The 55,847-nt window shown below is 61.2% G+C and carries 59 protein-coding genes, 1 tRNA gene and 1 pseudogene (1 of these 61 running past the window's edge); 28 read left to right on the plus strand and 33 right to left on the minus strand.

Features of this window, described 5'->3' with window-relative positions; translation table 11 throughout:
- Positions 1-417: 417 nt before the first annotated feature.
- Complete coding sequence (locus NSJP_RS03915) at positions 418-723, minus strand: ComEA family DNA-binding protein (protein WP_080885628.1); 306 nt, start codon at positions 721-723, stop codon at positions 418-420.
- A 253-nt stretch (positions 724-976) separates the two neighbouring features.
- Here NSJP_RS03915 and NSJP_RS19925 point away from each other — a divergent pair, with 253 nt between their 5' ends.
- Positions 977-1,237, plus strand: coding sequence for an HAD family hydrolase (locus NSJP_RS19925; protein WP_080885629.1), 261 nt, complete (start codon positions 977-979; stop codon positions 1,235-1,237).
- A pseudogene (locus tag NSJP_RS19930) lies at positions 1,210-1,326 on the plus strand (hypothetical protein); the annotation flags it as partial. The gene NSJP_RS19925 and the pseudogene NSJP_RS19930, both read left to right, overlap by 28 nt.
- 24 nt (positions 1,327-1,350) lie before the next feature.
- On the opposite strand, the gene NSJP_RS19710 reads toward NSJP_RS19930, so the two are convergent.
- From NSJP_RS19710 to pyrF, 3 genes are all read right to left on the minus strand, one after another.
- Positions 1,351-1,494 carry a hypothetical protein gene (locus NSJP_RS19710; protein WP_155969860.1) on the minus strand — a complete coding sequence of 48 codons (144 nt, stop codon included), beginning with the start codon at positions 1,492-1,494 and terminating at the stop codon, positions 1,351-1,353.
- 53 nt (positions 1,495-1,547) lie between these two features.
- A tRNA-His gene (locus NSJP_RS03930) sits at positions 1,548-1,624 on the minus strand.
- An 83-nt stretch (positions 1,625-1,707) separates the two neighbouring features.
- Positions 1,708-2,421 carry an orotidine-5'-phosphate decarboxylase gene (gene pyrF / locus NSJP_RS03935; protein ID WP_080885630.1) on the minus strand — a complete coding sequence of 238 codons (714 nt, stop codon included), beginning with the start codon at positions 2,419-2,421 and terminating at the stop codon, positions 1,708-1,710.
- An 88-nt stretch (positions 2,422-2,509) separates the two neighbouring features.
- On the opposite strand from pyrF, the gene rpsT reads away from it, so the two are divergent.
- A complete protein-coding gene (rpsT, locus tag NSJP_RS03940; protein ID WP_080885631.1) occupies positions 2,510-2,788 on the plus strand; it encodes a 30S ribosomal protein S20 in 279 nt (92 codons plus the stop codon).
- Here the strand turns inward: rpsT and holA are convergent.
- Genes holA through leuS form a run of 3 tightly spaced genes read right to left on the minus strand, consistent with a single transcriptional unit; the run spans position 2,760 to position 6,990 of the window.
- A complete protein-coding gene (gene holA, locus NSJP_RS03945) occupies positions 2,760-3,878 on the minus strand; it encodes a DNA polymerase III subunit delta (RefSeq protein WP_080885632.1) in 1,119 nt (372 codons plus the stop codon). The genes rpsT and holA overlap by 29 nt on opposite strands.
- Before the next feature lie 11 nt (positions 3,879-3,889).
- Entirely contained in the window at positions 3,890-4,555 is a 666-nt protein-coding gene (gene lptE, locus NSJP_RS03950; RefSeq protein WP_172834141.1) for an LPS assembly lipoprotein LptE, read from the minus strand.
- Entirely contained in the window at positions 4,555-6,990 is a 2,436-nt protein-coding gene (gene leuS, locus NSJP_RS03955) for a leucine--tRNA ligase (protein ID WP_080885634.1), read from the minus strand. Before leuS ends, lptE begins: the two co-directional genes overlap by 1 nt.
- A 206-nt stretch (positions 6,991-7,196) precedes the next feature.
- Here leuS and NSJP_RS03960 point away from each other — a divergent pair, with 206 nt between their 5' ends.
- Positions 7,197-7,817 carry a class I SAM-dependent methyltransferase gene (locus NSJP_RS03960; protein WP_172834142.1) on the plus strand — a complete coding sequence of 207 codons (621 nt, stop codon included), beginning with the start codon at positions 7,197-7,199 and terminating at the stop codon, positions 7,815-7,817.
- Positions 7,818-7,824: 7 nt separating this feature from the next.
- Here NSJP_RS03960 and NSJP_RS03965 read toward each other — a convergent pair whose 3' ends face one another.
- Positions 7,825-8,529 carry an HAD-IA family hydrolase gene (locus NSJP_RS03965; protein WP_080885636.1) on the minus strand — a complete coding sequence of 235 codons (705 nt, stop codon included), beginning with the start codon at positions 8,527-8,529 and terminating at the stop codon, positions 7,825-7,827.
- Positions 8,530-8,694: 165 nt separating this feature from the next.
- On the opposite strand from NSJP_RS03965, the gene der reads away from it, so the two are divergent.
- From der to aat, 8 genes are all read left to right on the plus strand, one after another.
- Positions 8,695-10,008 carry a ribosome biogenesis GTPase Der gene (gene der / locus NSJP_RS03970; RefSeq protein WP_080888500.1) on the plus strand — a complete coding sequence of 438 codons (1,314 nt, stop codon included), beginning with the start codon at positions 8,695-8,697 and terminating at the stop codon, positions 10,006-10,008.
- Positions 10,009-10,168: 160 nt separating this feature from the next.
- Positions 10,169-10,624, plus strand: a complete 456-nt coding sequence (locus NSJP_RS03975) for an SAM-dependent methyltransferase (protein WP_080885637.1) — start codon at positions 10,169-10,171, stop codon at positions 10,622-10,624.
- Positions 10,625-10,755: 131 nt separating this feature from the next.
- On the plus strand, positions 10,756-11,601 hold the full coding sequence (locus tag NSJP_RS03980) for a hypothetical protein (protein WP_080885638.1): 846 nt from the start codon (positions 10,756-10,758) through the stop codon (positions 11,599-11,601).
- A gap of 12 nt (positions 11,602-11,613) precedes the next feature.
- On the plus strand, positions 11,614-12,246 hold the full coding sequence (locus NSJP_RS03985) for an RNA polymerase sigma factor (protein WP_080885639.1): 633 nt from the start codon (positions 11,614-11,616) through the stop codon (positions 12,244-12,246).
- A complete protein-coding gene (locus tag NSJP_RS03990) occupies positions 12,243-12,551 on the plus strand; it encodes an anti-sigma factor family protein (RefSeq protein ID WP_080885640.1) in 309 nt (102 codons plus the stop codon). Before NSJP_RS03985 ends, NSJP_RS03990 begins: the two co-directional genes overlap by 4 nt.
- A gap of 3 nt (positions 12,552-12,554) precedes the next feature.
- Positions 12,555-12,932 (plus strand): c-type cytochrome, encoded by a 378-nt coding sequence (locus NSJP_RS03995; RefSeq protein ID WP_080885641.1) that lies wholly within the window; start codon positions 12,555-12,557, stop codon positions 12,930-12,932.
- Between the two features lie 86 nt (positions 12,933-13,018).
- The gene (locus NSJP_RS04000; protein ID WP_080885642.1) at positions 13,019-14,722 is read left to right on the plus strand and encodes a hypothetical protein; all 1,704 of its coding nucleotides are present in this window, start codon (positions 13,019-13,021) and stop codon (positions 14,720-14,722) included.
- A 36-nt stretch (positions 14,723-14,758) separates the two neighbouring features.
- Positions 14,759-15,454 carry a leucyl/phenylalanyl-tRNA--protein transferase gene (gene aat, locus NSJP_RS04005; protein WP_080885643.1) on the plus strand — a complete coding sequence of 232 codons (696 nt, stop codon included), beginning with the start codon at positions 14,759-14,761 and terminating at the stop codon, positions 15,452-15,454.
- Between the two features lie 109 nt (positions 15,455-15,563).
- Here the strand turns inward: aat and NSJP_RS04010 are convergent, their stop codons facing one another.
- The 3 genes from NSJP_RS04010 to NSJP_RS04020 form a co-directional block, all read right to left on the minus strand.
- Positions 15,564-16,283, minus strand: a complete 720-nt coding sequence (locus NSJP_RS04010) for a DUF5131 family protein (RefSeq protein WP_080885644.1) — start codon at positions 16,281-16,283, stop codon at positions 15,564-15,566.
- An 8-nt stretch (positions 16,284-16,291) separates the two neighbouring features.
- A complete protein-coding gene (locus NSJP_RS04015; RefSeq protein WP_080885645.1) occupies positions 16,292-17,119 on the minus strand; it encodes a three-Cys-motif partner protein TcmP in 828 nt (275 codons plus the stop codon).
- Positions 17,120-17,337: 218 nt separating this feature from the next.
- Complete coding sequence (locus NSJP_RS04020) at positions 17,338-18,705, minus strand: M20/M25/M40 family metallo-hydrolase (RefSeq protein WP_080885646.1); 1,368 nt, start codon at positions 18,703-18,705, stop codon at positions 17,338-17,340.
- A 104-nt stretch (positions 18,706-18,809) separates the two neighbouring features.
- Between NSJP_RS04020 and NSJP_RS04025 the strand changes: the two genes are divergently transcribed.
- Together NSJP_RS04025 and NSJP_RS04030 are read left to right on the plus strand one after the other, a co-directional pair.
- Positions 18,810-19,271: a hypothetical protein gene (locus NSJP_RS04025; protein WP_080885647.1), complete on the plus strand. Its 462-nt coding sequence runs from the start codon at positions 18,810-18,812 to the stop codon at positions 19,269-19,271.
- Positions 19,272-19,274: 3 nt separating this feature from the next.
- Positions 19,275-20,066 (plus strand): hypothetical protein, encoded by a 792-nt coding sequence (locus NSJP_RS04030; RefSeq protein ID WP_080885648.1) that lies wholly within the window; start codon positions 19,275-19,277, stop codon positions 20,064-20,066.
- On the opposite strand, the gene NSJP_RS04035 is transcribed toward NSJP_RS04030, so the two are convergent.
- Positions 19,999-21,240: an outer membrane beta-barrel protein gene (locus tag NSJP_RS04035; protein WP_172834144.1), complete on the minus strand. Its 1,242-nt coding sequence runs from the start codon at positions 21,238-21,240 to the stop codon at positions 19,999-20,001. The genes NSJP_RS04030 and NSJP_RS04035 overlap by 68 nt on opposite strands.
- Positions 21,241-21,431: 191 nt before the next feature.
- On the opposite strand from NSJP_RS04035, the gene NSJP_RS04040 reads away from it, so the two are divergent.
- Positions 21,432-22,601 carry an outer membrane beta-barrel protein gene (locus tag NSJP_RS04040; protein WP_080885650.1) on the plus strand — a complete coding sequence of 390 codons (1,170 nt, stop codon included), beginning with the start codon at positions 21,432-21,434 and terminating at the stop codon, positions 22,599-22,601.
- A 4-nt stretch (positions 22,602-22,605) separates the two neighbouring features.
- On the opposite strand, the gene NSJP_RS04045 is transcribed toward NSJP_RS04040, so the two are convergent.
- The 7 genes from NSJP_RS04045 to NSJP_RS04075 form a co-directional block, all read right to left on the minus strand.
- Complete coding sequence (locus tag NSJP_RS04045; protein ID WP_080885651.1) at positions 22,606-23,301, minus strand: response regulator; 696 nt, start codon at positions 23,299-23,301, stop codon at positions 22,606-22,608.
- Positions 23,302-23,340: 39 nt separating this feature from the next.
- Complete coding sequence (locus NSJP_RS04050; protein ID WP_080885652.1) at positions 23,341-26,043, minus strand: sensor histidine kinase; 2,703 nt, start codon at positions 26,041-26,043, stop codon at positions 23,341-23,343.
- A 134-nt stretch (positions 26,044-26,177) separates the two neighbouring features.
- Positions 26,178-26,750, minus strand: coding sequence for a potassium-transporting ATPase subunit KdpC (gene kdpC, locus NSJP_RS04055; RefSeq protein WP_080885653.1), 573 nt, complete (start codon positions 26,748-26,750; stop codon positions 26,178-26,180).
- 8 nt (positions 26,751-26,758) lie between these two features.
- Positions 26,759-28,882, minus strand: coding sequence for a potassium-transporting ATPase subunit KdpB (gene kdpB / locus NSJP_RS04060; protein ID WP_080885654.1), 2,124 nt, complete (start codon positions 28,880-28,882; stop codon positions 26,759-26,761).
- A 15-nt stretch (positions 28,883-28,897) separates the two neighbouring features.
- The gene (gene kdpA / locus NSJP_RS04065) at positions 28,898-30,703 is read right to left on the minus strand and encodes a potassium-transporting ATPase subunit KdpA (RefSeq protein WP_080885655.1); all 1,806 of its coding nucleotides are present in this window, start codon (positions 30,701-30,703) and stop codon (positions 28,898-28,900) included.
- On the minus strand, positions 30,703-30,792 hold the full coding sequence (kdpF, locus tag NSJP_RS04070) for a K(+)-transporting ATPase subunit F (RefSeq protein WP_080885656.1): 90 nt from the start codon (positions 30,790-30,792) through the stop codon (positions 30,703-30,705). The genes kdpA and kdpF overlap by 1 nt, the downstream gene beginning before the upstream one ends.
- A 251-nt stretch (positions 30,793-31,043) precedes the next feature.
- Complete coding sequence (locus tag NSJP_RS04075; RefSeq protein WP_080885657.1) at positions 31,044-31,529, minus strand: Lcl C-terminal domain-containing protein; 486 nt, start codon at positions 31,527-31,529, stop codon at positions 31,044-31,046.
- Positions 31,530-31,707: 178 nt separating this feature from the next.
- On the opposite strand from NSJP_RS04075, the gene NSJP_RS04080 reads away from it, so the two are divergent.
- Positions 31,708-32,310: an acetate uptake transporter gene (locus NSJP_RS04080; protein WP_172834145.1), complete on the plus strand. Its 603-nt coding sequence runs from the start codon at positions 31,708-31,710 to the stop codon at positions 32,308-32,310.
- 16 nt (positions 32,311-32,326) lie between these two features.
- Here the strand turns inward: NSJP_RS04080 and NSJP_RS04085 are convergent, their stop codons facing one another.
- The 9 genes from NSJP_RS04085 to pyk all read right to left on the minus strand — a co-directional run bounded on the left by NSJP_RS04085 (position 32,327) and on the right by pyk (position 41,117).
- On the minus strand, positions 32,327-33,109 hold the full coding sequence (locus NSJP_RS04085; RefSeq protein ID WP_080885659.1) for a hypothetical protein: 783 nt from the start codon (positions 33,107-33,109) through the stop codon (positions 32,327-32,329).
- A gap of 77 nt (positions 33,110-33,186) precedes the next feature.
- Entirely contained in the window at positions 33,187-34,164 is a 978-nt protein-coding gene (locus NSJP_RS04090) for a site-2 protease family protein (protein ID WP_080885660.1), read from the minus strand.
- Positions 34,165-34,175: 11 nt separating this feature from the next.
- Positions 34,176-35,048, minus strand: a complete 873-nt coding sequence (locus tag NSJP_RS04095; protein ID WP_172834146.1) for an MBL fold metallo-hydrolase — start codon at positions 35,046-35,048, stop codon at positions 34,176-34,178.
- A gap of 9 nt (positions 35,049-35,057) precedes the next feature.
- Positions 35,058-35,351 (minus strand): GYD domain-containing protein, encoded by a 294-nt coding sequence (locus tag NSJP_RS04100; RefSeq protein ID WP_080885662.1) that lies wholly within the window; start codon positions 35,349-35,351, stop codon positions 35,058-35,060.
- A 19-nt stretch (positions 35,352-35,370) separates the two neighbouring features.
- A complete protein-coding gene (locus NSJP_RS04105) occupies positions 35,371-36,843 on the minus strand; it encodes a M16 family metallopeptidase (RefSeq protein ID WP_080885663.1) in 1,473 nt (490 codons plus the stop codon).
- Positions 36,840-38,423, minus strand: a complete 1,584-nt coding sequence (locus NSJP_RS04110; protein ID WP_231989488.1) for a M16 family metallopeptidase — start codon at positions 38,421-38,423, stop codon at positions 36,840-36,842. The genes NSJP_RS04105 and NSJP_RS04110 overlap by 4 nt, the downstream gene beginning before the upstream one ends.
- Positions 38,424-38,461: 38 nt before the next feature.
- The gene (locus tag NSJP_RS04115; protein WP_080885664.1) at positions 38,462-39,109 is read right to left on the minus strand and encodes an HAD family hydrolase; all 648 of its coding nucleotides are present in this window, start codon (positions 39,107-39,109) and stop codon (positions 38,462-38,464) included.
- Positions 39,109-39,666 carry a hypothetical protein gene (locus NSJP_RS04120; RefSeq protein ID WP_080885665.1) on the minus strand — a complete coding sequence of 186 codons (558 nt, stop codon included), beginning with the start codon at positions 39,664-39,666 and terminating at the stop codon, positions 39,109-39,111. Before NSJP_RS04120 ends, NSJP_RS04115 begins: the two co-directional genes overlap by 1 nt.
- On the minus strand, positions 39,663-41,117 hold the full coding sequence (gene pyk / locus NSJP_RS04125; RefSeq protein WP_080885666.1) for a pyruvate kinase: 1,455 nt from the start codon (positions 41,115-41,117) through the stop codon (positions 39,663-39,665). The genes NSJP_RS04120 and pyk overlap by 4 nt, the downstream gene beginning before the upstream one ends.
- A 154-nt stretch (positions 41,118-41,271) precedes the next feature.
- On the opposite strand from pyk, the gene NSJP_RS04130 reads away from it, so the two are divergent.
- From NSJP_RS04130 to NSJP_RS04140, 3 genes are all read left to right on the plus strand, one after another.
- Positions 41,272-43,590: a 6-phosphofructokinase gene (locus tag NSJP_RS04130; RefSeq protein ID WP_172834147.1), complete on the plus strand. Its 2,319-nt coding sequence runs from the start codon at positions 41,272-41,274 to the stop codon at positions 43,588-43,590.
- A gap of 74 nt (positions 43,591-43,664) precedes the next feature.
- Entirely contained in the window at positions 43,665-44,123 is a 459-nt protein-coding gene (locus NSJP_RS04135) for a ribonuclease domain-containing protein (protein ID WP_080885668.1), read from the plus strand.
- A 6-nt stretch (positions 44,124-44,129) separates the two neighbouring features.
- Positions 44,130-44,669 carry a barstar family protein gene (locus NSJP_RS04140; RefSeq protein WP_080885669.1) on the plus strand — a complete coding sequence of 180 codons (540 nt, stop codon included), beginning with the start codon at positions 44,130-44,132 and terminating at the stop codon, positions 44,667-44,669.
- An 84-nt stretch (positions 44,670-44,753) separates the two neighbouring features.
- On the opposite strand, the gene NSJP_RS19140 is transcribed toward NSJP_RS04140, so the two are convergent.
- Positions 44,754-44,972, minus strand: a complete 219-nt coding sequence (locus tag NSJP_RS19140; protein ID WP_155969862.1) for a hypothetical protein — start codon at positions 44,970-44,972, stop codon at positions 44,754-44,756.
- 262 nt (positions 44,973-45,234) lie between these two features.
- On the opposite strand from NSJP_RS19140, the gene hemL reads away from it, so the two are divergent.
- Positions 45,235-46,518 (plus strand): glutamate-1-semialdehyde 2,1-aminomutase, encoded by a 1,284-nt coding sequence (gene hemL / locus NSJP_RS04145; protein WP_080885670.1) that lies wholly within the window; start codon positions 45,235-45,237, stop codon positions 46,516-46,518.
- 302 nt (positions 46,519-46,820) lie between these two features.
- Here hemL and NSJP_RS04150 read toward each other — a convergent pair whose 3' ends face one another.
- The 4 genes from NSJP_RS04150 to NSJP_RS04170 all read right to left on the minus strand — a co-directional run bounded on the left by NSJP_RS04150 (position 46,821) and on the right by NSJP_RS04170 (position 49,895).
- A complete protein-coding gene (locus NSJP_RS04150) occupies positions 46,821-47,051 on the minus strand; it encodes a hypothetical protein (RefSeq protein ID WP_080885671.1) in 231 nt (76 codons plus the stop codon).
- Between the two features lie 673 nt (positions 47,052-47,724).
- Positions 47,725-48,126, minus strand: a complete 402-nt coding sequence (locus NSJP_RS04160) for an acyl-CoA thioesterase (RefSeq protein ID WP_080885673.1) — start codon at positions 48,124-48,126, stop codon at positions 47,725-47,727.
- Positions 48,127-48,206: 80 nt separating this feature from the next.
- A complete protein-coding gene (locus NSJP_RS04165; protein WP_172834148.1) occupies positions 48,207-48,524 on the minus strand; it encodes a four helix bundle protein in 318 nt (105 codons plus the stop codon).
- 87 nt (positions 48,525-48,611) lie between these two features.
- The gene (locus NSJP_RS04170; protein ID WP_172834149.1) at positions 48,612-49,895 is read right to left on the minus strand and encodes a TIGR02710 family CRISPR-associated CARF protein; all 1,284 of its coding nucleotides are present in this window, start codon (positions 49,893-49,895) and stop codon (positions 48,612-48,614) included.
- A 126-nt stretch (positions 49,896-50,021) separates the two neighbouring features.
- Between NSJP_RS04170 and NSJP_RS04175 the strand changes: the two genes are divergently transcribed.
- The 8 genes from NSJP_RS04175 to mfd all read left to right on the plus strand — a co-directional run.
- Positions 50,022-50,456 (plus strand): NfeD family protein, encoded by a 435-nt coding sequence (locus NSJP_RS04175; RefSeq protein ID WP_080885676.1) that lies wholly within the window; start codon positions 50,022-50,024, stop codon positions 50,454-50,456.
- A 38-nt stretch (positions 50,457-50,494) separates the two neighbouring features.
- Entirely contained in the window at positions 50,495-51,436 is a 942-nt protein-coding gene (locus NSJP_RS04180; RefSeq protein WP_080885677.1) for an SPFH domain-containing protein, read from the plus strand.
- 297 nt (positions 51,437-51,733) lie between these two features.
- On the plus strand, positions 51,734-52,312 hold the full coding sequence (locus NSJP_RS04190) for a D-sedoheptulose-7-phosphate isomerase (RefSeq protein ID WP_080885679.1): 579 nt from the start codon (positions 51,734-51,736) through the stop codon (positions 52,310-52,312).
- The gene (locus tag NSJP_RS04195) at positions 52,296-53,288 is read left to right on the plus strand and encodes a hypothetical protein (protein WP_080885680.1); all 993 of its coding nucleotides are present in this window, start codon (positions 52,296-52,298) and stop codon (positions 53,286-53,288) included. The genes NSJP_RS04190 and NSJP_RS04195 overlap by 17 nt, the downstream gene beginning before the upstream one ends.
- 6 nt (positions 53,289-53,294) lie before the next feature.
- Positions 53,295-53,924: a SprT-like domain-containing protein gene (locus tag NSJP_RS04200; protein WP_080885681.1), complete on the plus strand. Its 630-nt coding sequence runs from the start codon at positions 53,295-53,297 to the stop codon at positions 53,922-53,924.
- 17 nt (positions 53,925-53,941) lie between these two features.
- Positions 53,942-55,099 (plus strand): DNA polymerase IV, encoded by a 1,158-nt coding sequence (gene dinB / locus NSJP_RS04205; RefSeq protein ID WP_172834150.1) that lies wholly within the window; start codon positions 53,942-53,944, stop codon positions 55,097-55,099.
- 44 nt (positions 55,100-55,143) lie between these two features.
- Complete coding sequence (gene rfaE2 / locus NSJP_RS04210; RefSeq protein WP_080888502.1) at positions 55,144-55,620, plus strand: D-glycero-beta-D-manno-heptose 1-phosphate adenylyltransferase; 477 nt, start codon at positions 55,144-55,146, stop codon at positions 55,618-55,620.
- Positions 55,621-55,792: 172 nt separating this feature from the next.
- Positions 55,793-55,847 carry the beginning of a transcription-repair coupling factor gene (mfd, locus tag NSJP_RS04215; RefSeq protein ID WP_080885683.1) on the plus strand. Its footprint extends 3,404 nt past the window's final position, so the window shows 55 of its 3,459 coding nt (coding positions 1-55); the start codon lies at positions 55,793-55,795; the stop codon falls past the right edge of the window.

Here is a 55,847-nt window from a genome sequence, read left to right on the forward strand (position 1 = left end):
TGAGGGGATTCCAAACAGTGTCTACTAAAGACCCAACATATCAGCTTCGCGTGGGTCTCTCAGCTAGGGACATTCCGAGTCTCTTTATCCAAGATGCACCGCTTTTTATTTTGATGTCTAGCGACCAACCTGCTTCGCCCACCACCTCAATGCCGGGATAGGCCGTCAGGATGTGGCGAAAGCTATCGGAGGAGGCGAAGAGAATCGACCGAGGCCCCGGCGAGACAGATCAGGTCCAGTAATGCAGATCGTCAAGGAGCTGTCGGCCAGCTTTCGTGATCTGCACCATGTCCCTTCTAGTATCCAAATCTATGAAAACTCGCTGAAGTGAAGTCGTCCATTGAGACGGCCTTGCCGCAATCGCTTCCAGGCATGGGATGGAAAAAGAAGGTCCTCGCAAAAATGCAGGGCCGCGGCTCATTTTTGCTTCGCGATGATTTTGTACTTGATCTGCTCGTACGTTGCCCGCGGAAGGATCTGCTTTTGAACTAATTCATCTTTACGGGTATAAGGCCGGCCTTTAATGATCTTCTCGGAGTAAGCATCACCGATACCAGGCAGTGCTTTAAGCTGCTCGGCCGTCGCCGTGTTGATATCGAGCAGATCAGCCTCGGCCGCCCCTTTTTCTGCAGCAGCAGTGGCATAAGGAGGGAGAGCAATTGGCACGAGAGGAAGGAGCAGGAGCACGAACACAACAAGCGTCGAAACGAGTCTGGCCTTCATATGTCACTCCCTAAAGCATGACACGTGGAGAAGCGATTCGACATGAAGCAACCATGCCGTTAGCGTCTATACGAAAGTCAGAAGGAAAAAGCGTAGGCTCCTGAGTGGACAATGTCAAATAGGCACAACCTATCCAGACCGATCCCGGTTACTTCCCCTTCCATAGCGCATTGATGGAATGCGCCCAGTGGGATATTGTCATGGGGATCCGACACGCTGCCAATGGATTTTCGCAGCTGAGGCATCAGCGCCCATGATCGAACTGATAATTTTTGATTGTGATGGCGTGCTCATCGATAGCGAAATTATCGCGAAGCGAATCGAATCAGAAGAACTCGCTCGATTCGGGTGCACAATCACCAGTGAAGAGATCATGGACCGCTTTATGGGCTCAATCGACAACTGGAAGCTGCCGCACCCGACCAACCACAGCCCGCTCCCTGGGTCTTCTGTGATGGACAGGGAACGCCGCTGCATCAGAACGCGGTGCGTCTTCAGTTCTTTCGGCTCTTGAAGGGGGCTGGCGTGCGACAGGTCCGCTTCCATGACTTGCGCCACACCTTTGCGTCTTTACTGCTGCAGAACGGAGAGAGCCCGGTCTATGTGAAGGATCAGATGGGGCACAGCTCAATCCAAGTCACGGTAGACCTGTACGGCCATCTCATCCCAGGCGGGAACCAGCAGGCCGTCGATCCACTGGATACCCCGATGGAATACGCCACCTGCAAGCCCGAGTCTGCAACCTCGGCGCAACCAGCGCAGACCAACCATGGGCCTGTCTCGTCAGATCGTATGCGTAATCCAGCAGTTAGGAGAGGGGCGTATGGGGTGGATGACGGGTTTCGAACCCGCGACCTCCGGATCCACAATCCGGCGCTCTAACCAACTGAGCTACACCCACCGTACGGGGTCGGCACAGACAAGAATTTCAACAGCGGAACCCGATCTTAACAAAGACGGACAAAATCACGCAACCGTCCCCGTTCAACTCCGTCGATCGAACGCAGCCTGCATCTCTGCCAGGATGGCGCTTGCGGCGGCGGCGGGATCCGATGCCGCCCTGATCGGTCGCCCGACCACCAGATAATCGGCACCGGCGGCAATGGTCTGAGACGGAGTCGTCGCGCGGGCATGGTCGTCGGTGTCTTTGCCCGCCGGGCGGACACCGGGGGTGACGATCAGAAACCGGGGCCCGACCTTCGGACGGAGCACGCCCGGTTCTTCTCCCGACGCCACGACGCCATCGCATCCCGTTTCGGAAGCAAGCAGCGCCCGGGCCGTCACGAGGTCCTGAACCGAATGTTGTATTCCCATCTCCCTCAAATCATGCGTGTCAAAATTGGTCAGCACCGTGACGGCCAGGAGCTTTAAACTTGAATTGCCCCGTCCCTTCACCGCGGCGGCCAGTGCCTTCCGGTTGGCATGAACGGTCAGGAATTCGACTCCCATGGCGGCCACCCGTTCTGTCGCCCGACGGACGGTCTCTTCGATATCGAGGAATTTGAGATCGAGAAAGACTCGTTTCCCTCGCTCGATCAACCGCTGGACCATGCTCGGACCTGCGGCCGTATAGAGCTCTAATCCGACCTTCACGAAGGTGATCTGATTCTGAACCTGGTCCATGAGTCGCTCCGCTTCGGCTGCGGACGGCACGTCGAGCGCCAGGATCAGTCTGTCATGTGCAAGGATTTTCGACACAGGTCCCTCCTCTGCAGCCAACGTACGCTCTTGACCATGCGGCGAGTCTTATGGTACAAATCCGCTCTTTTTAAAAGGAGTGCACGTCATGCCGGTGATCCACAAATCGACCATTCGCCGAGCGCGGCAAGCCGAAAAACGGCGCGCGCGGAACCATGCCGCCCTGAGCATCGTGAAAGGACTCGTGAAGAAAGTCCAGACCGCCGTGGCCGAGAAGAAGGCTGAGGACGCCAAATCCTCGTTGCGGGCAGCCGAAGCAGCCCTCAGCAAGGCGGTGACCAAGGGCATATTGAAAGCCAACACCGCCTCCAGACGAATTTCACGTCTCACGATCCGCGTCAACGCCCTGGGCGCGACCCGCGCGTAACCGTTCGCACGTTCGAAACCGGTTTAGTCCGGCTTCTCTGAGCGAATGCGACCGGTTCCCGCCCCGACACGGTCGGTGGGGCATTCTCTCGCTCCCGACCGCAGAGTTCGAACATCAGTTGATCCATGATCCGTTCCGGTCGACCTGCGCTCCCGCCTTTGAGCGCGTGGTCTGTCTGCTGAAATCGCCGAAACGCATCCGTAAGATGCTGCTCGGAGAACCGTTCGAGGAACGAGCGGACGCCTGACGGATCCATCCGAAACATTCGCGCCACTTCCCCCTGCCGCCCGCCCTGTCGCATGAGGTCTTTGGATTTCCAGAGACGCCGGTACTGCCAGACCAGCGCGCCAAGAATCTTGAGCGGAGCTTCTCCCGATTCCAAGTTCCTCGCCAAGATGGCCAACGCGCGGCCTCGATCTCCCGCGCCGATTGCCGCGGTCAGATCGAATACGGAGGCACCCGGCTCCGTCCCCCTCATCACGGTCACATCCGCCGCCGTCACCGAACGGTTGGATGGCACATACGATGCGAGCTTTTCCAATTCACGCCGGGCGGCATAGAGGGATTCCGCGCACGACTCCTTGAGAAGCTCGATGGCTTCTTCCTCCAGCTTGACGCCGAGCCGCGCCGCTTCGGCCTTGAGCCAGGACAGGTACTGTGATTCCTTGGGAGGAGAGCAATCCACGGCGACGGCGCTCTTTATCAACGCCTGCGTGAATTTCAGCCTGCGGTCCAGCTTCGGCGCGACGAACACCAGGGTCGTGGAATCGTTCGGGCTCTCGAAATAGGGAAGCAAGGCGTCGCCCTCCCTTGCCGGAAGCTTGTCGGCGCCTTTCACGACGACCAGACGGCGGGAAGCGAAGACCGCAGATTCGGATGCGCAGGCGACAATCTCCGCTCCGTCCGCTTCATCTCCATAGAACTGGTTGCTGTTGAACACATCGCCTTGTTCACCGACCACTGCGGCTTTTAGACAGGCCACGGCCTCGTCCCTCAGCAAGTCGTCCTCGCCGATCACCGCATAAATCGAAGCGGGAGTCGTCTGCTGAAGATGCGACGGAACTTGTGCCGGTGAGAGCGATGGCGGCATGACGATAGTCCTTACGGCGCCTTCGATTCAAGTTTGGACGCCGCTTTGGTCAGCTGTCCGGACTCGAGTTGAAGGAGGAACCGCGAGGCCAGATCTTCGGCCAAAAATTGACCCGCCTGTTCAAGGGCGCGGTTTTGAAGCACGCGGTTGAACTGCAGATCCGTGGTGATGAAAAATTCCGACGCGCCTTTTGCCACTTGCACCCAGAGGACGCGCTTCGTCCTCGTCTCTTCGACCTTGACCGCCACCACCACTTCCGTTCGGCTTTCAAACGTGGTCGTCTGATCGAAGCTCAGCGTCGGGACGATGACCGAGAGGATTTGTCCCGTCATCATGAGGTCCGCGGCTTCCGAGTCAGACACGACCTGCGCCCCGCTGCCCGACGCAAATTCATGCCTGATGTAATTGGTAAACCGCGATTCCAAATTCGGCTCGAAGCTTTTGTTCTCCAGCGTCCGGATCACCAGCCGAGGCGGGGGAACCGAGGAGGCGGCGACCGGCGAACCTCCGATCGTGGGGCCGGGGCCTTCCACCCGGAACTGGTATCCGCAGGCCACCGGCAGCACGGCCATCGACAATGCCAGGCCGGTGCGCAGCACCAGCGAGTCGGCGACGGAGACGCGGGCCGGGCTGCGCCGTGAGGCGCCGGCAGGCGATTGTGCGGGTGGGCAGTTCATCAGACGACGAAATTGATCAACTTTTTCTCGACGTACACGACTTTCTTCAGTTCCTTTCCGTCCAACCATTCGGCCGCCCGTGCCCTGGCCAACCCCTCCACGCTCTCGCGCGTGGAGTCGAGAGGCACCTCGATCTTGCCGCGAAGCTTGCCGTTGATCTGAATCGGAATGGTCACCGTGTCGCTGGCGATGAGCGCCGGATCGAACGCCGGCCAAGCCCGCTGCGATACGCTCGGCGCATGACCGAGCAGCGCCCACAACTCTTCGGACAGATGGGGGGCGAACGGAGAAAGCAAGAGGATGAAGGGTTCGATCACGGCCCGAGGCCGCCGCTCGGCCTTCGTCATCTCGTTGGTGAACACCATCATCTGCGAGATCGCCGTATTGAATCGGAGCGCTTCGATGTCTTCGGTCACCTTCTTGATCGTCTGATGCAAGACCCGCTGCTGTTCCATCCCGGGAGGTTCGTCGGTTATGACTTCGGAAACCCGTCCCTCTTCGGTGATCATGAGTCGCCAGACCCGTTCGAGAAAGCGCGTGACCCCTTCCACTCCCCGGGTACTCCACGGCTTCATCGCTTCCAGAGGCCCCATGAACATTTCGTAGAGGCGCACCGCATCGGCGCCGAACTTATCGATGATTTCATCGGGGTTCACCACGTTGCCGCGCGACTTGGACATCTTCTGATTGTCCTCACCGAGGACGATGCCCTGATGAACCAGCTTCTTGAATGGCTCCGGCGTGCTGACGACGCCGATGTCGTACAGCACCTTGTGCCAGAAGCGGGAATATAGGAGATGCAGGACGGCGTGCTCGCTGCCGCCGACATAGAGGTCGACGGGCATCCAATACTTTTCCTTGGCCGGGTCCACGAGGTGCTTCTCATTCTCCGGATCGATGAACCGAAGATAGTACCAGCAGGATCCCGCCCATTGCGGCATGGTATTAGTTTCCCGCGTGGCCGGCTTGCCGCTCGCCGGATCGGTGGTATCGAGCCAGCTCTCCAGATTGGCCAGCGGACTTTCCCCCGTTCCCGACGGTTTGAAATTCTTCGTTTCGGGCAGCCGTAGCGGCAGCTGTTCCTCGGAAATCGGTTGGGGCGTCCCGTCCACCCACACAATCGGGAAGGGCTCGCCCCAGTAACGCTGGCGGGCGAAGAGCCAGTCCCGCAACTTGTAGTTGACCGCCTTCCGGCCTTGGCCGCGCGATTCCAGCCACGCGGTGATCTTTGGGATGGCCTCGACCGGCGATAACCCATCAATCGAACACGAACCGTCCGGTGCGGTCGAGTTGACGACCCGCCCGGCCTCGGTGTCGACATAGGCCGCTTGTTCGACGTTTCCACCGGCAATGACCTCGCGAATCGGGAGCTCATACGTCCTGGCAAAGGCCCAGTCGCGCGCGTCATGGCCCGGCACGGCCATGATCGCACCCGTTCCATAGCCCATCAAGACATAGTCCGCGATCCAAATCGGCAGAGGCTCTCCGTTGACCGGATTGACGGCATAACTTCCGGTGAAGACGCCGGTCTTATCCTTCTGCAGGTCCTGACGCTGCAAATCGCTCTTCTTGGCCGCGGCCTCCCGATAGAGGGTGACGTGGTCGCGCTGTTGTGCAGTCGTCACGGCTCCGACCAAGGGATGCTCCGGAGACAGCACGAGGTAGGTGGCTCCAAACAACGTGTCGGGTCTGGTAGTGAACACACGAAGCGCGCCGTTTGCCCCTGCCAGGCGGAATTCCACTTCCGCGCCGATCGAACGGCCGATCCAATTTTTCTGCATTTCGAGCGTGCTGGCCGGCCATTCCACCAACCGGAGATCATCGAGCAATCGATCGGCATAGGCGGTGATCTTCAGCACCCACTGACGCATGGGCCGCCGCACGACGTCGAACCCTCCGACCTCGCTCTTTCCGTCGACGATTTCCTCGTTCGCCAGCACGGTGCCGAGAGCCGGGCACCAATTGACCGGGACTTCCGCCACATAGGCGAGGCCGCGCGAGAACAGTTGGAGAAAGATCCACTGCGTCCAACGATAATAGTCGGGATCGGTCGTGCTGAGTTCCCGCTCCCAATCGTAGGAGAGGCCGATCCGCTTCATCTGCCGCTTGAACGTCGCGATGTTTTCGGCCGTCGTAATGGCCGGATGGATACCCGTCTTGACGGCATATTGCTCGGCAGGCAAGCCGAACGCGTCCCATCCCATCGGATGCAACACGTTGAAGCCTCTCATTCGCTTATAGCGGGAGACGATGTCGGTCGCCGTGTAGCCTTCGAGATGGCCGACGTGAAGTCCCGATCCCGAGGGATAGGGGAACATGTCCAAACAGTAGTATTTCGGTTTGGACGGGTCGTCCGTCGCACGGAAGGGTCGATGCGCCTCCCAATACGCCTGCCACTTCGCCTCAATAGCGTGATGATCGTACGTCTTGCTCATGTGCGTTGGATGAACCGGCCGCTGGGGACCACAATCAAAGAGGAGGACTCTAACACAGACCAGCCGGTGCAACAAGAATCCAGACAGGCGAAAGGTGCGGAGAGCGGCGGCGCCGGTGAGAGTTTGATTCGGCCTGACCGCCCACTAGCCTCCTGAAGATGCACAGCGTATTCTTCGACCCACGTGAGCCGCCGTACGGAGGGAGAATGGGACTGTATTCGAGCTACGTTTTCCCGCACCTCATGGATTGGCTGATGCGGGGCAAGGAGTTTCAGCGTCTTAGAGACGATCTCCTGACCGTCGTTCGCGGGGACGTGCTGGAAATCGGGTTCGGTTCAGGCCTCAATCTGGCTCACTATCCGCCCACCGTCCATCACCTGACGGCCGTGGATCCGGCTCGTTTTCTTCCCGACATCGTCGCTCGACGGACGGCTGCCGTCGCTTTTCCGGTGGAGATTCACCACCACGCTGCGGAAACATTGTCCTTTGCCGATCAGCGGTTCGACTGGGTGGTCAGCACCTGGACGCTCTGCAGCATCGCGGATCCGGTGCAGGCGCTGACGGAGGTCCGACGGGTGCTCAAACCCGATGGCCGATTCGTCTTTCTGGAGCACGGACGCTGCCAAGACGAGCGCGTCGCAGCCTGGCAAGACCGGCTCAATCCGATCCAGAACGTGCTCGGGTGCGGCTGCCACCTGAATCGCCGGATCGACCGGCTCGTCGAGCACGGCGGTCTTCGGCTTATGCAACTGGACCGGTTCCCCATGGCGGACGTGCCTCAGCTCGTGGGAGCGATGTATCGAGGCTGGGCGGAACCGATCCCCTGAGACGCGTTCAGCGAAAGGCGGGTTCCGGTCCATTGAGGAGGGACGAGAGATCCTCGACCGATCGAAATGAGGCCGAAAATGCCGGCGGCGATTGTGAGCTGGACTTTGCGCTGTGGAGCAGATGGGCGATGCCGAATTGTTTTGCCGCCGCCAAACATCGTTCATCGTCGTCGATGAACAGGGCCTTAGCGGGATCAAACCCCACCAACTCCAGACAGGCCGGCCAATATTGCGGACGCATCTTCAGGTAGCCGACTTCAAACGCGTCCACGATGCGGTCGACCTGCCGTTCGAGTCCGGTCTTGGCCGTCTTGATCGCGACGCCGGCCGGATGGGCGTTCGTGAGGACGGTTAGCCGTTTCTTGTGATGCCGCACGGCAGACAGGAACGCCGTCGCACCTGGCAGGAACCCGATCATGTGATCCAATTCCCTATGCATGGCGACGACGTCGATCCCGACCCGCGTCGTCCAGTATTGCAGATCGGTCCAGGCCAGTTCGTCTTCCACCGAACGATACATGGCCATCAATCGCGCCCGCGATTCTCCGAGGGACAGTCGCTCGCGCAGCGCGTACCGGCGGGGTAATTCTTCCTCGAAAAAGAAATTGTCGAAGTGACGATCCAGCAGGGTTCCGTCCATGTCGACCAGGACGTCGTCGATCTGGGACCAATCAAGCCTCGGTGGCGCCTCGGCCGATGAAAGCGTGTCCATCGACCGGAGTATAGACGAGGCCGGGCGGGAAAACGACCCGCGACCGTCGCGTCCGAAAGCGGGGGCTGTTGTCTTTGAGAAAATTCCTGTGTTAGGGTCCGAGTGGCCTGCATACGCCTGATCTCCATGTCGTCGCAACCCACACTCAATTCTCTGATGTCACCGATGCCGCTGGTCGCCATCATCGGCCGGCCGAATGTCGGCAAGTCGACGCTCTTCAACCGGATCCTTGGGAGCCGAACCGCCATCGTCGACGACGTTCCGGGAGTGACCAGGGATCGAAACTATGCGGACACCAACTACCGGAATCGTCCTTTTCGGCTGATCGACACCGGCGGGCTTGAGCCCGCGGCGTCGGACGGAATGCTCGCCCTCATCAGGCGACAATCGGAGCTGGCCATCGCCGAAGCGGACGTGCTGATCCTTCTCATGGACGGACGAGCCGGCCTGATGCCGCAGGATCAGGAAGTGATCCGGCTCCTTCGCGGCACCACCAAGCCCTTGTTCGTGGCCATCAACAAGATCGATACGCCCAAGACCGAAGTCCTGGTCGCGGACTTCTATCAGCTCGGGATCGACTCGTTGTTCCCGATCTCGGCCGAGCACGGCATCGGCGTGGCCGATCTGCTGGATGCCCTGTATCCATTGTTATCCGATCAGCAGGACCCCGAGGAACAGAATCCGGTGCCGCGCGTGGCTGTCGTGGGCAGACCGAATGTCGGCAAATCCACGCTCGTCAACGCGGTGTTGGGAGAGGAGCGGGTCGTGGTGAGCGACGTTCCCGGAACCACCAGGGACGCCGTCGATTCGCTGGCGACGTACGAGGGGCGTCAGTATCTGTTCACGGATACCGCCGGCATCCGGCGCCGGGGGAAAGTCGATCGCGGGATCGAAGGCTACAGCGTGGCTCGTTCGTTGCGAGCCATAGGCCGATCCGATGTGGCAGTCCTCCTCCTCGACGGCGAAGAAGGCATTACCGAACAGGATACCAAGATCTCCGGGCTCGTCATCCGGCAGGGGCGCGCTTGCCTGATGCTGGTAAACAAATGGGATTTACATGAGGGGGACGCGCAGGCGCGTCAGCGATTCGAACGGGACCTCAAACGGCGCTTTCCGTTCCTCACCTGGGCACCCGTCCTTTTCGGTGCCGCCGTCAAACCCGGTTCGTTACGGCACCTGTTCCCCACCATCGACGATGTCTACGCGTCCTTCACCAGGCGCATACCGACCGGCGAGCTCAATCAACTGCTTCAGACGATTCTTGCCACCCATCCGCTTCCGAGCCGTAAAGGGAAGCCGACGAAGATCACCAAGTCGGCCTTTATGACCCAGGTCGCGACGAGACCGCCCGTATTCGCCCTGTTCGTGGGGCATCCGGAAAACATGACGCCCGCCTATTTGCGCTTCCTCGAACATCGCCTCCGGGAAGAGTACGGGTTCGCCGGCACCCCCATCCGGCTTCTCGTCCGAAAGAAATAGCGGACAGTTTCCGTCCACCGGACGACTGAGTTTGTCCGCAAGGCGGATCAGACCGGACGTTCTTTTCGTATTATTCAGGATTCCAAGCCGCTCATGCCGCGCGCGGGCGGGTTTGACTCTTGCAACCCTTCGGTGCCGTTCCCCAACCGGGACCGCCGCCATGCCAGAGACCATCCCGCAGTCCTCACCATCCGCCTTCGGTGAAGCTGGCCGTTCGATCCATCATCCCGCGTCGGCTCCCCTGTCCCAGGCGCCCGGTCAGTTCGCGGCGCACGACTCGGGCGTGATTCTGCTCTCTGCTCCGACCCGCATCTTGCACATGAACGGACGTGCCCGTGCCCTGATGGCCTTATTCGGCGATGTGCATGGCCTGTGGCCGAATCTGGCGCCCGACTCGATACCCATCATCCTCGTCGAATTCTGCGGGGAAATTCTCATGGAATTGGACCGCCGTGCCCAAGGGGGCGAGTGGGAACAGTTCGAGATGCGCCGTGTCTGCCATATGACCACCCCGCCGCTCATGCTCAGGGGATTCGGCGTTCCGGTCTCGGCCGATCGCGAACCCCGCATGATCCTTCTCCTGCAACCCCATTCTTCCTGGTCGTCTGCCGGCTGAACGAGGGCGTCGTCAACCGATTGTCCGTTCCGGTGTTTCGTCTTGACTCCTCGTGATCAGCATGGTTTATTCCTCAAGAGCCTGATTGACGCGACTCCAACCGACCGGTTGACGAATCATCCAAGACATTTATGATCCTTCCCTCGATACGGCCCGTTCGTTTCCTGTTGGGCGTTCTCACCCTGTCCGTCATGCTGACATGGGCGCTCGCCGGCCCTTCTTTCCCCGCATTGCCCGACAATGCGGAACCGGCCCCGACCGATTCGACGGACCAGACGGAACCGGACTCCGTTGGTTCCCAGGAAATCGCGGATCCTTCGATCACCCTACGGGGCTCCGTCTGGCGTACGAAAGCTGGCATCGTGTTCTTGCGGACTCCCATCGGCACACTGACCTTGAGCTCCAAGTCCACATTGAAGGACCTGAAGGCCTCCCACGAAGTCCGTTTCTGGGTTCATGAACGGCATTCCGTCGTGGATATCGTAAAGAAAAGCGACGGCTCAAGAATCCACCGGTATCTGGCGGGTCCCATGACCCCGGGTTCCGACGTGCCGAATTCGCTGCAGTGGTGGACCCCGGACGGTGACGAGACGACCCACGTCGGGACCCAGCAAGCCCGCCTGGCCGCCTTCCAGGAAGGCGATACGCTGACGGTCGAAGTCGACGACTCCCGCACGATCATCGGCGTTCATGACCTGCAATACGACCTCCAGATCAGCCAAGTGCCCCCGGCCGGCTCCGACGCGCACGTCGTATTGTCCGGGTCGGTTTCGAAACTCAAATCCAACTTCGTTTTCCTCCGCACGCCGGTCGGCGTCGTAATGGTGAATTCGAAGATCGGCGTTCCTCACGTCAAAGTCGGTCAACCGATGACCGTCAGAATCGACGGCCAGCGGGTCACGGTCGATCTTGACCGGGGCGCACCGTCTTCGCAGGACCAGCACGTTCCCGCGCCATCCTCGGCCCCGAATCCCTGACCGCCGCCATCCATGCGCCGCACGCCACCTTCCCAGTCGCCCCGGCCCCCACAACAGCCGAACGACTTTGATAAACTGTACCGAGACCATGTGGATTTGGTGTATCGATACGCGCATCGCCTCTGCGGTGAAACCGAGACGGCCAAGGATCTCGTCCAGGAAACCTTTCTCAACGCCTACAGAGGCTTCGAGGGATTTCGCGGCGACGCGCGGATCTCGACCTGGCTCTACACGATCGCATCGCGGGCCTGCATGCGCATGCGGCGCAAACGCAGGGGGCAACCGGAACGGGAGCTGTCGCTCGACGAGTTCATTCCAACCTCCGACGGCGAATTTCGTCTGCAGATACCGGTCGACGGGCTGACTCCCGAAGAAGCGCTCGAGAACAAGGAATTGCGGCAAGCGTTGGATCAGGCCATTCAAAAGTTGCCGAGCAAGTACCGCGTGACCCTGGTGTTGCGCGACATGGAGGGGTTGAGCGCCAAAGAAGTGGGCACCGTCATGGGCGTGAACGAACGGGCGGTGAAATCCCGCCTGCATCGGGCCAGGCTGTTCGTCAGACGTGAATTGAGCGCACGCGGCATCACCGAACCCGGCCGTGACTCCGTCGGAGCCCCGCGCCAGCCGGAAGGATTCTCGACATGAAGACCTCCAAAACCAGTGTGCGCAGATCGGGCCGATCGACTCGTCACGCGGCTCACCGTCTGGATCGTTGTTTGCGCGTCATTCGGCAATTGTCGGCCTATCTCGACGATGAGCTCCCCTCCGACATCTGCCGGGAGTTGAGACGGCATCTCGGCGCCTGCCCGAACTGTGAAGTGTTCGTCGCCTCGTTGAGGGAAGCCGTCGGATTGTGCCGTCACCGACCCACACCGCACCTCTCGCCGTCCGAACGAGCGACGCTGCGTCGCGAAATCCTTCGGGCCTCTCGATCAGGGTTCCGGGGGTAGCCCATGCCGGTGTCGGGGATCATCTGGATCCTCATCGCCCTCATCTCCTGGTCGCAGGCCTGGTCGGCCACGCCGGAAGAATTGGAGCAAGGGCGCACGATCTATGAGCGCCATTGCGCCGATTGCCACGGGATGGATGGCCGGGGCGACGGCACCCTTGCGGCCTCCCTCTCTCCGAGGCCCGGTAATTTCGTCTCGGCCCAGACCTCCGCGAAATCGGACCAAGACCTTCTGAAAGTCATCGCGAAGGGGCGACCTCGTACCGCCATGCAAGGGTGGAACGACCGGCTCTCCGAGAAAGAACAGCTCGCCACCCTCGCGTACATCCGGTCGCTGGTCCGATTTTCACGCTCCGCAACGCCTCCGCCCCCGACCCGTTAATTGCCGTCCGCCTCTTTCGGATCAAGAAATCCGCATGGTAAAGTACCGGCTTTATCACATGGTGCAACCGTAGGAGTCTTCATCACATGATTCGCTGGCACGTGATCGCAGGGAGTGGCATTGCGTTTTTCGGTTCGCTGGTTCTCTCGTGGGGCTTCCTTGGGGAGCCGTCCGCATCGTTCGCCGCCTCCGCAAAGGCCTCGAAAAAATCCGACGGACTTCCTGCCTCCACGGCGATCCGGTTCGTCGAGGCGGTGTCGCGCGGCTCGGCGGCCGACGCGGTCAAGCTCGACTTCGCCTGCCAGTTTCAACTGGTGACGGCCAAGGGCGGCGCCCTGAAGTCCCATCCGGCGCCGACCGATCCGTCTTACGAAACCTGCTGGAACCACCTCAAGGCCGCGCACGAGCCGGCGCTCACGCGTTCGGATATCGGCATGGACGTCCTGTGGCCGAGCAACGGGGGCCTGGTGTTTTTCCACGAGGACCTCGACCATTATCCGGCATCGGCGTTTGTCATGGATACGATCGGACTCTCACCGCCCGGAAGCGGCCTGCACGTGAAGACCGTGTCGACCAAGCCCCTGCCGAACGCCTCGTTCCGCCTTCGTGAGAATGCCGCGCTCGTCTCGGTACCGACCACTTTGGTCACGGTCGAGGTTCGCTACCAGGACCCGATCACGTCGCCGGTGACCAAGGCCCCGGGCAGCTACAAGTGGGCGAGTACAGTGAAACCGGCCAGACGCGCCCTGAAGAGCATCCTCATCGAATGGGTCGTATTGTCTGGATTGAAAAAACACGGCTTTCCCGGGGATACGGCCGTCGTCAATCTCCTGGTGAAGGACGGAGACCCCGTGGACGGCATCGCCCAGGAGATCGTTCCCTTTGTGACGGTACGGAGCGGGCCGGTGCCCGGCTCCCTTCAATGGTGGGGCCCGGAGGACATGCCGGGATTGCTGGTAGCCACTTCTGCCCGCGCAGCGTCGTTTCCGAACCTGCGGGACCGCGTCGCGCTCCTGAATCGGGTGCTGATCATCGATCCCAACCAGCCTGACGCCTTGACCGTGCTGACCAGAGACCTGTACGGCGTGGTCCTGAGACAAGCGGTCGCAGAGCACCATTTGACGGTGAAAGATCCGGCGCTGTCCATGGTCGTCAACGAGCATTACTGGAACATCTATGCTCAGTCGACGCGGACGGATCTTTCGTTGGGCATGGAGATGGGGGGATTCGACAAACCGACGACGGCCGACTACCTCTATCGACTTCTGCCGGCATTGAAGACCTTGGCGCAGGTACGGCCGGAGCAACTCGACAATCGCTTCCGCTGGGGTGCGGCTCTCCGATGGAACAACGATCAGGATCTTTCCATCGAGGTGCTCCAGAAGCTCGTCAAGGACGTTCCCGCGGAGCGGAAGTCCGGCAAAGCGGAGGCGCTGCTGCAACTGTCGTGGGCGCGCATCAACAAGGTGGCCTGGAACCGGATCATGGACGATCCCGACGTGCGGACCGCCTATCTGGAGGCAGACCAGGCGCTCGCGCTTGCCGAACTGCCGCTCGACAAGTTCATCGCCGAATACACCAAAGCCTACAGCCTGCTGTTCAGCCCGGCCAGAGACAACCGAGAGATGCTTGCACTCCTGACGGAAGCGCGGAAATGGTTTGCCGAGGTGCCGGGCCGGAGCCAGGAAATCTGGAATTTCTTCATCGGCGCAGACTCGCTCAAATCGGTGCTCGATGCGGATCCGATCTTCCAGCCGCTTCTGGCGTCAGGGGATCCGAAACACGGCTAGCGCCGTTCGCCGCGGGCTTCGCGTGCGTGTTGCCGCATGTTCCGGCTGAGTTCCAATCCGTGCGACCTCCGGTTCCCGCCCGTCGAGGCGGCGGAATCGGACGGCCTCTTGGCCGTCGGCGGCGATTTGAGTCCGGAGCGACTGCTTGCGGCCTACCGACGGGGCATTTTCCCCTGGTATCAGGACGACCAGCCGATTCTCTGGTGGTCGCCAAACCCCCGCGCGGTGCTCTTCCCGCACAAGCTCCACGTGTCACGGAGTCTCACACGAAGAATTCGCCGCGGCGACTTCACGGTCACGCTCGACACCTGCTTTCGCGCCGTCATGACCCACTGTGCCGGTCCCAGGCCCCAGTACCCGGAAGGAGGGACTTGGATCACCCGGGAAATGCAGGACGCCTATGCGACGCTTCATGAGATGGGTTACGCGCATTCAATCGAAACCTGGCAACAGGGTCGATTGGTCGGCGGACTCTACGGCGTCGCGCTCGGGGGAGCCTTTTTCGGAGAATCCATGTTTTCCCACACGGCCGATGCGTCCAAGGTCGCGCTGACCGTGCTCGTTCGACAGCTTCAGGCGTGGGGATTCGCCGTCTTCGACTGCCAGCAAGCCTCCCCCCACGTCATGCGATTCGGGGCGGAAGAAATACCCCGCCGGGAGTTCGTCTCGCGGCTCGAGTCGGCCTGCGCGCATCCAGACCGTCGCGGAAGATGGAGGATTGATCAGCCATAGCCATAGAGCACTTCTCGAAGTGAATAAAGCGTGAGCACTTGATCAGTGTTTCAGCCGTTCTCATCCGCAGATCGACAAGGAAACTCGCGTTTCTCAGCCTTCTTCCTTCTCAAAAACCTTCAACCTTTGGCATTTGATCCCATGTTCGACCATCAAGCGTCCTGCCCGTCTTACTCTTGAATACCCCGCCCCACTGCTTAAAGAAGAATGGTACATTAGCGGAAATGCACTGGGCGCGTATTTGGCGAACCCACTGTGGTTTCATCGGTCGGGCGTATGGACCGGACTCTCCACCAACAATCACCCAGTCAATGCCTTTCAAATCAAGATTCGGTAGAGGTCCCAATAGTGGCTCTAGGGAAAGAAACTTGATTCTGGCACTTGTTTGCTTCAGATGCCGAATGCGTAGAACGTAGTCCTCGTTCTCGACGCTCACGCCCATCCAAACATTGTCCGGCCAGGACAGTTGGCTATCCAACTCCACAAGTCGATCTGCCCGTTTCGTGAGGACTTGAAACTGATGCTGGGATGCGATCTGCATCACAGCAAACACTCTACTAATGAACTCAACAGGAACATCTCTATGAAACAAGTCGCTCATCGAATTTACAAAGATAACCTTTGGCTTCTTCCATCCAAGCGGTATTCCCAAAGATTCGGGATGAAGCGTGAGAGCGAATCCGTCTTTGTATTGTCTTGTGCCGGCTGCCTGCAGCCGCAAGGCTAAGCGTTCGGCATAACAGTTTTTGCATCCCGGACTGATTTTGTCGCACCCGGTCACGGGATTCCAAGTCGCCTCTGTCCATTCAATCTTTGACAGACCCGCCATTTCCGTTCCTAAAGATTTTTTTCGTGCTTCTTGAAGATGTCTTTTACAATCCTAAGGGCGACTGGTTTAGGTGAGGCAAAGAACAGATAGTAAACAACCGCGCCTCGTGAGTTTCGCATGGCAAGAGGCTTGGATACATGCTTGAAGCCAGCTACACCAAGCAACCTCTCTCTGAAAGCCTTCGTGACGGTTTCATTATCTAGTTTTTCTTCGTATCCGAACAGATTGCCAGTTGTGGAATAAGCCGCTGATTTCCAGCTTCCGTCACCCCAGAATCGAGTCATCCTTTCAGCCTGTTCCGATGGGACAGACTCAGGGTCGTGCTTGAGCACATTCATATTCATGTCCATGATGGGAAAATTCAGAAATATTTCGACTGACTTCATCTGACCAGCAGTATAGATCACCTTCCAATCGAGATGCAGGCCATACGGGTCAAGCCAACAAAATCCTCGTCGATAATCTTTGTACTGTACTCTGGGAAAAACTTTTCCGAGAAGCACCTGGTTGCAGTCACCTTCATGAACAAATACGTTCTGCCGTTGCTGAGCTACTTGCTGCAAAGAATCGACGCGTGCCTGGTCGATGTCGATAAAATGATACTCGGCAAATGGCGGGCTTACATTCAAAGCATTAAGAGGCGAACCAGGCACAAACTCCTTTGTTGCGCGAGACAGATGAACCCCGGCTCCTGCAAACGCATCGATATATATATGATAGAGCCGCGGCTCTTTTTGAGCCGAAAGTATTTGGGAGTACGCCTGTGCATACTCCCGGATGATATCCAGTTTGACTTCGGACCAAGGACCTATCTCGTCAATGTTTGAATCTGCCACAGGAGCAACCTACTTACTTTAGCCCACGGCGTCAATTTACTGGCATTCCAAGAGATTGAACGATAAACCGATGATTATTACCGAGATGAGGTGAGTCAGAGGTTGGCGGGTGGCGCCAACTTGGGCGCCCGTCCGCCCGCAGCGGGGTCCCCACACCGGGCGGGGTGCGAGGACGGACGGGCTGGTCGGCGACAGGACCCGCACAAGTCCCGCACTGCTTATCCCGTTTTCATCTTGGCCACTTCGGCGAAATAATGGGCGAACGCTTTCATACCGCCCGAAGCTTGGCCCCAATCGAAGTACTCGTTCGGAGCGTGATATCCGTGTTCGGGCAAGCTGAGGCCGAGAAAAAGAATGGGCACCTTCCACATTTTCTGCATCGTCACGACCGCGCCGATCGAGCCGCCCTCCCGAATGAAGGCGGGCTCCTTGCCGAAGCCTGCCTTGGCCGCGCGTTTCACGCAGTCGATATAAGGGCCTTCGAAGCTGCCCTTGAAGGGATGCAGCATGCCTTCCGGCTCCACTCGAACGTTCGGATTGAGTGTTCGCACATGCGCTTTGAGTAGCGCGAAGATCCGTTCCGGCGCCTGATTCGGCACGAGCCTCATACTGACTTTCAGCTCTGCCTGCCCCGGCACGATCGTCTTTATTCCCGGGCCGTGATAGCCGCCGGTCAGGCCGTGTACTTCAAACGTCGGCGCCGCCCAGATGCGGCGGGTCACCTCCGCGGGAGCCTCCGTCCGCAAGGAGTGGAACCCGTAGGCCTCTTTGAACCGTTTCACCTCGAATCCGGATTTCAGGAAGCTTGCAACTTCCGCCTTGGTCGGAGGGACGACATCCTTGTAGAATCCGGGAATCTTGACCTCCCCTGTCTTCGCGTTTACGCAGGCCATCGCCACATCCATCAATTCAGCCAGGGGATTTCGCGCTGCCCCGCCGGTCACTCCCGAATGGGCGTCCTTGCTGCCCGTGCGAAGCGACAGTCTGGCTCCGATCAAGCCGCGTAATCCGTAGGGTGCGGCCGGCCGGCCCTTCGCAATCCAGATCGTGTCGGAGACGACCACCGAATCGGGACACGGAATCCCCTCGCGGTCTTTGAGTCCTGCGGCAAAATGCGGGCTTCCGATTTCCTCCTCGAGCTCCCACAGAAACCGGATATTGATCGGCACGCCCTGCTCCACGGCCAATCTGGCGCCGAAGAGGGCGGAAAGCGCCGGACCTTTGTCGTCCGTCGCCCCGCGCCCCCGATAGATGCCGTTCTCGTTTGCGAAGGCGAACGGATCCCTCTTCCACTCCGCTTCCTGCGCGGGTTGGACGTCCATGTGGTTGTAAATCGTCACGGTGGGATACCGTGCGCCGGTCATCCAGCCGCCTGACACGATCGGATAGCCGCCGGTTTCCACGATTCGAGCCTTCGCGTCCAACCCGTTCAGCACATCGACTGCCATGGTTGCCATGCGCCGAATGTCGCCTGCGCGAGCCGGGTCCATACTGATCGACGGGATCTCGACCATGTGTCCGAGCAGGTCTTCAAATTGCGCGCGCCGGTCCGGCACATACCTCTCGAGGGCGGCTTTCAGATTCATGAATGAGTCCTCCGGAAGATGGTCGCGAATTATAGCGGCTGTCCGGCCGGGACGAAAGAGAACCTCCCCGCGCCTGCAGGCCCCGCATGCTAGAATGACCAGCCATGATATGTTTACCGCGGGCCGTCGTACTGCCGCTCGTCGCGGCATGCTTCGTCTTTGTCTGGTTTCCCCTCCCGGCTGCCGGAGATCCGCTCAGCGTAAGGGACGTTTTGGAGGAGCCCGGCGTCTTTCACCTCAAGCAAGTGGTGTTGCAGGGCACGGTCAGGAACGTGCAGCCGCTCGATCCGTACAAACTGCCGGCCGGGACGACCTGCTACGGCGCCTACCTGTTCCATTTGGAAGACGACACGGCCTCTATCGGCGTCGCGGTGTTCGGCCAGTGCGGCGTGCCGATCGTCAAGGATCCGGACGTCGAGGACGGAACGCGGATCGAGCTTCGCGCGACGATCCAGGCTCCGAGCCACGGCGGATACTATCTCAGTTTCCAGGGTCTTCAAGTGGCGGGAGAGCGTGAGGGCGTGGTACAAGCCGTGGCCGACCAGATTACCCCGCTGAACGAGTAACCCATGCCGCGCCTTCCCATCCTCTCGTCCGTTCCGCTCTTGACCCTGTGTCTGCTCTCGGCCTGCACCAGCAGTCGGGGGCTCCCCGTTGAACCGCTCCAAGAGATTCTCCGCGAGGAGGCGGATCGTTTCGAAGCTCCATCGCCCGCTCCGCCGCCGCGATCCATTCACACCCGACCCGAAGTCCCGGCGCTGGGCCTCTACCTCAAACGGGCGGGAATTCTTCCGCACGATTTCGAATGGACGGATCGCAACCGCGATCACGTCCTGGCCTGGGCCAGAACCCTCGCGACGAACGGCGATCTGAGCGGCGCTCAGTACATCCCCCGATCGTCGCTGAAGGGATTCCAGCTGTCCCAGCTTCGTGATTCCTCTGCGCGGTACGGAACCGATCTCCTGCTGGTGCTGGATGGGGCCGGGGCGGTTGATCGGTACAACAACTCCAAGGGGCGGTGGTTGTATTGGACGATCCTCGGGACATACTTTGCCGACGGGACGCACAGTGACGCGCTGTGTCTGGTGCGGGGCTCTCTGTGGGACGTCAAGAGCGGCGCATTCCTCTTCGAAGCGCAAGCGGAAGGACGCGCCCATACCGTCGGCCCTGCCGCGTTCCTGGATGATACGACGGCAGTCGAGCAGGCCAAAGCACGCGCCCTTGAGAATCTGGAGCGTATGATTGCGGAGGAACTCCGGCGCCTGCGGAAGCTCCCTCAAACGGATGGTCCCGTCATCGAGAATCAAAGCTCCAGAGAGCCGAAAAAAACAGGAGATTCTGCGACGGGGTCAGGCCGATGACGCCGGGAGCGATCTGCCCCCCTGTGTAGAATCCTCCTTGCGGTCCCGTGGAATTGTCGAAGCGGTACTCGAGGCGGAAGATCGTCGTCGTCCAGGCATAGTACCACCTGTACTCCAATGTCGTGGTGACGGCCTTGATAAACTGTTTCGCCCCCGTCAGCGTCCCATCCGGATCGTAGTAGAGTTCGGGTCGAACTGCGACTGCCCATGGCCGTGCCAGCTGCCAGTGCCCCCAGATCGCTCCGCCGGTCCAGAATGCCTGCCGGCCTCCGGCTTCCGGTATGGATTGTTCCGTGCCGATGTCGTAGGCCAATGCGACGGTGAATGCATGACGCTTCCACTCCAGGATGCTGTCCGAAAAGAACCGCCAATATTTCATCTGCGTATTGGACTGGTCCGGTCCGTAATAGAGATTTTGGATAACGGTCAGCTGCGATGAGGCATTCCATTTGACCTGCGTTCCATAGCTCGGGAGGTTGTTGGGATAAGACAGGAAGTTATAGCGGTTGATGACATAGAACGCCGTCTTGACCGCCTCGCCGAACTGATATTGTGCGGCGACTCCGAACATAAAATACGGCGAGTTGTCAGCGAGATACGATCTCGTATAGTTGAAATTGTCTTTTGCATAGAATGAATCGTACCCGATGAAGCTGTTGAACAGTCCGGCCGTCAATGTAAGGCCCGTACCAACGGGAGCCAGATACGAGACGTTGGCGCGGGAAAAATGGCTGAACGTATCGGCGTTCGGGTACGGATCTCCGAACCGTAGGCTGGCATTGGGAACTTCGCCGGTCACATCGCGTCCTGTCTGAAGGGCCAACTCCATTCCCCAACGCGACGCCTCGTTGGCGTCCTTCCTGACGTACGCCAGCGCCATGTTGATATTCGGATCGTTGACCCGTTGCGTCGTCACCTTGCTGCGCCACAAATGATTCTCGGGAAAGTTGAAGTCGACGGCGTAGCTCAGATCAAGATACAGACCGTAGTGCCATAACGATCTCGGCTCCTCGTCGCGTTGATCGGCTTTGGATTCGGTCTGGGGGATGGAAACAGGGGGTGGCTGTTCCGCGCCTGCCGTCAAGACATCGGCCCGCCAGGCCAATATACATATCACGGTGGACAGCGCGCTGATTTTCAGGAGATCGACGATCGTTCCCGCTCGCACGATCACACCGATTTCCACAGGAGATCAAGGACCGTCTGCTCACGGCAGACAGCTCCTCCGGTCTTGACGTCTTCCTAATACGTTTGCGCCGTCTTTTTACCTCATTTTGACGGATAATGCGCTATCGTGTTTGGTGTTTGTGAGCACAGCGCCCTGTCACTGGTTGAAGGCATGCACGAGAAGGAGAAACCGTTCGAGTGAACCGGTCCCTGCTGCGGACGTTCGGTCTGGCCGTCTGGTTGGGAGCCAGCGTCATTGCAGTGTCCGCATCGGGTGAAGAGACTCCGGCAGAACCTTCCGCTGAGCCGGCACGCGTGGACAAGCCTCTCTGGCACTACGGAGGATTCATCGATCTTGGCTATTCGCTCGACTTCAATTTTCCGGCCAACCATTTTTTCCGCGACCGAAGCACCACCCCCAGAGTCAATGAGCTCAACCTCAACATGGTCGCCGGCTACGTCCGCAAGGATGCGACGGAATCGTCGCGATGGGGAACGGAATGGCTCGTGCAAGCCGGGGAAGATTCCAAGGCCTTCGGATTTGCCGTCGGCGTGCCGAATGCGCCGAATTCCGACGTGTGGCGCCATTTCGGGAGGGCAAATGCCTCGTATCTGGCGCCCGTCGGCAACGGGCTCACGGTGCAGGCCGGACTGTTCAACAGCTTCATCGGGTACGAATCGCTCTATGCCAAGGACAACGGCAATTACACGCGCGCCTGGATCGCGGACTATTCGCCGTACTTGATGTTCGGAGTGAATGCCCAGTACGACTTCAACGAGCGATGGGGCGGCGCATTTTTCATCATCAACGACTACTTCCATCTCGAACATTCGAACAACGTCCCAAGCTACGGAGGGCAGGTACGGTACACACCCGCCTCGGGCTGGACCGTCAAGGAAACCGTCTACTACGGTCCCGATCAGTCTGACACCGCGATGGAGTTCTGGCGCTTCTTCTCGGACAGCATCGTGGAATGGAAGGGCGAGCACCTGACGCTGGCGTTCGACTATCAGATTGGGACGCAGAGGAATGCATCGGCGCCAGGAAATCCGCGTGATTTCTACACGGGAGGGACTCTGGAAACACGTTGGCACATCGCAGGCCCCTGGGCGGTCTCGGTCAGGCCCGAGTTCTATTGGGATCGAAATGGCCTGATGACGGGATCCGAGCAATTCATCAAGGCTGTCACGACCACCGGTGAGTATCGGATACCCTACAAATGGACCACGACGATCTGTCGGCTGGAATACCGGTATGACGATTCCACCGGACCTGGCGGGGGATTCTTCAAAGGGACGAACAACGTCCTCACACCGGGGCAGCAGATGCTGATCTTTTCCGTCGTCGGAACTTTTGATTCCCCGTAATGCTTCACTCGGTCCTGAGACGATACCCGACTCCCAGTTCCGTGACGAGATACCGGGGATGCGCCGGGTTGATCTCGACTTTGTTCCGGAGCTGCCGCATGTACACCCGGAGGTAATGGGATTCTTCGACGTGTAACGGACCCCAGGCTTCTTTCAACAATTGGCGGTGGGTCAGCACCTTTCCGGCATGGCGGACAAGGGCCGTGAGCAACTTGTATTCGATAGGCGTGAGATGGATTTCTTTGCCCGCCACGAACACCTGCCTCCGCCCCAGATCGACCCGCAATCCCTGGATGGAAAACACCGATTCGCCGGCGTCGGCGATTCGAGCCACATGCCTCAAGGCGGTGCGCATTCGAGCGAGCAGTTCGGAGACTCCGAACGGCTTGGTCACATAGTCATCGGCGCCCAGGTCGAGCGCTTCGACTTTCATCGGTTCCTGATCTCGAGCCGACAGGACGATGATCGGCGTGACCGTCCATTCCCGCACCAGCCGAATCACCTCAATCCCGTCGAGATCCGGAAGGCCGAGATCGAGTAGGATCAGGTCCGGGGTTCGCGCCTTCGCGTCCACCAGGCCCTGCCGTCCCGTGGTCGCCTCCAGTAATCGAAAGCCATGCGCCGGCAGCGTGGCGCGCAGGAATCGCCGGATCTCCGGTTCATCCTCTATGACAAGCACTGTGACGTCCTGTCCGGACATCTCGGATCGGCCTTTCGGTGACAACGGCCTGCGAGTCGATCAGACCGGTTTGACCTCGGCTTGCTCCGCCTCGATGGACGGTTGCCGCTCCACGAGGGGAATAGTCAAGCGGAAGCTCGCTCCCCCTCCCCGCCGATTTTCGGCCCAAATGCGTCCGCCGTGCGCTTCGACGATACCGCGACAAATCGTCAGCCCCAATCCCACACCACCGTCGCGCGCGGTCTGGCCTCGATAGAACTTGTCGAAGATGCATGTTTCTTCCCCGGCCGGAAGGCCGGGGCCCCGATCGGCCACCTCCATCATGATTTCACGGCCGCTCGCCGACGCGAACACCTCGATTGTGCTTCCCGAAGGCGAGTATTTCGCGGCGTTCTCCAGCAGATTGATCAAGACCTGCTCAAACAGGACGCCGTCGACCAGGACAAGAGGCAGATCGGCGGGACATACCGTGGCCACGACGTGGTCGTGCAATCGACCTTCCAGCCGCGCCAGCGCCGCGCCCACGATTTCGTCCGCCGGATGCCATTCTTTGCTCAGCCGCACGGCCCCCGCCTCGAGGCGCATCATGTCGAGCAGGTTCTTGAGCAGGCGGTCCAGACGGTCGGCCTCTCGATGGATCGACCGGGCGAGTTCGAGGCGGGCCGACGAGTCCAGCCGCCCGTGCTCCTCGATCAGAACGCTGGCGGCGCCCGTGATGGTGGCGAGCGGAGTCCGCAGGTCGTGCGAGACCGAACTCAGGATCGCGTTCCGCATGCGCTCGGTTTCCGCCTGCATGTGAGCCTGGTGTGCCTCCTCGGAGAGGCGCGTCCGCTCGAGGGCCAAGGCAATGTGATTCACGAGAGACTCGAGTAAGTGTACCGGTTCGGAATTCAGCAAGGAGCCGGCGTCCTTCGGCCGCACGGCCACGACTCCGATCGGCCCGGTTGAGGCGACCAAGGGAAGATACAATGCCTTCGCTCCGGGCAGCGTATCGGTTCCGATCCCGGCGCGCTCGTTGTGATCGAACACCCATTGAGCGACGCCGGATTCCTTCGGATCGAACTCGAAATACAATGACTCGCCGAGCTGAATCCTGACTCGCTTGTCCGCATCGGCCAAAAAGACCGCCACTTGACTGTCGAATACGTCGCGCAGATGACGGACTGCGAGCCGTGTCAGCACCGGCGTCCCTCTGTGAGTCGCGAGATCCCGGCTCATTGCATACAGCACGGCCGTTCGCTGCTCCCTCTCCCTTGCCAGATCGGCCTGCTGCCGAATCCTGACGGCGAGACCGCTGATGACGAGCGCGACGATCAGCATCACCCCGAAGGTCAGCGCGTATTCGATATCCGACACGGCGAAGGAGAAGTACGGCGGGACGAAGAAGACGTCGAACGCTGCCACGCTCAGAAACGACGCGAGCACGGAGGGACCGCGCCCATAGCGTATGGCCACGACGACCACCGCAATGAGATACATCATGATGAGATTGGCGGACCCGAAATACGGAAACATCGCCCACGCGATCGCGGTCGCGATCAGGACTCCCAGAACCGCGTATCCGTATACCGGGAGACCACTCGTCCTCCGGAACGTTCTCCGGACGAGGGGCTCACCTTCGCCGACGTCCCCCGTCATCACGTGGACATCGATGTCCCCGCTCTGATGGATGAGGTCCGATACGACCGAACCGAAAATCCATTCCTTCCACCACGTCCGGACCGGCTTACCCACGATGATCTTGGTCACGTTTCGGCGGTGCGCGAAATTCAGCAGCTCCCGCGCCACATGCTCGCCTGTCAAGGTCGCCGTTTCGGCGCCGAGCCGCTCGGCCAGTCGCATGGTGTGTGACAGCCGTTCCCGATCCTGTTGCGGCAGGCCGATATGACGGGGAACCTGTACGTATACGGCGATCCATTTCGCATGCAGTCCCGCAGCCATCTGACGCGCGGCTCTCACCAGCCGCGGCCCCCGGGGCTTCATGTTGACGCACACCATGATGGTGTCCGCCGCGGGCCAGGTCCGGATCACCGCGTGGTCGCGTCGGTAGACCTCCATCTGCTGGTCGACGCGCTCGGCGGTGCGTCGCAGCGCGAGCTCACGGAGCGCAATCAGATTTCCTTTCGTGAAGAAATTCTGAACGGCATGCTTGATCTGGTCTGAAACATAGACTTTTCCGTCCTTGAGGCGCTGCAAAACATCATCGGGCGGAAGGTCGATGAGTTCGACGTCGTCGGCCCGTTCCAAGATGGAATCCGGCACCGTCTCGCGCACGCGCACTCCGGTGATCCGCGCCACCACATCGTTCAAGCTTTCCAGGTGCTGCACGTTCACCGTCGTGTAGACGCTGATGCCGGCCTTCAGAAGTTCCAGGGCATCCTGCCAGCGTTTCTCGTGGCGAAGTCCGGGCGCGTTGGTGTGGGCCAGTTCATCGATGAGAATGATGACAGGACGCCGCGCCAAGGCTCCGTCGAGGTCGAACTCGTGAAGCAGGGCGCCGCGATACTCGACCTCGCGGCGCGGCAGGACCTCCAGACCGCTTACCAGGGCCTCGGTATCCGGCCTTCCGTGGGTTTCCACGACCCCGATGACGACGTCCTCGCCGTCCCGCCGTTGTTCGTGAGCTGTTTCCAGCATGGCATAGGTCTTTCCCACGCCGGGATTGGCTCCGAAGAAGATTTTCAGTTTACCTTCCGACCGTTTGGATTCTTCGGCTCGAACGCGAGCGAGGAGCACGTCGGGATTCGGGCGTTCCTGATTCATGAGAGAGGCCCTCGTCGCGGGCTGTCGAACGGATTGGACTGAAGCATGTAAATTTTATGGGAGGGCGATCGGGCCGTCAATGAGAGGACGGGACGGTCTGGTTCGCATGATGGCAGGCCGTTCATACGAGGCGATCAGCGGATCTGATCGATCGCCATGTTCAGCTTCAAGACGTTGACCCGCCGCTCTCCCAGCAATCCGAACTGGCGCTCTTCCGTGTACCGGCTTACCAGGGCGTTCACGGTCTCCTCCCCTAGGCCTCGCACACGCGCCACCCGCCGAACCTGATAGCGTGCCGCGGCCGGACTGATATGGGGGTCGAGTCCGCTCCCGGACGCCGTAACCAAGTCGACTGGAATGGGTGCGTCGTTGCCCGGGTCCGCGGCTCGTAGGGCATCGACGCGTGTTTTCACCGTTTCGATCAGAACAGGATTGGTCGGACCGAGATTCGACCCGCTCGATGCCGCGGCATTGTACGGAAACGGCAAGGTGGCCGACGGGCGGCTCCAAAAATATTCCGGTTTGTGAAACGGCTGCCCGATCAATTCCGATCCGATGACGCGACCGTGACGAACGATGAGGCTGCCGTTGGCCTGCCCCGGGAATGCCAGTTGGGCCAATCCCGTGACCGCCGCCGGATAGACCAAGCCCGTAAGGACCGTCATGATGAATAACAGCGTGAGCGCAGGCCGTATGTGCACGCGCATCACGACTCCTAGGTGAGATGCAATGAGACGAGGAGCCAATCGATCAATTTGATTCCGACGAACGGCACGATGACGCCGCCCAGGCCGTAGATGAAGAGATGCCGCCGCAATAGAGAATCGGCCCCCATCGCACGGTACTCCACGCCACGCAGCGCGAGAGGAATCAGCGCGACGATGATGAGGGCGTTGAAGATGACCGCCGAAAGGACGGCACTGCGTGGGGTGGCCAGATGCATGATGTTCAACGTGCCCAGAGCCGGATAGGTCGTCGCAAAAGCGGCGGGAATAATCGCAAAATACTTGGCCACGTCGTTGGCGATGCTGAAGGTGGTCAGCGCGCCGCGCGTCATCAAGAGTTGTTTGCCGATCTCCACGATCTCGATCAGCTTCGTGGGATTGCTGTCGAGGTCCACCAGGTTGCCGGCCTCCTTGGCCGCTTGCGTGCCCGTGTTCATCGCCATCGCGACGTCGGCCTGCGCCAACGCCGGCGCATCGTTCGTTCCGTCGCCGGCCATGGCGACGAGGCGTCCATCGGCTTGGAGATCGCGGATAAGCTTCAGTTTGGCTTCGGGCGTGGCTTGCGCCAGAAAATCGTCGACCCCGGCCTCCGCCGCCACCGCGGCGGCGGTCTGAGGGTTGTCTCCCGTGATCATCACGGTCTTGATACCCATGCGTCGCAGCTCGCCGAAGCGCTCACGAATGCCGCCCTTCACCACGTCCTGAAGGGCGATGACCCCCAGAACCCTGCCGCTCTCCGCCACCACGAGCGGCGTCCCTCCACGCCTGGCGATGGTCTCCACGTGCGTCCGCACGAACGGGGAAAATCGGCCTCCACGCTCTGCGACATAGGCCTCCATGGCCTCAGCCGATCCTTTGCGGATCTCGCGTCCATGGACATCCACACCGCTCATGCGCGTCTGTGCGGTGAAGGGAATGAATACGGCGCCCAATTCATGGATGTCGCGGGCGCGCAATCCGTGCTTGTCCTTGGCCAGCACGACGATGCTGCGGCCCTCCGGTGTTTCATCCGCAAGGGACGAGAGCTGACACGCATCGGCCAAGGCGTGGTCGCTCACGCCTTCCGCCGGCACGAAGGCAATCGCTTGACGATTGCCCAACGTGATGGTGCCGGTCTTATCGAGGAGCAGCACGTCGACGTCCCCCGCCGCCTCCACCGCTCTGCCGGACAGGGCGATGACGTTTGCCTGCACCATCCGATCCATCCCGGCAATCCCGATCGCCGAGAGCAGCGCGCCGATGGTGGTCGGAATCAGGCAGACCAACAAGGCCACGAGCACCGTGACCGTCACCGGTGTTCCCTGTCCCGCCGCCGCCACGCCATAGAGCGAGAAGGGAAGAAGGGTGACCGTCGCCAACAGGAAGATAATGGTCAGTGCGGCAAGGAGGATATTGAGGGCGATTTCATTCGGCGTTTTCTGACGAGCGGCTCCCTCGACCATGGCGATCATCCGGTCGAGAAAGCTTTCACCCGGACTCGTCGTGATCCGGACTATGAGCCAATCGGACAGTACCTTCGTGCCTCCAGTGACGGCGCATCGATCACCCCCGCTTTCTCTGATCACGGGGGCGCTCTCGCCCGTAATGGCGCTTTCGTCCACCGATGCCACGCCCTCGACGACGTCACCGTCCAGCGGAATGTACTCTCCCGCCTCCACAAGTACGACGTCGTCTTTGTTCAGGTGATCGGCCCGAACCTGGCTGACGTCATCGCCACGCCGAAATTGCCCTTCCCATGCGGAATGAGCGCCATATCTGGCGTCGACGGTTCCCAGTTTCTTCGCCGTCATCTCAAGGCGGGACCGTCGCAGGGAATCGGCCTGGGCCTTGCCCCGTCCTTCCGCCATGGCTTCCGCAAAATTCGCGAAGAACACGGTGAGCCAGAGCCAGATCGTCACCGACGCAACGAACCACGCCGGCGCTTCACCCGTGCCTATCAGCGCTTGGACGGACAGCGCGGTCGTCAGAAGACTGCAGACCCAGACGACACACATGACGGGATTCTTCATCTGACGACGGGGATGCAGTTTGTTGATCGCGTCGCGCAGTGCCTGACGGGCGATCTGCACATCGACCAGGGATCGGGCTGGATGGTGATTGACCGTTATCGGCATGAGGTAGGTCCTCGTTTATCGACCGTGCATTACCAAATCTTCGACCAGAGGGCCCAAGGCCAGAGCCGGAAGAAACGTCAACGCCCCGATCATGATGACCACACAGATCAACAGGAGAACAAATAGAGGCGTGTGAGTGGGCAAGGTGCCGGGGCCGGCCGGTATCGGTTTCTTCCCGGCCAGGGCGCCGGCCAGCGCGAGCGTCGGGATCGCAAGCCAGAACCGCGAGACAAGCATCGCGAAGCCGCCGGCGAGGTTATAGAACGGTGTATTGGCGTTCAGACCGGCGAATGCACTCCCGTTGTTATTGCCCTGAGACGCAAACGCATACAGGATTTCACTGAATCCGTGAATACCGGGATTCAATATCGAAGACGTCCCGGCCGTGGTGCTGACTGCGACCGCCGTACATCCCAGCACGATCAACGGCATGATCAAGATCAGCATCGACGCCATTTTCATTTCGTAGGGCTCGATTTTCTTGCCGAGATACTCCGGCGTCCGCCCCACCATCAGGCCGGCGACGAACACCGAGACGACGGCCAACACGATCATGCCGTACAACCCGGATCCCACCCCGCCGAAGACCACTTCACCGAACTGCATGAGGAGCAGCGGGCCGAAGCCGCCCAGCGGCGTATAGGAATCCAACATCGAGTTCACCGATCCGTTTGAGGCGGCAGTGGTGGCCGTCGACCACAAAACCGAACCGGCGATGCCGAACCGCAGTTCCTTGCCCTCCATGTTGCCGCCGGATTGACCATCGGATACCTGCTGATCCACGCCCGCGCTTGCCAGCAGGGGATGGCCTCTCTGTTCGGCCCACAGGCCGAGTGGGATGAAACAGCACAGGAGAATCGTCATGGCGGCGAGCATGGCCCATCCCTGACGGCTGTCTCCGGCCATGACGCCGAAGGTGTAACAGAGGGCGGCGGGGATGAGGAGTATCGCCAAGAGCTCCAAGCCGTTGGACCAGGGCGTGGGATTTTCAAACGGATGCGCGCTATTGACGTTGAAGAACCCGCCGCCGTTCGTGCCGAGTTGCTTGATGGCGATTTGTGAAGCCGCAGGACCCACAGCAAGAATTTGCTCGGTTGCCGTCGCAGCTTCCGTCTTGGATTTCCCACTTTCATCGAGCACCGGCCGGACGCTGGAATCCATGACCGGTTTGTCATAGTCAATCGGCTGTACCAGCGCCACAGGCTGGTAGGCATGGAACGTTTGGACCACGCCCTGCGAGACCAGAAGCAGGGACAACACGAGTGCGAGGGGAAGAAGAATGTACAGCGTGCCTCGAGTCACATCGACCCAAAAGTTGCCGATCGTCGAGGAACTGCGGCCGGTCAACCCACGGATCAGGGCCACCAGAACGGCCATACCGGTCGCCGCGGACAGGAAGTTTTGAGCCGTCGGCCCCAGCATCTGTGTCAGATAGCTCAATGTCGTCTCTCCCCCGTAGGCCTGCCAGTTGGTGTTGGTGACAAAACTGGCCGCCGTGTTGAAAGCCAACTCCGGAGAGACGGCTCCGAGGCCGGCCGGGTTCAGCGGCAAGACGTGCTGCAGCCGTTGTAGTCCGTACAGAAACAGGACACCGGCGGCATTGAAGAGCAACATGGCGATGCCGTAGGTCTTCCAATCCATTTCCTCGGCGTGACGAATGCCGCATAGCCGATATAAGGCCCGTTCAGCGGGGCCAAGCAGCCGGTCCAGACCGCAAGGCTTCACCTGATACACTCGCGCCATGTACCAGCCCAGCGGTTTGACCAGCCCCAGCAGCACGATGAGAAGGACCAGGGTTTGGACGAACGCATTGAGCGTCATCAGAACTTCTCCGGCTTGAGCAACGCAACCAGGAGGTAGATGAGCGCGGCCGTGGAAAGGATGGCGCCGATCCAGTACATCAGGGCCATGAGTACCTCACTGCAGCCGGTCCAACGCCCGGACGAGCCAGACCGAGAGGATAAAAAACCCGACCGTCAAACCGAGCAAGAGCACGTCCATCCATGACCTCATTCATCTCACGCGCCAACGCTATCAACGACCGCGTAAAAACGGTGTCAAAATTTCGGCTCGACGCGTCGTGAACGAGTAAAAAAGACGCCGGATTCCGGCGATTCGTGCGTGTCTGAGGCGAGAAGGTCGGAAGGTGAAGAACCGTGCGTCAGGGTTTCGGTTCGTCGAGGACGCACCACATGCGGCGGGTGCCGGACTTCTGGTCGGTCACGGGCTCACCGCTGAAGAAACTGACCTGCCAGGCGACGATGTCGTCCTTGGGATCCGGCGTCGCCGTCCAGTAGATCTCGGACTTGATGTTTGAAAAGGGATGGCCCGGCGGCAGCGCCGGATCGTGCTGCGACTGGTCGATCAGGCTTTTCAGCTCGTCGACGGACGGAGCGCGCCACGTGTGCCGCCCTCCTACTTCCTTCGCCTTGCAGCGCTCGATCGACCGGCTCCAGACGTCATGTTCCCGATCCGGATCCTGCTCCCAAATCAGGCCGGTGCTGGCATCTTTGACGGCGGCACCCTCCAGCACGAGCGTGAACCGAGCCGCGCTCTGTTCCGCAAGACTTCCAGGCGACCAGAGCACCACTGCACACCCCGCTCCCGCCAGTATGGATGCGATGTGAACGCGTACTCGCTTGTTCATGGCGTCCCTTTCTGCCGTGACGATTCGATGGTGTCCCTGTGAGGACTCCGCAGTCTGCCGGAGACGGCTTGTCTTTTCAATGGCGCCTCGGGCATGCTACGAGCCGATTCGCGAGAGCCGTCACCCGCACGATCCCGGCGATCGCCGTAGCCCCCGACAATCAACGGAGGAATCGAATATGAGCGAAGCGGAAGAGCACCGTCGACGAATTGACGTATTGGCCATCGGGTTGTTCGGCCTTGCTGTCGGAGCCTTGACGTTGGGCGTGGCCCAGGTGGGCGGTATCCCCGAATCGAACCAAGTCGGAACGCTCGTGATCGCACTGATCTTCGGCGGGGTCGTTCAGATTTTGGCGGGGATTACGGACATCCGGTATCACGAGCAACTCGGAGGCACCGCGCTGACCATGTACGGATTTTTTTGGCTTACGGTCTGCTCGGCCAAACTGGTCAGCGAAAGCACGTCCTTCCACCTCGACATGGTCCTGTATGCGCCGATCAATTTCGTGTACGCCGCCTTCTCCGCCGTGATGGTCTATCTCACGGCCTATCGCAACGCCACGCTCTGCATGCTGCACTTCGTCATCACCATCACGTTCTCCTCGACGGTCCTCGTCCAGCTCGGCCTGCTGACCGAGACGCCTCCCGGTCTGCTCCATATCATCGTGGGACTGATGGCCTTCTATCATGCGGTGGCCAGTCTGACGCAGGCCTTTACGGGCCGTCAGCTGGTGCCGCTGGGACCCGCGTTACTGCATCAAAGAGGGGCCCTTCCGATTTGACGGACGGGAGCCGGCGCTAGCCGGGCGGCGCCGGCTCATTCCTCGACATCCGACATCTCCGAAAATGACGGAGCAGCAATGCACCGCTCCAGAGGAGCGCCGCCAGCATCATGAGAATTCCCGCGTTGTTGACCAGATGCGCGAGACGATGATCGTATTCAAGCCAGCCGAGCATGCCCAAGATGTTCTCCCAATCATGCCCGTCGGTGTCCCGTCCGGTCACGCCTCCCAATAGCACGAGATCCAACGACCGCGCGTCATCGATGTACGGCGCGATATCGAGGAGGTTTTCCCCGGTCCACCACAGCGCCACCGCAGCCCCGAACGGGTCGTGTGTCTTCATGAGGAAGGTTCCGAGACAGATTACGGGCATCAGCACTTGGCCGAGCGTGCCTCCAAGGAACATCATGAACCGTCCGAACGGCATGAACAGAAGATGGCCCGCTTCATGGAACGGCAGATTCACCAGGTGCAGGAAGGACTCGCCTGCTGCGTTCGATCCCCACGGTGCCGCCATGAACAACCAACTCCATCTGAGGAGGACCAGCCAGACCACGGTGCGCCAGATGAACGCCAGGCGGCCTTCATCCTGGTCCGTCTCGAGCAGCCACTTATAGGCCCGGGCGACGAGGTCTTCCCCCGGACGACCCTGTGAAGTCCTTTGCCCTCCCCGAGGAGAGGCCGTGCTCAAACGGGACGCGGCCAATACTTTCCCGCATGTGCGGCACACGGGGCTGAAGGCCTTCTGCACGGCGGCACAGACGGAACAACGGACCGATGAGGCGGTGGACGATTTCACCTCCTCACCTTACGAAGGACCGCCTGATCGGGCAAGCAATTGTCCGATTTATCCGGCTGCCGTACGGCCGACGTTCTTTAATGAAAGGAAAAGGGAATCGGCGCGAAGGTGACGACGAAGACCAGCAGGGTCAGCCATCCCACGATCATTCTGGCCGTGCCGAGCGGCACGTTCGGATTCCGGACCGGAGGATGTCCAAGACCCCACAGACCGGCCATGAACGCCCATACGAACCAGCCGGGCCATCCGACGAATCCGAGGACGATCAATACCGGCACAATGGCAAACGCCATCGTGCGCTGCCGCGGGCCCCACAACGCATAGGCGACATGTCCGCCGTCGAGCTGCCCGATGGGAATAAGATTCAAGGACGTCACGAAGAGACCGAACCAGGCGGCAAAGGCCACGGGATGCAGGACGACATCCGCCTCAGGCGGGAGCGAGCCGATCACGACCCAGGAGAGAAACTGCAGCAGGAGCGGCTCTCCCAACTGCAGTCCGAACGTGGCGTTCCGGTCCACGACCTGGGAGAAGCCGAGTCCTATAATCAGCGCAATCACCGCGACGACGAAACCGGCAAGAGGTCCCGCGACGCCGATATCGAACAGCGCCCGGCGATTGAGGATCGGTCCGCGCATGCGGATGATGGCGCCGAACGTTCCGATAAAATGCGGCGGGCCAGGGATGAAGAGGGGCAGCGAGGCGGGAACGCGATGAATTTTCGACAACACATAGTGCCCGAGCTCGTGAGTGACGAGGATGAACAACAGCGTCCCCGCAAACGGCACTCCTTTCCAGAGCCCGGCCGGATGGGTCAGGAGAAAATCGACCGGACCTCCCACCATTCCGCTGTAGGCCTGGTACGCGCCGGCCCACAATGTCGTGAAGATCGTGAGGCAGAGCAGCAGCAGAGGAAGGATCCACTGGGAGAAGACTGACGGTTCGTCGGCGGCATCGAGGTCCGGCTCGTCGGTCGGCGCAACGGGGCCTGCTCCACGTCGGGAGTCCTCGCGGTCCGTGAAGGGAATCGACTGATGGCCGTCGACAGGTTCCATGCCGCACTTCTTCAACCGAGGGAGGCGAAGGGGTTATGCTCCCGCTCTTCGGCCACGGTCGTCCCCGGACCATGTCCCGGCAGCAGGCGGACATCGCCCGGAAGCGTCAGGAGACGGCGGCGGACCGAATCGAGATGGGTCTCGTACAGGGTGAAGGGATTCGAGCGCCCGATCGAACCGGCAAAGAGTGTGTCACCGACGAAACAGGTCGGCTGCTCCTGATCATCCGCCTGGTAGCAGATCCCGCCGGCGGTGTGACCCGGCGTGGCGAGACATCGGACCGTTCTGGCTCCCACTCTGACGACCAAGCCGTCATGGGGCGACGTGAGAAGTCCGGCCCGCGGCCGCCAATCCAGGAGGCTGCGGTCGTCATTTCCGAGATACACGGGCACCTCGCGATGAGCCAGCAACTCCTCGATTCCCCTGGCATGGTCGGAATGGCCGTGGGTCAAGCAGATGCCGACCAGGCGTAAACGGCGCTCGTTGAGTGCCGAGATCATGGCCGGTGCGTTGTAGCCCGTATCGACGATCAGGGCCTCACCATCGTCATGGAGCAGGTAGCCTTGCACGCCGTATCCCCCGACTGATCCGTAGACGGTTTCGACCCACGGGAGCTTCTGCCGGTCGGCCGGCCGCCAGTTCTCGATCGCCATGCCGACGAGCGGATCGGGCTTGAGGGCCAGAACTCCGGCCAATGCCCGAACCGTTCGGCGATCCGGCGGCTTGTGTCCCCGTTCGAGTCCGGTGACGTCCGCCTCGCTCAACCCGGATGCGACCGCGACCTCGCGAACCGAAAGACCAAGCCCTCCGCGGGCCTTCTTCAGGATGTCGCTCAGATCGTCTTCCAGCGGCATGAGGTATCCGGTGCATCTTGCCGTCGGCACGCCCGCCTGCTAGACGAGCGTGCCGAGGATGCGGCGGTAGTCCTCTTCGGGAAAGGCTTTCAGCGTCGTCGAGCGGACGTTTCCCGACGAGCCGAGCTTCAGCGCAAACGCGGCCTGTTTGTCGTTGTTCGGCATGTCGAGGATGAGCACCAGATCATATTGTCCCAACGTCATGTAAAAGGATCTGACCTCGCCGCCCAACTCCTTTGCCAGTTTCTTCACGGCATCCAGCCGCTTCGGCGAATCTTTCACGTTCTTGATCCCCTGATCCGTCCAGCTGAGCAGCATGACATAGGTCACCATTGCGACCTCCTCGGCAGCCTTAACTTTCCGGCTCAAGCCTGATTTCCTTGACATCCCCGAATCCGGACAACATCTTCGGCAGCGCGCCGCCCGGTCCGACGGCCACGATCGTCAGCCGGTCAGGATGAAGATGTTTCCGCGCCGCCGCCAGCAGTTCTTCCCGCTTGAGCGCGACGACGCGGGCGCGCAACTGCTGCAGAAAATCCTTCGGTAATCCGTCGTATTCCAGCTCGATCAATCGATTGACGACGGCGGCGGAATTTGGAAACGAAAAGACGAACGAGTTGACGTACGCTTCCTTCGCTTCGGCCAGCTCCTCCTCCGACACCACGTCGGTGCGGATGCGCTCGAGATTGGCCACGAACCGGGTGATCACCTCCTGGGTCGACGGCAGCTTGGTTTCAGCCCGCATCAGCCAGATGCCCTGATCGTGCACCCCCGCGGTGAGACGGCTCCCGACCGAATAGGCCAACCCCCGCTTGGTCCGGACGTCGTTGAACAGGCGGCTCCGGAACGAACTTCCGCCGAGAATATCGTTGGCCAAGGCCAAGGCCGCATAGTCCGGATCGGTCTCCTTGATGGACAGATGGCCGACTCGAAGATGCGTCTGCGAGGTTTCCTTGCCGACGAACCGGATCGCGGGCGCCGAGCCCGTTGACTCCCTGGCATCGGGAATTTTCAAATCCGGCACGTCTCCCTTTTTCCAGTCGCCAAAGGTCGCCCGCAGCATCGCCAGCATATCGTCCCTGCGGAAGTCGCCGGTCACGCCCAGGATCATGCCGTTCGGATAGACGGTCTTTCCGTGAAAGGCCACGAGGTCGGCGCGCGTGATCCGGCGGATGGACTCGACCGTGCTCTCCCTGGCGCTCGGATGGTCGGAACCGTAGAGCTGTTTGAGGAATTCACGGCTGACAATCGACCCGGGATTGTCCTGTCGCCGCCGGATGCCTTCGATCGCTTGAAGCTTGGCGAGTTCCAGTCGCGCCGGTTCGAAGGAAGGAGACCGGATCAGCCCCGCGAAGATGTCGAGGCCGCGCTTGAAATCCTTGTTCAAGACGTCGAGGGAGGCGGAACCGGAGAGCCGTCCGATGGCAATACCCACGTCGCCGGCGAACTGCTCGAGTTCCTGATCCACCTGTTCGGCCGAACGCGTGCCGCCGCCGCCGGTGCGCATGACCGTGCCCGTAAGCGCGGCCAGCCCCACTTTCTCCCCCGGATCGAGCCACGCCCCGGTGCGCAGCGTCGCAGAGAGGGTGATCAACGGCAATTCATGGTCCTCGAGAAGATAGACCACCATCCCGTTCTCGAACACCACCCGGTCCGGATCGGGCGGGGTGAATTCGACCGGATCGAACTTCATCACCCTCGGATCGGCGGTCGGCGCATCGCCGCCCGCGGCGACGATCAGCGGAAGCAGGAATGCGACCGCGGCCGCTCCCAATGCGCATCCGGCCCACCGCATGGTCGATCGCACGCCATTCACACGCGTCATCGAGTCACCTCACTGGCCGACACCGCGGCCGCTTGTTTGACCGCGACTGTCTTGACCAGCGTCGCCACGGTTCGATTCGATTTGGTGAAATATTCGGAGGCCACGCGTTGAATGTCCGCCGGCATGACCGCCGCGATCTTGTCCCGTGCGTTGAGCATGTATCGCCAGTCCCCCGCCACCGTCTGATACAGGGCGAGTTGGGAAGCAAGCCCGCTGTTGGAGCGCAAGGCGCGGACCATGTCCGCGTCAAGATTGTTGAGCACCTTCTCCAATTCCGTCGTGGTCACCGGCTCGCGCTTGAGCCGCTCCAATTCGGCCAGGATTGCGGCCTCGACCTCCGCCGCCGTGTGGGGGGCCAGCGGAGTCGCCTGCAGCACGAACAGATTGGGCGCGCGCACGCCCGGATAATTGGCGTCCGAATTGACCGCTGAGGCCAGTCTGCCGCCCAGGACCAGTTTGGTGTACAGGCGCGATGTCAGTCCGTCCGTCAGGATTTCATCGATCACGTCGAACACGTAATCATCTGGATGCCCCAGAGCCGGTTTGTGAAAGCCGATGGCCAAGGAAGGCTCCGCGTCGAACTCCACTTCCACCCGGCGCTCGCCTCGCTGCGGCGGCTCGACCGTCACGATCTGCGGCGGCGGCGGTGCAGCGGGAATCTTCCCGAACGTCCGTTCGATCAAGGCGATCACGTCCTTCGGATTGATGTCGCCCACGATGCCGATCGTGGCGCGGCCGGGACCGTAATAGGTCTTGAAAAACTCTTCCGTGGTAGCCGGCGTCAAGGACAGAATGTCCGATTCCCATCCGATCGTCGGAACCCCGTAGGGGTGGGCGCGGAAGGCGGCCGAGGTAAAGGTTTCAAAGAGCAGCCCGCTCGGGCTGTCGTCGTTGCGCAGGCGCCGTTCTTCCATGACCACGCCCCGCTCCTTGTAAAATTCACGGAGGACGGGGTTGGCCATGCGATCGGCCTCGATTGCCGCCCACAGTGGCAAGCGATTGGAGGGCAGATTGATCATGTACCGGGTCAGGTCCTTCCCGGTCGCCGCGTTCAATCCCACCCCGCCGTGCCGCTGGTAGAGCAGCGCCATTTCGTTGCCGGACACGTACTGGGCGGCCTGGTCCTGCAGATCCTTCACGCGCTGCTGCAAGGCCGCGATGGCGGCGAGTTCGTCCGGTCCGGCCGGGCGCTCTTGTGATCGCCGGGCCGCTTCGCGCTGCCGCTGCTCGAGCTCCGTGCCGGCGCGCGACAACTCATCGAGGATCGGCTTTTCTTTGGCGTAGTCCTTGGTCCCGATCGTCCTGGTCCCCTTGAAGGCCATGTGCTCGTATAAATGTGCGAGTCCGGTCTGTCCGACCTGTTCGTTGACCCCGCCGACCGAGAACGTCATGTTGATCGAGACGATGGGCGTCTGGTGGCGCTCGACCATGAGCACCGTCAAACCGTTGGCCAACTTATGCTCGATGACCCGCTCGGCCAATCCGGAAGAGGCCGCAGCAACGGGACCAGGCTGCCCGAGGGCAAGCACCATCGCCGCCGCCAGGCAGGCGTGCTTCGCCCCCGAGATCCATCGTTTCACGTCATATCTTTCATGCCCCACCTGCACCGTTTCTCCGTTCATTCGAAAATCTCCATGAGTTCCTCCGGTCGTTCAATGAACCAGTCGGGACGGCAGGCGGTCATGCGCTCCCGGTTTCCCATACCGTAGCCGACCGCGCAGACCCGGATTCCGGCATTATGGCCGCCGTTGATGTCGTTGGTGCTGTCCCCCACCAACACGGTCCGCTCCGGCGACGCGTTCAGGCGCTCCATGATGTGCCGCAGCATCCCCGGCTCAGGCTTGAGGCCGAATCCGTTGTCGCCGCCGACGACGAATTGGAAGTGTTGAGCGCCCAGGCCCTGTAGAATGACGTTGGTGAATTCGATGGACTTGTTGGTGGCCACCGCCTTGCTGGTACGCCCGAAATGTTGCAACATCCGCTCGATGCCCGGATAGAAACGCGTGCGATCGAGGCAATGCGCCAAGTAATGCCCCCGAAAGACCCGCAGGGCTTCGTCGAATCGGTCCGGGTTGTCGTCTCCCACCGCCTGTCTGAGCAACTTCTTCACCCCGTCCCCGACGAAACCGAAAATCTCCTCGAGCGGGCGCTGCGGCAATCCCAGTTCGGCCAGCGTCAAGTTCACGGACGCGGCGATGTCCCATTTCGATTCGATCAGCGTACCGTCCAGATCGAATATCAGCAAGTCGACCGGCGTCTTTCCCATTACTTCACCTTCCGCAATTCATCCTCCAACCCGGCGAGCCGATCCCGCTTGTCCTGCTCGCCTTCCTTGACCCACGCCTCGCGCACCAGGTTGAGCATTCGCTTTTGACCGACGTGCGGAGGCAGCACCGGCTCGATGATCCTCCAGCGATTCTTGACCGATTTGACCCGCACGCGGACTTCCTCCGTACCGGCCTCGGGGACGAATCCGGCGGTTTCAAGATAGACGGATCCGATGATTTGAAACGCCACCGGCACCACCACTTCCAGGCGATCGACGATGTCCCACTGAGTGTAGTGCTCCGCGACGGTGAAGCCGCGGATGACCACGATGCGCCCCCAGGTCGGCTCGTCCCGCCAATCGATAAACGGGGCGATCGCTTCGAACGACAAGGAATCCAGACGCGCGCCCTTTTGGTCGAGCTGGAAATATTTTTTCACGATCTCGGCGGGCGAATGATCCAGACCGCCGGTTTGTCCGGCCGCCGACCCGTGAAACACCATCAGCCCCAGGAGACTCAGAAGCGCCAGCACCGGGCGGACGGACGTCCGTCTCATGGGACCTCGTGCAGCTTCATGAGATTCGTGCCTCCCGGCTGCCCGATCCGCGTGCCCGACAGGATGACGATCCGTTCACCCGGCTTCACGATCCCCTCAGCCTTCAAGCGTCGCTCCGCCTCGTGGACGCGTTCGTCCGTTTGCGCGATCTGGTGCATGCAATGCGGCGTCACGCCCCAATAGAGCGCCATCCGCTGGCGAATGGGTTCGAACGGCGTAAACGCAATGATCGGCGCGACGGGCCGCTGTTTGGAAATCAATCGCGCCGTCGAGCCCAACTCGCTGAATGCCACGATCGCGCTGGCCGTGATGGCCGAGGCGGCCGTCGACGCCGCGGTACAGATGGCCTCCGAACAGGACCGGGCGTCGCCGTCCGCGTCACGCCTGCGCGAGGCCGATGCCGCGATCCCCTCCTCCGCGGCCCGGACGATCCGGTCCATGACCCGAACCGTTTCGACCGGATAGCGGCCGATGGCCGTTTCCGCCGACAGCATCACGGCGTCAGTGCCGTCGAACACCGCGTTGGCGACGTCGGACGCTTCCGCCCTGGTCGGGCTGGCGCGCTGGGTCATGGATTCCAACATCTGGGTTGCCGTAATGACCAGCCGGCGGCGGTGGTTGGCTTCCACGATAATGCGCTTCTGCAGAACAGGTACGGCTTCGGCTCCCATTTCGACGCCCAAGTCGCCGCGCGCGATCATGACGCCGTCAGCGGCGTCCAGGATGGCGGGCAACGCATTTACGGCCTCGACGCGTTCGATCTTGGCGATAATCGGCACATCCCGCCCGCAGGCTGCCACCAGCTGCTTCGCGGCTGCAATATCCTCCGGTCCACGGACGAACGACAGCGCCACATAATCCACGCCCGCCGCGACTCCGAACCGGATGTCCTCGCGGTCCTTGTCCGTCAGCGTGGGCGCGCTGACGTTCGTTCCGGGCAGGTTGATGCCCTTGTGCGAGGTGATGCGGCCGCCGGTGACGACCAGACACTCGACCGCGCCGCCGGCGATTCGCGTCACGGTCAACTCGATCAGGCCGTCGTCGATGAGAATGCGGCCCCCCGGCCTCACGTCGCGAGCCAGGTGTGGATAGCTCACGGGAATGTCGATCTGTCCACCGGCCGGCGCTCCGGACGCGGCAGCCAGCTGGCCCCCGGACCGGGCCAGGGCCGTCTGCAATCGGACCGATTGCCCGGGCGCCACGTCCAGGCCCTTCTCGCCGACCTCGTCCACCCTGATGCGCGGCCCTTGAACGTCTTGAATGATGGCGACCGCAGCCTGCCGGCTGGCGGCGGCTTCTCGAATGGAGCGGATGGCTCGGCGATGCGAGTCGTGCGTGCCGTGGGAGAAATTCAGGCGCGCCGCGTCCATCCCCTGTTCGATGAGGCGGCTCAGGACGTCCAACGACTCACTGGCCGGGCCGATCGTGCAGACGATCTTCGCTTTTCTCATGCCATGCTCTTCGTGCTTGACAAGACAGGAACCATCACCCAATCATTGCAGGCGGAAAAACACCGTTCTTCTTGCGTGGCGACGGGTCATTCTAACAAACGAGAATTCCCGCCGCAAAGATTCTTCGAGCCCGACGCGTGTTGCGGGAGGTCCCATGGAACATCCATCGCGGCGACTTGATTTCGTGACGATCGACGGACTGTTGGCGTACGGGGAATGCCTGGCGCGACGACAGCCGAGCGACGATCTGCTCCTTCCCGCCCTACCGGCCACGACCGCCGACCGACGTCGAGCAGCCGAAGCCGCCGTGGAGGCCGTTCGTACGTTCGTTCACCGTGCCAAAACGGGATTCGAAGACGCCGCCGCTTATCGGGCGGCGCGCACGACGCTCTTCGCGGACCACTGCGCGGGCGATCCGCTGGTATTCTTTGCCGCCTGGAACACATGCCTGGCGTCCGGAGAGCTTCAACCGCTGTTGCACATCCCGATCAAGACGGTGTCGAAACCCACGCACCGCCGGCCGGTGGCCATCGTGCCCCGCGCCGACCTCACGCCCCAGCTGGCCGAAGGCCGGATCGTCCTGGACCTCGGCGACGATCGATTCTGGCTGTTACCCCGCGACCTCACGGGCCGGACCCTGCTGTTCACGATGCGGCACGGCGTCTCCCGGGTCGAGAGCAAGACCCACCGGGTCGGACGCCGCTTGATGAACCGCCTTGATCCGGAACGGGGGTTTCCTCGTGCCGATTCGGTCGGAGCCGCCTTGGCCCGCATGGTCGGCGTGGTCGCCCAGCAACTCGATTTCCTCCACCTGTCCAACTATCTCAATCCGCGCGCCTTCCTGCATTTCATCAGCCGCAGTCCCAATACCGAACAACTCCTCCACCGCGTGGTCGCGGCCCTCGTCCCGGACAGCGAATCGAGACCGAAGCCGGCGCTCGAACCGGCGCTGGAGTCATCGGACTTCGGGTGGGTCACGGGGATGGAGAAAACGCTGGAGGCCGAGGAAGCGGCCAGGGCGTTCGGCGTCGACGTGAAGAGTGCGAAAGCGCTGCTCAAGGATCCCCTGTATTGCTACCCGGGCGGCAACTCCTTCTTCGACCTGTACGTGGACGTCATCGACGGTCTCCACGGCGTCGGGCGTGCGAACCCGGGCAAGGTGGCCTGTTTGTACACGCACAGCTCGACGCTCCGCGCGCTGATGATCTACCTGGACGCGCGACCCTTTCATGAAGCCTTTACGGAGTTCAGCGATTATAAGGAGAGCCAGGACAACGTGGTGCTCCTGACCTTCGAACAGGGACGGTTGTCGGGCTACTCCACGGCCGTGGGCCTTTCCGAACGGGAACGGATCGCGCGGGAGGCGTGGCAGACGGTGGAGCGGGAACGCCGGGATCGCGTCGCCCTTAAACCGCGGCAGGTCAAACGGCTCGTGGCCCTGGTGTCCGGAGGAGACTTCGCGGGAGCCGGGGCCGCGCTGAAGGAATTGCGCGTCACCGGCAACCGGTTCGGCCTCGATGTGCGTTTCGTCCGTCACGGCTTTCTCGGTCTCGCGAACAACTGGATCGAACCGGTCACCGAACACCACACGCGGGGGATGAGCAGCCTGGCCAGCAGCCCCATCGGCAGCAGCCGGTTTGAAGACTTCAAAGACGAGCGGGTCCAGCAGGCCGCGATGAAACATCTCGCCCCGTACCTCAACGACAGCGTCGTCGTTGTGCTGGGAGGCGACGGCAGCCTGCGCGGCGCGCGAGCCATCTACGAAAACTTCGGCGTCCAGGTGATCGGGCTTCCGGGCACCATCGACAACAACATCGACGGCACCACCTCGCTCGGCTTTCATTCGGCCGTGGCGCTCGCCAATCAGTCGATCGAATCGCTCAAGGCCACGAGTTCGGCGATGGGCAGCATTTTTTTCGTCGAAGTCATGGGCGCCGGATCGGGACACTTGGCCCTGGCGTGCGCCTATCAAGCGCGGGCGGAAGGCCTCTTGGTGAACGAGCATCCCGATCCGGACGCCTATATCGACGAGATCATCCTCGGGACGCTGAAACGCACGTTGGGTGTTCCCAACAAGAGCCATTTGTTCGTGGTGGCCGAGCGCACGCCACACCGTCATCATCGGGAAGGAGGCGTGCACGGCCTGGTCGACCACGTCGCCGAAACGATCGCACAGTGGCCGCAGCGTCAAGTGAAAGCCGATCAGTATCCGCTGACGTTGGCCACCAAAGCCACCATTCTCGGCCATACCCTGAGAGGCGCGCCGCCCACGCCGGAGGACAAGACCATCGCCCAACACCTGGCGTACGAAACGGTCCGGCGGGTGGTGGAAGCGCCTGAAACGATCGTGGGCTGCATGGTCGCCTATCGTGATCAGGGAACCATCGCGACCATCCCGCTCCACGCCGTAGCGGCCAAACCTTTCAATTGGGCGCTTTTCGCCCGGATGCACGGAAGCGAAGCGGGAGATTGACCGGCCGGCGTCCGCTTCGTTGACCTCGATTCTGAGGGCGTGGTAGCGTCTGGCCACTCGCGAGGCATCCGGCGATGATGCGTCCATTCCCACGAGGCATCTGGTCTGGGGTGATCGGGTTTGCGCTGCTGCTCAGCGCGACGATCGCGACCAGCCAGCCGGTCGGTCCGCAGGCCGAGCCGCCGGGGATCGCGACTCCAGAGCTTCACGGCCTCCCGAATCATGATGGTCCGCCTCCCGGCAGGACCGAGGCGGCCTCCCCGCTCCGTCAGAAAACCGAGATTCCCCAAAAGGCGAAAGATCTGCTTCGGACGATCCGGGAGCGCCAGGGCATGCCGCCCCCCGGCTACGCGGGCGGACGTACCTTTCACAATCGAGAACGCCGGCTCCCTCGCGGGCTGTACCGGGAGTATGACGTCAATCCGAAGATTCGGGGCCGGCCGCGCGACGCGGAACGGATCGTCATCGAACAACAGACCGATCGGGCCTATTACACGGCCGACCATTATCGAACGTTCGCTCCATTCAAGTGAGACACCATGCCGCACCGGACGTCCCTCGCTTCCATCATCCAGTCGATCAAGGCACCCTGGGTCCTATTGCTCACGCTCGACGCGGGGGCGCACATCGAGAAGGTCTTCCATGTCCCGGACGGATTCGTCCTGCGCGTGGTTCGCGGAGCCAAGTGCCGCACCGCCGCCGCCTTGTTCCAGGAGTTCGCCCGCGCGCTCAAGTTGCCCGACTATTTCGGGCACAACTGGGATGCCCTCGAAGAATGCCTCGCGGATCTGGAATGGCTACCCGCCAAAGGGTATGTGTTGGCCGTCACGGAAGCGGAACAGGTGCTGATAAAAGAGGAAGACGACTACAGCACGTTTCTCGAAGTGCTGAGCGATGCCGGTGAGGCGTGGGCGGCAGGTCAGGCCGGTTCCGGCTCCAGACCTTTTCATGTCATCCTGACCGTGTCCCACCAGCAGAGGGCCGCACGGGCACATTGGTCGATTCCGGAAGTCGGTTTGGATGCCGAAGTGGGACACCGAGCCAAGGTATCGCGAAAACAGCCTCCATCCGTAAAGTGAGTCCGATACGCCGATCGGAGGCACCCAGGGCACGATTGGTGTGAAACGGCTGGGGCACAATGGCGGAGTCGATGGGGCGGACGTTCAGGACGGTGACCGCCACTTCCAGCGGAAGGGGGCCGGCGAGAGCCCGTCGGTTCCCGTGTCACGCGCATACGCTCGGGACGCCCGCCAGCGGGCCTGGACTTCATCACGATGTGTCAGGCAAATCCCGTGTGTTTCCCGCACGTCGTCGAGGGGAGGCTTCTCCCCCACTACGTCGTTCTTCCCTTCGTATCGGCACCAGGAACACACGACCTTCATGGACAATGCCTTCTCCGAATCCAGCCAGCGGGTGACGCAAGATTCAGACCGACGCTCAGTGTGCCCGACGAGTGAGGTATTTCCTAAATAAATCGCAAACACGCGTGTTGCGGCGGGCGAAAGCGGACTGGATCAAAAAAGAATCGACTGTGGATCTCTGTCGTCAATTTTTCGACACTCCGACCACATTCGAGCCAAAGATCCAAAGGTCGCCCGCTTCCTTGACCGGTTCTCACCGACCATGATAGGTTGCGCCCCCGCCATGAAGACCACTCGTTCAGCCAAACTTTTCGAACGGGGTCAGCAACTCATTCCGGGCGGCGTCAACAGCCCGGTCCGAGCCTTCCGTTCAGTCGGAGGCCAGCCCCGTTTCATCAGCCGGGCGAAGGGCTCGCGCCTCTACGACGTGGATGGCAACACCTACATCGACTACGTGTTGTCCTGGGGGCCGATGATTCTGGGACACGCAGCTCCGTCCGTGATCGCCGCGGTCCGAAAGGCGGCCGGGCGCGGCACGAGTTTCGGCGCACCGACCGAGCTGGAAGTCTCACTGGCGGAGATGATCCGGGAGGCATTTCCCTCCATGGAGAAGATCCGTCTGGTCAGTTCCGGCACCGAAGCGGTGATGAGCGCGATTCGTGTCGCCCGCGGATTCACCAAGCGCGACACGATTTTGAAATTTGAAGGCTGCTATCACGGCCACAGCGACTATTTGCTCGCCAAGGCCGGGTCCGGTCTCGCCACGTTAGGCATCCCGGATTCGCCCGGCGTCCCGGAAGACTTTGCCAAGCACACCCTCACCGCCCCGTATAATGACATCGGCGCGGTCCGTCGCCTGGTCGACAACCATCGCGGCCGCCTTGCCTGCATCATTCTGGAGCCGATCGCCGGCAACATGGGCGTGGTACCTCCGGCTCCGGATTTCCTGTCCGACTTACGAAAGCTGACCCTCGAACACGATATCCTCCTGATTTTCGACGAGGTGATCACGGGGTTCCGGGTGGCTTACGGCGGCGCTCAGAGTCTGTACGGCGTGACTCCCGATTTGACCGTGTTGGGCAAAATCATCGGCGGGGGCCTGCCGGTCGGGGCCTACGGAGGCAGAAGGGAGATCATGGATCTCATCGCGCCCTCGGGGCCGGTGTATCAGGCGGGAACGCTGTCAGGAAATCCACTGGCGGTCACGGCGGGGATCGCCACGCTCACCAAGCTCAAGGGTCGCGGCGTCTATACGGGGCTCGAAGCGCGGGCGGCGGCCTTTGCCAAAGGGATGGGCGCTGCGGCCAAGAAAGCGGGCATCCCGCTCACGCAGACACGGGTGGGTTCCATGTTGACGTCGTTCTTCACCGCGAGTCCCGTGCGCGATTGGACGACAGTGAAACAATCAGACACGCAGCGCTACGGTCGGTTCTTCCACAAGATGCTCGACCAGGGCATCTACCTCGCGCCGTCACAATTCGAAGCCGTGTTTCTTTCCACCGCCCATTCCTCGGCGGAGATCGACAAGACGCTCCGCGCCGCATCCGCGGCCTTTAAGAGCTTATAGCTGATAGCCTATGGCAGAAGCCGACACCCTCGGCTGTATCTTCCTCACATCCGATCGCATCGCTTCCGATACAGCCTGCAGAATGTTCAAAGGGGCTGTCAGCAAGACCGCAGTGAGGTCCGCGACGCGAGGAATAACGAGTGTCATGTCTGCGGACGGGCGCGAGACGGTGAGCGCCCAGTGTCTTAGGCGAATCGTAGATATTTCTCACCCGCCTGTGGGAACAGGCGATGGTCCCAATCGTACGTCGAAGCCTTGAACGAAACGAGAACGAAGCTGGCAGCCGCTTTCAACATTCTGCTCTATTCGTCGTCCTCGTCGTCCGCATCCATCGCTTCCTGACGTTTCTGCTCTTCCATGGCGTTGTGCAGCAACATGCGGATGAACATCGAGTATAAGGAACCCTTTTCCAACGTCCCGCCCGGAGGGATCGCAATCTTGCCCTCCTTGATCATCTTATCCATCCACACCTTCTGATCGGGGGCGATCAGAATGGGAATCTCGACGAGTCCGACCCGACCGAACATTTCCATGACTCAACCTCCGGGATAATTCTGGGAGCGTACAGTAAGAACTTCTACAATCGAGCTTGTTGTTCTCTGACCGCCGCCATTCCAGCACGCGGTTTTCTCGGTTGTCAACCGGCGCTGGAGTCCTGGCACGATCTCTGCGTTCACCTTCCAGGACGATGACCGCGGGCACGACAACCTTCCGTACGCTTTCCGGTCTTCTCACCATGATTCTTTTGCTGCCATTGCCGGAAAGTCACGGGCAATCGTCCACTTTCTCCGCGTCCTCGTTGCCGACAACGCCCTTGTCTCCGCAAGCCGGCGCCGGATCCCCCGAAGACCTCGGCTCGTGCGATCTCTGCCGGCCGCTCGATGGACGACCGGGATCGAATCTCAAGCGTCAGCGGCACGATCGGGATCCCCATTTTCGGCGAAAAGCACAACCTGACGGACTGCATCGATCCAGGAACCGAAGCCTCAAGTCCGGGCTGCCGAGACATCCCCCAATCCAGCAATCGGCCCAAGACCGGTCCGAACCCTCCCCCGGGGAGGTCGCGCCATAACCGTATCGGGAACAGGCAAGCGGCTTGCACTTATTTCTTCTTGTTCGAGGAATTATCCGAGAACAGCAACCAGCCCAGCACGACAAAGCCGATGGCCACACCTGTGATGGCCAGCCAGGTTCCGATTTTGTCCATCAATGTTTCTCCTTTTCGGCCGGTCGCAGTGCATCGGCTATTGCCTTGTCGAGGCGCCGCACCTTCCCCCCGCCGTCCGTCGCCGCAAGACGCGCCGAGCCTTCCACTACCAGGCGTCCGCTCTGTTTGTCCTTGACGACGTGCGAGAACGTCAACGAGGCGCTGCTCAAGTCCGTCACCGATGTGTCAATCGTCAGTGTATCCCCATAACGGGCCGGAGATCGATAGGTCAGCTCTGCGTGCACCACGACAAACACCGTTCCCTCGTCCATCAACTGCTTGACCGAACATCCGCGCTCTTCGAGGTGTGCCGTCCTGGCCCGCTCGAAATACTTGAGATAGTTCGCGTAATAGACGACGCCTCCGCAATCCGTGTCTTCGTAATAAATGCGGATGTCCATCGATAGAGTAATGGCCTATAGCAAATGGCTTATGGCACGGACAAGACTAAAGGATAGAAATGTGTAAAAACTTTAGGTATTCAACAGAGTATTTCTGAATGCATTGATACTCTTGGCAAGCCGCTGGCTATACTCGTACAGATTTTATTGTGCTCAGGCTCTGTAATGTAAACACGATCTTTGGCAAGAAATGCCCCCGCCACAACCTCGTATGTCGAGCCTAATGCTATTTCCAAATGATAGTCGAATACCTTATTGGATTTTTGGGCAGAGCCTTCTGCGATGTTAAGTCCGATTGAATTGGCTGCACGATTCATTTGTGACTTCAATCCATAATCTTCATGCCTTGGAAACTTCGCGGTCGCGGCATAAACCGTCGTCGCGTATTCCTTCGCCATTTGCCATCTCCAAAGTCTCAAACCGAAAGGCCATCTTCGCCCTTCTGTCTCCTCTGCCATACGCTATACGCCATGAGCCATATGCTCTTAAAGATTCAATGTCGGAAACCTTGGCAACGTACTCTCGTTTGACCCGGCGAGACGGACGACGACGTCATACAACTGCTGCACCCGCTCAGCCTTCACCGGTTCGAACCCGTGTCCCAGGATCCCGCGGTTGGCCGCATCGAGCAGAGGTTTCATGGTCGGCCACTCCCGCAGAAAGGATTGCCCCAACTGATCCCCCAGACCGGCCAGCGCACGAAACTGTGCCTGCAGCGGCAACCGGTACTTGCCGTCGATGTCGTCCAGGTGGCACACACGACAGTTTTCTTGAAGGGCTTGCGGCAATTGCTCCGGCCGCACGTCCCAAGTCTTGATTCCGTGCGCCGTAAACAGACGGCGCTGCGCCAGGGCTTCCAGCGCCCTGAGCAGCGATCGCATGGCTCCCTCCGCATCGTTCGTCACGCGCAGGCGGCGTCCGGCATGGGCGAGCAAATCGACGGCCACGGATTCTTTCACTTCCGAAGGGTCGAGGACGAGCTTCTCGAGGAACCCCGAATTGGCTTTGATCGCGGGCAGGCAGCTCTTCACCTCCGCCGGCCCTCCGAACAGGGTCGCCATCTCCAGCGCCTTGATCGACGTCTTCAACTTTTCCCACGCGTGACGATGTTGAAGGCGCTCCCACAGGTCGTAACCGTCAGCCAAGTCGGCGAGCGCGCGATACAGCGGTTTCAGTCCTCCGCTCACGCGATGCTCGATCTGGCGAAAGACTGCGGCAGCCGCCGCCAAGGCGCCGCGATTGAACAGGCTGCAGCCTTCCCGTCGCATGCCTCTGGCGGCCTCGTCCCAAGGATTGGCCTGAACCCATTGCTTCTCCATCCCATCCAGCGTGACGGTCTCTCCCTCCCGCCCCTCTTGCGCGCCGATGATGGACACCACGCGGGACGCATGAGGCAAAGCCGCCAGCGTCAACCCCGCCGCCATCGCCGCCGTGGCGCCCGACAAGTCCAGCACGAGCGACCCCGATTCGATTCCCCAGGTTTCGAGCAGCGCCGGGAGGGAACGGGCGATCGTCACGTAGCAGGACGGGAAACTCTCGACATCGGGTACGACGATCCAGTCCCAGCGCCGGGGGACCTGAGACAATTTTGGCTGCAGATCGTGTTCGACCAGCGGCTTCGCAGATTCGGGAAGGACAAAGCAGGCGGCGTCCGGTCGCAAACGGTTGAGTGAATAGACCGCGCCCGCGACCTCCTCCGTCAGCGCCACGACCAATGCTTGAACCGGCTGCTCCTGTGCCATCGCGCGCGGACTATAGCATCGGGCCATGCAGTGATCAATTGACGCAAGTCGCGTGGTGCTTCCGCTTGACGACATCTCGAAACACGCTTAGACTTCGCGGCGACGCGCAGAATCGCTCCTCTCCGCACCGCGTCCCTCTCGGAAGGCTTCCCGATGGTCTGGTGGTATTGGATGGTGTTGGGCTTGGCGCTGCTCGGAGCCGAAATGGCGACGCCGGGCGGGTTTTATATTCTTTTTTTCGGTCTTGCCGCGTTGATCGTCGGTACCCTGGCCGGAACCGAGGTCGTCCAGACCGACTGGCTCCAATGGCTGCTGTTTTCCGTCGTGGCGGTCGGTTCCCTTTTGATCTTCCGGGGTCCGCTCCTGGCGAAATTGAGCCCACACGGGCACGCTCAGCCGGACATCGATTCGATCGTCGGAGAAACCGCCATTCCGCTCGAGCCATTGGCGGCTGGCGAAATCGGAAAGGCGGAACTGCGCGGAACGACGTGGACCGCCAAGAATGTCGGCGCCGAGCCCCTCAAGAAGGGTCAACGGGGCAAGGTGGCCCGTATCGAAGGATTGACGCTCTGGATCACCAACGAATAGCCGTTCCGTTCATTGTCCGAGGATGATGAGGAGGTCGCATGGCATCGGGAACTCTGGTCGTGCTCATACTGGCGCTGCTCGTCCTCTATGTGATCGCCAAGACGGCGGTGGTCGTGCCCCAACAAAGCGCCTACGTGGTAGAGCGGCTGGGTAAATATTCCGCCACGCTCAACGCCGGATTCCACATCCTGCTCCCGTTCATCGACACCATTCGATACCGGCATTCGCTCAAGGAGGTCGCCATCGACATTCCCGAGCAAGTCTGTATCACCAGGGACAACGTGCAAGTCTCCGTGGACGGCGTGCTCTATCTCAAAGTCTTGAACCCGGAACGGGCGTCCTACGGCATCAGTGATTATCACTTTGCGCTCTCGCAGCTGGCCCAGACGACGCTCCGCAGCGAAATCGGAAAGATCGAGCTCGACCGCACGTTTGAAGAACGGACGAACATCAACATCCAAGTCGTCAACGAACTGGACAAGGCGTCGGAGCCCTGGGGCGTGAAGGTGCTGCGCTACGAGATCAAGAACATCACCCCTCCCAAGGACGTGCTCAACGCGATGGAAAAGCAGATGCGCGCCGAGCGGGAAAAACGCGCGCTCATTCTGACTTCCGAGGGAGAGCGCGACGCCGCCATCAACCAGGCCGAGGGGGAAAAGCAGCAAGTCATCAAGGCTTCGGAAGCCAGAAAGCAGCAGCAGATCAACGAAGCGGAAGGCGCAGCGTCCGCCATTTTGGCCATCGCGCAGGCGACCGCGGAGGGACTGCACAAGGTCGCCGACACCATTCGGGTTCCCGGAGGACAGGAAGCCGTGCAACTGCGGGTGGCCGAACAATACATCGCCAAGTTCGGCGAATTGGCGAAAGCCGGCACGACGCTCGTGCTCCCGGCCAGCGTGTCCGACGTCGGCTCCATGATCGCCCTGGCGATGAGCGCCGTCCGTCAGACAGGCCAGACATCCCCCTCCAAATCAAGCTGACGTGTTCGAGGCCGGTGACTTCACCGGGCCATGAAATATTCACCGGGATAGTCGACGTGTTGACCGTTCGCGTCCGCCCACCCTCGGCACCGGCGGCCCATGCCTTTTTCCGGCCAAGGCCGCAGCACGCGAAGAGGCCGGGCGTATTCTGTCGGTACGTTGAGCTTCTGAGCGAGGCGAGAACGCCGCTTGATGATCGGCGCGTCCCGGCGCGCAGGGCGGGTGGGTGCCACAGTGACATGTTCAACATCTTGCTCGTTTGACAGGATGGTCGCCCGGCCCCTAGAATCGCGCGCGATGAAAGACGTGGTGCTCAACGCGTTCGCGGAAAGCACGGCCGTCAAACAGCAATTCGTACGCGAACAGGCCGACCGGATCGTGCGCGTTGCGGAATTGACGGCGGCGGCCCTCGCGAAGGGCCACAAGGTCCTGCTCTTCGGCAACGGAGGCAGCGCGACCGATGCGGCGCACATCGCGGCCGAATTCGTGGGCCGCTATAGGCGAGACCGTGCACCGCTGCCGGCCATCGCGCTGGCGACCGACATCGCGGCCATTACCTGTATCGCCAACGACTACGGATACGACGAGCTCTTCGCGCGTCAGGTTCGTGCCCACGGCCGAGCGGGCGACATCGCGATCGCCATCAGCACCAGCGGCAATTCTCCCAACGTCCTGAAGGGAGCGGAAGCCGCCAAGGCGTGCGGGCTCATCACCGTCGCCTGGACCGGTGGCAGCGGCGGCAAGCTGGCCGGCCTCGTGGAATTTCCCTTCATCGTTCCGTCGACCGTGACGGCCCGCATCCAGGAATGCCATATCACGATGGGCCATGTGATATGTGAATTGATCGAGGACCATCTCCTTGGCAAAGCCTCCTGACCGGAAGGTTCCGCTTCGAACGGCTCGGGCGCTGATCCCGCCGATCAATGTTTCGGACCTGAAGACGTATCCCCTCAAGAAGCGCCACAGCAAGGTACGGGTATCCGATTTCGCCGAGCCGTGGCGCCGCGGAGGCAGCTTCGCCCGGTTCTACCGGTCTCTGCCGGATATTCTGGGCGCGAAGACGCTCCGGGCCGTCGCCGCCTCGATCGCCGCGGCCCATCGCAAGCGCAGGCCCGTGATCGTCGGCATCGGCGCCCACGTCGTCAAGGTGGGATTGACCCCCATCTTCGTGGACCTCATGAACCGCGGCATCGTGTCGGCCATCGCCATGAACGGCGCCGGCATCATTCATGACTTTGAGCTGGCCCTCATGGGTCACACGTCGGAAGAAGTCGATGCCGAGATCGACCAGGGACGCTTCGGCATGGCCGAAGAAACCGGGCGCATGATCAATGACGCGATCATCCGGGGCGCGAACGAGGAGCGCGGGCTCGGCGAAGCCGTGGGACGCTATATCAATGATTCTCCCGGCCTCTTTCGCAACCACCGGACGAGCATCCTGGCGGCCGGCGTGAGGCTCGGCATCCCGGTCACGGTGCACGTGGCCATCGGTACCGACATCATTCACATGCATCCGTCCGCCGACGGCGCGGCGATCGGCGCCACGTCCCTATTCGATTTCCGACGTCTGACGGCCGTGGTTTCGAGAATGGAAGGCGGCGTGTATCTCAATATGGGCTCGGCCGTGGTCCTGCCGGAAGTGTTCCTCAAGACCGTGTCTCTGGCCCGGAATCTCGGCCACCCTTTGACGCAGATCACCACCGTCAATATGGACTTCCTGTCCCACTATCGCCCGTTGACCAACGTCGTGCGCCGGCCGACGCAGAAGGGCGGCCGGGGTTATGCGCTGATCGGTCATCATGAAATCATGGTGCCGCTGCTCGCGGCGGCCATTTACGAAGAACTGGGGTAATTCGCCATGGCGTCTTCACCGACACCGCCTCTGACGACGGACGAACTGACCGCGATCTGGTTCGACCTCAACGTACGATATTTCGACGGAGCCCTGCCTCCCATCGACCTGGTCTGGAGCAGGCGGCTCACCTCTTCGATCGGCATGTTCGTCAGTCGAGGGGGCCCCCGATCGTCTTGGAGCGAGACCGCGTCCGCCAAGCCGCCGCGAAGGGAAATCCGGCTGTCCCTGCCGCTCCTGACGCCGCTGCTGGCCGGGTCGCCGCACGGTTTCACTGAATTGCTGAGCACGGTGGCCCATGAAATGATCCATCAGTGGCAATACGACATTCTCAAGCGGCGCCCCAGTCACGGACCGGACTTTCTGCGGAAGATGAGCGAGGTGAACCGCGACGGATCCCTCGCCGTCAGTCTGTACCATTCACTGCAACAGGAGGTCCTCGCTCTGGCGCGCTTCGCGTGGCGGTGCCGTCAATGCGGACGCATCTACCGCCGCCAACGGCGGACGATTCAACCGCGCCGGCATCATTGCGGCAGTTGCCGCGGCGCACTGCAGGAACTGGGCGCCGTGCGCCGCATCGAGTCTCCGGTTCCCCGCCCGTCCCCGGATCGCGCCCAACTCTCCTTGCCCTTCTAGCGGGAGCGGAATGTCACATGGGATGGCCGCGTCAGATTTTCTTCGGTGACGTGGATGCCATGTTCGCCTCCGCCGCGATCGTCAAAGCCCCCGAGCTGGCCGGCAAACCCGTGGCCGTCGGCGGACAGGCGCCCCGGGGCATCATCGCCGCCGCGAGTTATGCCGCGCGGGCATTCGGCGTCCGCTCCGCCATGCCGACGGCCACGGCGATCCGCCTCTGTCCCGAGCTCGTGCTACTGCAGCCCGATCGGCCGCTCTACCGCCAGATGCACGAGCGGATGCAAGGCGTGACCGCCCGCCTCTTTCCCACCGTGGAGTGGAGCAGCATCGACGAGTTTTACGTCGACACGACCGACCTTCACCGTGTGTATCCCGACCCCGCGTCATTGGGCCGCACAATCAAGCAGGCCATATTCGACGAAACCGGTCTCTGCTGCACGGTCGGAGCGTCCACGGGCAAGGTGACGGCCAAGATCGCGGCGGACGCGGCCAAGCCCGACGGTCTGCTGATCATCCCCCCGGGATCGGAAGCGGCGTTCCTGGCCGATCGGCCGCTTCGGGCACTGCCGGGCATCGGCCCCAAGACCGGCGAGCGGCTGCACACCATCGGCCTGCGGACGATCGCCGACCTGCTCGATCCGCGCTGGGAGACGTCGCTGCGCCCGCTCTTCGGCCAGCGGCTCCATTGGGTGCGGGAACTCGCGCAAGGCATCGATCACGACCCGGTGGTGCCGGACCGCGAATCCAAAAGCATGAGCCATGAAACCACATTCGAGCGCGACACCGGGGACCCGGCCTCTCTCGAACGGGTGTTGCGGGGTTTCCTGACCGCGCTTGCTCGAGAACTGCGGCAAGAGTCCCTGGCGGCGGGTTCGGTGACCGTCAAGCTCAAGGACGCGCGATTCGCCGTGACGACGAAGCAGCGCCGATTTTCCCGGCCGCTCAATTACGACCCCGACATGTGGCCCACCGTGAGAATGACGCTGCAGGACCTCATGAAGCCCGGAGCCCTGTATCGACTGGCCGGATTGGCCGTGACCTCGCTGACTCCCGCCCCCTCCGGACTCTTCGACGGGCGACGCAGCAAAGCCATTGAGGCGATGGACGCCATTATCGCCCGGCACGGGTCGGGCGTGATGGGACTCGGCGGCGTCTCCCGGACGGACGACGAATAACCACCCGGTTCCATCCGGGAGGCGGAGTCGGTATGATGAGCGGCATGTCTACAAAAGTGTTGACCATGGGCGAACTCGTTCCCGTCCTGCAGCGCGCCCGCGCCTCGAACAAACGGGTCGTGTTCACGAACGGCTGCTTCGACCTCATGCACGTCGGTCATACCCGCTATCTCGCGGAGGCCAAACAACTCGGAGACCTGCTGGTCGTCGGCGTCAACAGCGACGACTCGGTGCGCGCGTTGAACAAGGCGCCCGGTCGTCCCGTGGTCCAGGACGCGCACCGGGCCGAAGTCCTGGCCGCGCTCGAATCGGTCGACTATGTGGTCGTGTTCAGCGAACCGGATCCGCTGAATCTGATCACGGCGGTCCAGCCGGACGTCCTGGTCAAAGGCGGAGACTGGCCGCTCGACCGCATCGTCGGCCGCGACGTCGTGGAGCGGCGCGGAGGAGTGGTGAAAACCATCCCGCTCGTCCCCGGCGCCTCGACGACATCGATCATTCAACGGATTCGTTCCATCTAACCGCTTCGACGCGACACTGCCAACCTCATGATCTACGAACGCCAACACGTCTCATCCTCGCGACAGGGCCACCCCTCCCGAATCGGTTGTCGATCCGATCAGGCCGGCCGCAGTCGCAGCACCGTCGCCCCGTCGTTTCACACGCCGTCCTGACGATCGAGGAATCACCACCTTGTCGAATTCGTCCCTTTCTTCAGCCGCCCAATGGATCACCCCGATCGCGACGG

Origin of the sequence: Nitrospira japonica (genome assembly GCF_900169565.1) — a bacterium.
GTDB lineage: Bacteria > Nitrospirota > Nitrospiria > Nitrospirales > Nitrospiraceae > Nitrospira_C > Nitrospira_C japonica_A.

Bases quoted from the DNA above. Each gene is read 5' to 3' on its own strand.
- NSJP_RS03915 (WP_080885628.1), bottom strand. From the start codon at position 723: ATGAAGGCCAGACTCGTTTCGACGCTTGTTGTGTTCGTGCTCCTGCTC.
- NSJP_RS19925 (WP_080885629.1), top strand. From the start codon at position 977: ATGATCGAACTGATAATTTTTGATTGTGATGGCGTGCTCATCGATAGC.
- NSJP_RS19710 (WP_155969860.1), bottom strand. From the start codon at position 1,494: ATGGTTGGTCTGCGCTGGTTGCGCCGAGGTTGCAGACTCGGGCTTGCA.
- rpsT (WP_080885631.1), top strand. From the start codon at position 2,510: ATGCCGGTGATCCACAAATCGACCATTCGCCGAGCGCGGCAAGCCGAA.
- holA (WP_080885632.1), bottom strand. From the start codon at position 3,878: ATGCCGCCATCGCTCTCACCGGCACAAGTTCCGTCGCATCTTCAGCAG.
- lptE (WP_172834141.1), bottom strand. From the start codon at position 4,555: ATGAACTGCCCACCCGCACAATCGCCTGCCGGCGCCTCACGGCGCAGC.
- leuS (WP_080885634.1), bottom strand. From the start codon at position 6,990: ATGAGCAAGACGTACGATCATCACGCTATTGAGGCGAAGTGGCAGGCG.
- NSJP_RS03960 (WP_172834142.1), top strand. From the start codon at position 7,197: ATGGGACTGTATTCGAGCTACGTTTTCCCGCACCTCATGGATTGGCTG.
- NSJP_RS03965 (WP_080885636.1), bottom strand. From the start codon at position 8,529: ATGGACACGCTTTCATCGGCCGAGGCGCCACCGAGGCTTGATTGGTCC.
- der (WP_080888500.1), top strand. From the start codon at position 8,695: ATGCCGCTGGTCGCCATCATCGGCCGGCCGAATGTCGGCAAGTCGACG.
- NSJP_RS03975 (WP_080885637.1), top strand. From the start codon at position 10,169: ATGCCAGAGACCATCCCGCAGTCCTCACCATCCGCCTTCGGTGAAGCT.
- NSJP_RS03980 (WP_080885638.1), top strand. From the start codon at position 10,756: ATGATCCTTCCCTCGATACGGCCCGTTCGTTTCCTGTTGGGCGTTCTC.
- NSJP_RS03985 (WP_080885639.1), top strand. From the start codon at position 11,614: ATGCGCCGCACGCCACCTTCCCAGTCGCCCCGGCCCCCACAACAGCCG.
- NSJP_RS03990 (WP_080885640.1), top strand. From the start codon at position 12,243: ATGAAGACCTCCAAAACCAGTGTGCGCAGATCGGGCCGATCGACTCGT.
- NSJP_RS03995 (WP_080885641.1), top strand. From the start codon at position 12,555: ATGCCGGTGTCGGGGATCATCTGGATCCTCATCGCCCTCATCTCCTGG.
- NSJP_RS04000 (WP_080885642.1), top strand. From the start codon at position 13,019: ATGATTCGCTGGCACGTGATCGCAGGGAGTGGCATTGCGTTTTTCGGT.
- aat (WP_080885643.1), top strand. From the start codon at position 14,759: ATGTTCCGGCTGAGTTCCAATCCGTGCGACCTCCGGTTCCCGCCCGTC.
- NSJP_RS04010 (WP_080885644.1), bottom strand. From the start codon at position 16,283: ATGGCGGGTCTGTCAAAGATTGAATGGACAGAGGCGACTTGGAATCCC.
- NSJP_RS04020 (WP_080885646.1), bottom strand. From the start codon at position 18,705: ATGAATCTGAAAGCCGCCCTCGAGAGGTATGTGCCGGACCGGCGCGCG.
- NSJP_RS04025 (WP_080885647.1), top strand. From the start codon at position 18,810: ATGATATGTTTACCGCGGGCCGTCGTACTGCCGCTCGTCGCGGCATGC.
- NSJP_RS04030 (WP_080885648.1), top strand. From the start codon at position 19,275: ATGCCGCGCCTTCCCATCCTCTCGTCCGTTCCGCTCTTGACCCTGTGT.
- NSJP_RS04045 (WP_080885651.1), bottom strand. From the start codon at position 23,301: ATGTCCGGACAGGACGTCACAGTGCTTGTCATAGAGGATGAACCGGAG.
- NSJP_RS04050 (WP_080885652.1), bottom strand. From the start codon at position 26,043: ATGAATCAGGAACGCCCGAATCCCGACGTGCTCCTCGCTCGCGTTCGA.
- kdpC (WP_080885653.1), bottom strand. From the start codon at position 26,750: ATGCGCGTGCACATACGGCCTGCGCTCACGCTGTTATTCATCATGACG.
- kdpB (WP_080885654.1), bottom strand. From the start codon at position 28,882: ATGCCGATAACGGTCAATCACCATCCAGCCCGATCCCTGGTCGATGTG.
- kdpA (WP_080885655.1), bottom strand. From the start codon at position 30,703: ATGACGCTCAATGCGTTCGTCCAAACCCTGGTCCTTCTCATCGTGCTG.
- kdpF (WP_080885656.1), bottom strand. From the start codon at position 30,792: ATGGCCCTGATGTACTGGATCGGCGCCATCCTTTCCACGGCCGCGCTC.
- NSJP_RS04075 (WP_080885657.1), bottom strand. From the start codon at position 31,529: ATGAACAAGCGAGTACGCGTTCACATCGCATCCATACTGGCGGGAGCG.
- NSJP_RS04080 (WP_172834145.1), top strand. From the start codon at position 31,708: ATGAGCGAAGCGGAAGAGCACCGTCGACGAATTGACGTATTGGCCATC.
- NSJP_RS04090 (WP_080885660.1), bottom strand. From the start codon at position 34,164: ATGGAACCTGTCGACGGCCATCAGTCGATTCCCTTCACGGACCGCGAG.
- NSJP_RS04100 (WP_080885662.1), bottom strand. From the start codon at position 35,351: ATGGTGACCTATGTCATGCTGCTCAGCTGGACGGATCAGGGGATCAAG.
- NSJP_RS04105 (WP_080885663.1), bottom strand. From the start codon at position 36,843: ATGACGCGTGTGAATGGCGTGCGATCGACCATGCGGTGGGCCGGATGC.
- NSJP_RS04115 (WP_080885664.1), bottom strand. From the start codon at position 39,109: ATGGGAAAGACGCCGGTCGACTTGCTGATATTCGATCTGGACGGTACG.
- NSJP_RS04120 (WP_080885665.1), bottom strand. From the start codon at position 39,666: ATGAGACGGACGTCCGTCCGCCCGGTGCTGGCGCTTCTGAGTCTCCTG.
- pyk (WP_080885666.1), bottom strand. From the start codon at position 41,117: ATGAGAAAAGCGAAGATCGTCTGCACGATCGGCCCGGCCAGTGAGTCG.
- NSJP_RS04130 (WP_172834147.1), top strand. From the start codon at position 41,272: ATGGAACATCCATCGCGGCGACTTGATTTCGTGACGATCGACGGACTG.
- NSJP_RS04135 (WP_080885668.1), top strand. From the start codon at position 43,665: ATGATGCGTCCATTCCCACGAGGCATCTGGTCTGGGGTGATCGGGTTT.
- NSJP_RS04140 (WP_080885669.1), top strand. From the start codon at position 44,130: ATGCCGCACCGGACGTCCCTCGCTTCCATCATCCAGTCGATCAAGGCA.
- NSJP_RS19140 (WP_155969862.1), bottom strand. From the start codon at position 44,972: ATGAAGGTCGTGTGTTCCTGGTGCCGATACGAAGGGAAGAACGACGTA.
- hemL (WP_080885670.1), top strand. From the start codon at position 45,235: ATGAAGACCACTCGTTCAGCCAAACTTTTCGAACGGGGTCAGCAACTC.
- NSJP_RS04150 (WP_080885671.1), bottom strand. From the start codon at position 47,051: ATGGAAATGTTCGGTCGGGTCGGACTCGTCGAGATTCCCATTCTGATC.
- NSJP_RS04160 (WP_080885673.1), bottom strand. From the start codon at position 48,126: ATGGACATCCGCATTTATTACGAAGACACGGATTGCGGAGGCGTCGTC.
- NSJP_RS04165 (WP_172834148.1), bottom strand. From the start codon at position 48,524: ATGGCGAAGGAATACGCGACGACGGTTTATGCCGCGACCGCGAAGTTT.
- NSJP_RS04170 (WP_172834149.1), bottom strand. From the start codon at position 49,895: ATGGCCCGATGCTATAGTCCGCGCGCGATGGCACAGGAGCAGCCGGTT.
- NSJP_RS04175 (WP_080885676.1), top strand. From the start codon at position 50,022: ATGGTCTGGTGGTATTGGATGGTGTTGGGCTTGGCGCTGCTCGGAGCC.
- NSJP_RS04180 (WP_080885677.1), top strand. From the start codon at position 50,495: ATGGCATCGGGAACTCTGGTCGTGCTCATACTGGCGCTGCTCGTCCTC.
- NSJP_RS04190 (WP_080885679.1), top strand. From the start codon at position 51,734: ATGAAAGACGTGGTGCTCAACGCGTTCGCGGAAAGCACGGCCGTCAAA.
- NSJP_RS04200 (WP_080885681.1), top strand. From the start codon at position 53,295: ATGGCGTCTTCACCGACACCGCCTCTGACGACGGACGAACTGACCGCG.
- dinB (WP_172834150.1), top strand. From the start codon at position 53,942: ATGGGATGGCCGCGTCAGATTTTCTTCGGTGACGTGGATGCCATGTTC.
- rfaE2 (WP_080888502.1), top strand. From the start codon at position 55,144: ATGTCTACAAAAGTGTTGACCATGGGCGAACTCGTTCCCGTCCTGCAG.